Here is a 57671-nt window from a genome sequence, read left to right as displayed (position 1 = left end):
GGTGGGAGATCGGCCCCCACGACTCCAGCCGGACCCGGGCCAGGGCGGCGGCCTTGTCCTCGCTCGACTCCGCCGGGCGCAGCCGCTCCAGCGGGCTCAGCCTGGGGTAGACCCGTACCTGGGCGTCGGCGGCGAGGCCCGCCTTCTTCCGCGCCAGGGCCAGGGCGTCCTCCAGGCCGCCGAGCTCGTCGACGAGCCCGTGCGCGTGGGCGTCCGCGCCGGTCCAGACCCGGCCCCTGGCCAGCTCGTGGACGCGCTCGCGCGGCAGGTCCCTGCCGTCGGCGGCCTTGGCCACGAAGTCGTCGTAGACCCGGTCCAGCCAGGCGTTGATCCGTGCCCACTGCTCCTCGGAGAAGGCGTTCGTGGGTGAGAACATCCCGGCGTTGGCGCCCTCGCCGACCGTCTCGGAGGAGATCCCGATCTTCTCCAGCAGTCCGCCGATGACGGCCTTGCCGCCGAACACGCCGATGGAGCCGGTGAGCGTGCCCGGCTGGGCCACGATCGCGTCGGCGGCCATCGAGACCATGTAGCCGCCGGAGGCCGCGAGGTCGCCCATCGAGACCACGACCGGCTTGCCCGCCTCGCGGGTCAGCACCACCTCGCGCCAGATGGCGTCGGAGGCGACGTAGGAGCCGCCGGGGCTGTCCACCCGGAAGACGACGGCCTTGACGTGGTCGTCGTTGCGCGCCGCGCGCAGGGCGGCGCAGACGGTGTCGGAGCCCATGGCCCCGCCGCCGCCCAGCGGGCTGCGGCCGCTGCGGCCGAGCCGTACCGCGCCGTTGCCGTGGACCAGCGCGACGACGTCCTCGCCGGGGCGGGGCAGCTTCTTCGCGAGCGGGCCGCGGGCGTAGCGGGTGACGTAGAGGAGCTGGGAGTCCTCACCGGCGGCCTTCTTGACCTCGGCGTAGACCTCGTCGCGGTAGGCCATCCGGTCCACCAGGCCCGCCTCGACGGCCTCGGCGCCGATGAACGGGCCCCGGTCCACCAGCTCGCGGACCTTGGCGGGCTCGATCCCGCGGCCCTCGGCGACGCCCGCGACGACCTGCTCGGTGATCGACTCGGTGATCCGGCCCATCGACTCGCGGTGCGCCTCGGTCATGTGGTCCTGGGTGAAGGTGTTGGCCGCGGTCTTGTACTCGTGCCGCTGGCCGACCTGGTAGTCCACACCGAGCTTGCCGAGCGCGCCCTTCAGGAAGCGCTGCTCGATCGCGACGCCGGTGAGGCCCACGTCGCCCGACGGCTGCAGGTAGACCCGCTCGAAGGCGGTGGCCAGGTAGTAGGGGACGGTGCCCGCGCCGAACTCGCCGAACGTCTCGGCGAACGCGACCGTCAGCTTGCCCGCCTCGCGCAGCCGGGTCACGGCCTGGCGCAGCTCCTGCACCATCGCCAGTCCCAGCGGGCGGGTGCCGATCTTGACGACCAGGGCCCTGACCCGGGTGTCCGTCCGGGCGCGCTTGAGGCCGGACAGCACGTCGCTCAGCCGCGGTCTGCGCATGGACAGCACCGCGTTCAGCGGGTCGGCCGGGGGGCCGTCGAGCAGGCCCTCGGTGAGGTCGAGTTCCAGGACCAGCGGGGCGGTGCGCCGCTGCCGGAACCGGTCGACGGAATCGATGATCACCTTGGTCGCGTCCATGGCTAACACACTAGGCGACCAAAAAGCTACTTATGCGGTACGGCGGACATTCACCGCTTTTCGCAGCAGCGAGGTGGACGAGGCGAGCGAGGCGCCGGCCAGACGCCGCCTCTCCGCCGCGGCGATGACGCTCCCGACCGTGGCCTTCGCGCTCCCCGCCTTCGTGTTTCCCGCCCCCGCGCTCCCCGCCTTCTCCGCCGAGCCCGTACGGCCGGCCTTCGCGGTCAGCTCGGCCGCGCCGTGCGCCCAGTTCAGCCAGGCGGCCAGCAGTTCACCGTCGAGTGCGGCCCGCGCCGTGCGCTTCGCCGGGCGCAGCACCCGGTAGGCCGTGCCGAGTGTGGAGGCGCGGACGACCTCGGGGAAGACCGCGCTCGCCTTGGAGACGAGCCGCAGATAACAGCCGAGCGTCCCGTCGCTCAGCACACCCTTGCCCCGGGTCATCTCGACGGCCCACTGCGCCGCGGTCAGGCGTTCCGTCCCCCTGCCCCGGGTGCAGACGGCGGGCGCGGACGCCGGGGACCCCGGAGGCGGGACGGTGACGGGCGCGGCGGTGACCGTCACGGTGACCGTCACCGTCGGCAGCGGGACGGGCTCCGGCTCGGGCGGCGCCGGGGCGTCGTCCCGCGGGTCCGGGGCCGGGCCGGAGCTGGGGTCCGGGACGGGGGTGTCCTGATCACCCGGCACGGAGTCGTCACCCGGCTCCTGGGTGGCCGCCGGGCCGGGCGCCTGGCCGGTCAGCGCGCCGTACACGTCGAGACGCGGGGTGGTGACCCCGCCGTAGACGATCGGGCGGCCCGCCGCGGTCAGCCTGCCGACGAGCGCGTCGGGGGAGGCGTCGGCGGACTTCTGCGCCAGCGCGGCCAGCGCGCCCGTGACGTGCGGGGCCGCCATCGAGGTGCCGCTGTAGACGGCGGTGCCGCCGCCGGGCACCGCGGAGTCGATCTCCAGGCCCGGCGCGAAGAGGTCCAGCGTCGGGCCGTGGTTTGACCAGGAGGGGACCCGGTCGTCGTCGCCCACCGCGCCCACGGTCACCGCGCTGGAGACGCAGGCCGGTGCGCCGCCGCCCGCCACGCCCTCGTTCCCCGCGGCGGCGACGGTGACCACGCCCCGGGCGCGCAGCGCGTCGATCCGCTCCTTCAGCGGGCCGATCTCCGGCGCACCGTCGCAGGCCCCGTCGTAGAAACCGCCGCCGAGGCTGAGGTTCACCGCGACGAGGCCGGGCCGGGAGGTGTCCTTCAGTTTGATGAGGTGGTCGAGGGCGAGCAGGATCGTGGACTCGTAGGCGCCCACGCACGCGTTCTCGGTGACGCACTCCTCGACGCCGTCGAACCGGCTGAAGACCTGGACCGCCAGGATGTCGGCTCCCGGCGCGACCGCGTGCGCGATGCCCGCGACATGGGTGCCGTGGTCGCACAGGTTGACCGTGCCGCTCACGCACGCCGCCGTCCTCGCGTCGGCCGCACCCGGACCGGTCTGCGTGTTCTGCCCGCCGGGGCACAGGGACTTCGCGCCGTCGCCGGTCGCCGAGAAGCACGCCTCGTCCACGACCTTCCCGCCCAATGCGGGGTGGCCGGCGTCGATCCCGGTGTCCACCACCGCGATCGTACGGCCCTCGCCGGTCGCGCCCTCCGCGACGGCCCGGTCGGCCCCGATCAGCTTCAGCCCGGAGGACAGCGAGGCGGCGGAGTAGGCGCGGTCGCGCCGGACCGACACCACCCGGGGGTCGGCGGCCAGCTTCTCCAGGGCCTCGCCCGTGCCCTCGACGACCAGGAAGGAGGCGTCCGGCGGCTGCAGCACGACCTCGGCATCGGGCAGCGTCCGCGCCTCGCCCGCCACGGGCGCGGCCTCGGCGGGTGCGGCCACCTCGACGATGACCCGGCCGCCGCCGTCCTCGTCGCCGTCTTCGCCGCCCTCGGCGGCGAGTCCGGCCTCCAGCTTCGGCCGCTCCACCGGCGGCGTCGCCTGTACGGCGGGCGGGGGCGTGACGGGTAGGGAGTCGGCGGCGAGCGCGGGCGCGGCCGGGGTGATGGTGAGCATGATCGCCATGGCCACGAGAGCGCGAAGTCGCACACGTCCTCCGGGGGGGTGAAACGGGCGATTCGGAGTCTAGGCAGCGTTTCGCCTCCGGTGAATACCTTCGTGGCTGATTTCAGGATCTTCCTAGGCCGCGTCCAGGGGCAGGCGATCCTGGACGCGGGACCGTCGGCTGGTCATTTCTGGAAGTAGGTACTAATCTGCTTCATAACTATGAACGACGTACATAATTTTGAAGTCGATCCGGACGGTTTCCACTACGACCCCCGGGCCAGGGCCACGATGGCCCGGCTCACCGCCGACGGCGGCGACCCGCTCGCCTTCGAGGCGGCCTCGGCCGTCCGCACCGCCTACCGCGCCATCGAGCGCACGCGCACCCAGGGCTCCGAGGGCCGGGGGCTCAGTGCGGGTGCGCTCGACGTGCTGGTCCGCCTGGACGGCGAGGAGAGAAGGCTCAGCATCGGCGAGCTCGCCCGCGCCGCCGGGGTCAGCTCACGCAACGTCACCGGGCTGGTGGACACGCTGGAACGTGACGGCCTGGTCCGCCGGGTCCCCGACGAGACGGACCGGCGCTCGGTCCTCGCCGAGATCACACCCGCCGGGCGGGCCTGGCTGGACGCCTTCCGCAAGCCCGCGCAGGCGGCCATGCGGGCGATGTTCCGCGGGTTCACGCCCGAGGAACTGGTCGTCTTCCGTGACCTGTGCCTGCGGCTGGCCGACAACCAGATCCGCCTCTCCGCCCATCTCCGCCAGAACGGACAGCACGATGACCACTGACATCCCGGCCGGAACGGATGGCACCATGACCACCGACATCCCGGCTGGAAGAGACGGCGCGATGACCACCGACACGACCGGCCCCACCGGCGCCCCTGCCGCCCCGGGGCGGACCCGCCACGCCGTACGGGGCTACCACGAGGCACGCTTCCGTGGCGACGCGACCGGGGCGGCGGCGTACCTCGGCGAGCCGTTCCGCTTCCAGAGCCCGTTCATCACCTCCGACGACCGCACGGGGCACCTGGCCACGCTGCCAGGGTTCGTGTCGATCGTGACGGGGGTCGATCTGATCAGCGAGCTGTACGGCGAGGCGGAGGCGACGCTCGTCTACGACGTGCACACCGCGACGCCCGCCGGCACCCAGCGCACGGCCGAGCACTTCCGCCTCGACGACGGCGCGATCACCTCGATCACACTGATCTTCGACACCGCTCCCTGGCAGTCGATGAGGGAATGGATAGAGCCCTGACGGGCCGCCGGCGCGCTACGCGGCGGAGAGGAAACGGAAGGCACCCGGACGGAGCATGGGCGCGTCGGCGGGGTCACCGGGTGGGGAAGTCGAACTCTCCGGCCTTGACGCCACCGATGAAGGCGCCCCATTCGGCGCGGGTGTAGAGGATCACCTGGCCGTCGGGGTGGTGGCTGTGCCGTACGGCGATCCGGCCGCTGCCGTCGGCCAGGGGTCCGGCTTCCACGCAGCTTCCGCCGCCGTTCTCGCTCTTCGTGCTGATGCGCCAGGCGACGTCGGTCAGGTCCGTGGGGGTGGGCGCGCCATGCTTTTCCATCACGTTCACCGCATCTCTTCCGCCAGTGCTGAGATGAGCTCGGCCGAGTCCTCGGGCACGAGGGTGAGCTTTCGCAAATCATCGTACGTCAGCATGAAACGCTCTGTATCGGGTGATTCCACGTATACGGCGCCCTTCGGGGTCTCCACATAGGCGACCTCGGGATAAGGATCCTTCATCCGCAGTATGCGGAAAGCGCCCGTGGGGCTGGCATGTGCTCCGGCGCTGAACGGGAGTACCCGGATCTCGATGTTCGGCCGGGAGGTGTGCTCGATCAGATGGTGCAACTGGTTCACCATGCATTCGGGACCACCGACCTCGCGGCGCAGCACCGCCTCATCGATGATCACTGATAGCTGGGGCGGGTCCTCGCCCTTGAGGATCTCCTGCCGAGTCATTCGCAGCTCGACCCATCGCTCGATCTGGTGCTTTTCCGCACCGAGCTCCGCTGCCTCGATCACCGCTCGCGCATACTCCTCCGTCTGGAAGAGGCCAAGGAGCAGGACGTTGTCGAATGCGCGAATCTCGCGTGCCCGAGACTCCAACCACACGTAGTCGATGAGCGCACCGGCGACCTCGGTGGCATACCCGTCCCACCAGCCCTTCTGCCAGACCTCCTGGCTGAGCTTCATCAGGCTCTCGCGTCGTCCGCTGTCGGCGACGCCGTACAGATCGAGAAGCGCCAGTAGATCCGGACGTCGGATCGGATACTCCCCCGACTCGAAGCGGCTCGCGGTCGACGGATCGCGCTGAAGGTACTCGGCCACATCCTTGAGCAGCAGAGAGTTGGCCTCACGGAGTTCGCGGAGTTGCTGGCCGAGCCACTGCGCGCGGAGCGTCACCCACTTCGGAGCAGCCATGCCCCTCTCCTTCCAGGCTGTGTTCTACGGGTCACGACTTTGCCAGGTTGGCTTATACATCTTGTGAACTCTCGTGACTGCGTGTAACTATACCTGAAGCGACGAGGCGGTAGCAGAGAGTGAAAGTGGCACCGAGTCCCGCCACTGAACGATCGCTTGAACACCAAAGAAGAGAAAAGGGTCGGGGTGGGCTTCGCTTGGAGGCCACGCCCACCCCGGCCCGAGACGCCGGAAGGAAGCACCCGAGATGGAGCACTTCAACGGTTCCGACCACCCGCCTGTCTACCACGGCGCGTGCTCGCCGCGAGGTGAGATCGGAAGCAGTGGGGACGATTCGTCCTGGTAAATCGACCCGTCTCTCGCCAGGGAGGAGGTACGGACGCTGGCCGGCGGCCTGCCTCGCATGTTCGCGCTGGTCCAGGGGGTCGAGGAGGACGGCGAGGAGATCATCGCGAAGGTGGTGGCCTACGGGCTGGCCCTGCCGTGCGGCACGGCGGCGACCGTCGGCGTGGCCGACGGATTCGGCCGATGGAGGAGTACCCACAGCGCCGCGTCCCGTCTCCGCGCCGGTCTCGTCTGGCTCGGAGACGACAGGTGACTGCGCTCCACTGACAGAGCCGTCATCAAGCGGATCCACGGTGCCGGCCGATCGGCGGGCTCAGGGCTCCTAACGAAAGTGGTGGACTTGACCTGGTCAGCGGGCGGTGTCGCGCACGAGGCCGCTTGGTGGCGGGACGCGGTCAGCCGCGCAATCGCACGTGATAAACCCGGTGACGTCGGCGATCACCCCCGGGATACTGGTCGCCCATGGATGAGGTCGAAATGGTCGTGGCCCATTCCGAGCGCGCGACCCTGCGCGTCGGCGACGTGTTCCTGAAAGTGGATGCCGATCAGGCGCGCATCGAGGTCGAGGTCGAGGCGATGGCCCTGGCGCCGGTCCCGACCCCGAAGGTCCTGTGGCACAAGCCGCCGGTGCTCGCGATCGCCGCAGTCCCGGGGACGGCGCTCGGCCGCCTCGGCGAGCCGTCGACCGCGTCCCCGGCGGCGTGGGCCGCGGCGGGCGCCGCCATCCGAAGGTTGCACGACGCGCCGTTGCCGCCCAGGCCCGGCCAGGCCGGCCGGGACCTCGACGAGTTGGCGGCGGATCTCGATGGCGAGTGCGAATGGCTCGTGACGAACGGCGTCCTGCCCGCCGACCTGGTCACCCGCAACCGCCAGGTCGCCGAGGCCGCGCTCCGGCCGTGGACACCGGTCTTCACGCACGGCGACCTGCAGATCGACCACGTGTTCGTCGACGGCGACGGGATCACGGGCATCATCGACTGGTCCGAGGCGGGCCAAGGTGATGCCCTGTACGACCTCGCCACCTTGACGCTTGGACACGAGGAGCACCTCGGCGACGTCGTCGCCGGCTACGGCACCGACGTCGACCCCGACGTGATCCGCGCGTGGTGGTCGTTGCGAAGCCTGCTGAATGTTCGCTGGCTGATCGAGCACGGCTTCGACCCGTTCGCGCCGGGCTGTGAGATCGACGTGCTGAGATCCCGGCTGTGAGGCTGCGCGGGCCCGACCGCTATGAGAAGTCCTAACGAAACGATCAGTGGATGAGGCGTCGCCGGCAGATGATGGCGACGGCGAGGGCCATGAAGGCTTCGTGGAGGTCGTCGCGAATCTCCCAGCGGATGCGCAGGCGGCGGAACCAATGCAACAGGGCGATCGTCTGCTCGATCACCAGCGATGCCCACCCAGGCCGGAACCGTGCGGGGTGCCACGGCGGGCGATGACCGGTTTGACCCCTGCGGCCCCGACCATCCGGCGGTAACAGGTGTAGAGCACGAACAAGATGCCCGCCAGGACCTTCCGGTTGTCCAGGCGTTTGCGGCCCGGATGATCTGTGCGGTGTGGCAAGACCGGCAACAACGGTTCGATGATGAGCAGGGCTGCGACGCGGTTCACGCTATGAGCAGGCGGAGGCCGAGATCCGCCGCGTCGAGGTCGGCGAGGTCGCGGTTGCGTTCGGCCCACCGGCCGGAGTCGAGGTCGTCGCGGAGGCTTCGCACCGCCCGCCGTTCGGCCTCGGGCCCGACCTTCGTCCACACCGACATCGCACGGCGCACGTGATCCTCCAGGTACGCCGCCGGCCGGCGCCAGTACGCCTCGAACAGGCCGTCGGCGCAGTCCCACGGGACGGGCACCGGCTCGGCGCGGGCGCCGATCGCGCCGGCCATCCCGGCGAGCGAGGGAAACCCCGCGAGGACGGCGGCGAACTCGGGCAGGTGGTCGCGGGTGAGCCAGAACCTGTCCTGCCATCCGGGCTCGTCGGTGTCGAAGGTGAGGACCACCACCCGGCGGGCCACGCGCCGCATCTCGCGCAGCCCCGCCATCGGGTCTCCCCAGTGGTGAACGGTGGAGACGGCCATCGCGGCGTCGAAGGACCGATCCTCGAACGGCAGGCTCTCCGCGAAGGCGGCCACGCACGGCGCCGCGCCGGCGGGTCGCTGCCCCCGCATGACCGCCGACGGCTCCACCGCGGTCACATCACGGTCAACGGGCTCGTAGGAGCCGGTGCCGGCGCCGACGTTCAGCACCGTTCGCGCGTCCCCGAGCGCGTCCCAGATCCACGTGGCGATCCGCGGCTCGGTACGCCGTGTCACGGGGTAAGCGCCGCCGATCGCGTCGTACAGTCGCGCGCCGAGCATCTCCAGCTGCTCCTCCGGTGTCACCCTCAGTCCCTTCGCCCGCGCCTCAAGTTCCCTGTCGATGGCCGTCACCATGGCGTCAGCGCGATCACGCCGCTCCAGCAACAGGCCGCGCAGCCGGCGCAGGTGCGCGACCGCGTCGGTGGACGGGTCGCCGACCAGTTCGGCGACCTCCCGCAGCCCGAATCCCAGCCGCCGATAGGCCAGCACCTCCCGCAGCCGCTCCACGTCGTCCGCCGAATAGGCCCGGTACCCGGCCGCGGTCCGCGCCGACGGCCGGACGAGCCCGATCTCGTCATAGTGATGCAGCGTGCGGACGCTCACGCCGGCCAGCCCGGCCACGTGCCCCACCGTCCAGTGATCCTCCACGGCACCGACTATGCGGCCTGACGCCACGTGAGGGTCAAGCGCCTCACCGCGGCAACAGGAGCCGGACGCGAGGGGGATCAGACACGGGGCTCGACCCCCTGGGGCCTTGGGCGCATGGAGCGCCGAGCGAGCGAGACTTCACCGGAGCCGTTCGCCGTCGCGCTGACGAACTCACCGCTGGAAGACGCCGGGGCGTCCCACGGATGAACGTTTCACCCGCGGTGGGACGGTGAGGACGCGGCAGCAGGGAGGCGGGCGGCAGGGGTGGACGGAGGCTTGACGGCGCCTCGGGCGTCGTATTCGCTCGCCTTCGGTGCCGTCGCCTTCCCCTCCTCGCGGAGAGGGTGTCGGCGCGGCACATGTGTTAGCGCTAACACCAGCCAGAACGTCCCATTCCCGGGTTGCGGCCCGGCCGGTCGCCGGTGGAGTGAGGCGGTCACCTCGCCGCCGCGCGACCCCGGCATGAGCACCCCGGAGACGAGGAGGCACCATGCGACCACGTGGCCCTGTACGGCGACGCCCCGCCGGCGACGCCGGAGGTGATCACCGGGCTCCGGCGCGATCTCTCACGCGGCCCCTGCCTCGGCTGGTCGTCGCCATGCAGACGGTGGTCCTCGCCCTGGCGTCGGTGATGTGGGCCCTCCCGGACAGCGCCGCACGAGCGCTCGCCGTGCCAGCCATGCCCGCAGCGGCCGTCGCGGCGGTGGCCACGCCCCCCATGGGCTGGGCATCCTGGAACACCTTCGCCGCGCAGATCAACTACAACGTCATCAAAGCCCAGGCGGACGCGCTCGTGTCGTCGGGGATGAAGGACGCCGGCTACGAGTACGTCAACATCGACGAAGGCTGGTGGCAGGGAACACGGGACTCCTCGGGGAACATCACGGTCGACACGGCCGAATGGCCGGGCGGCATGAAGGCGATCGCCGACTACATCCACAGCAAGGGCCTCAAGGCGGGCATCTACACCGACGCCGGGCGCAACGGCTGCGGCTACTACTACCCGACCGGTCGCCCGGCCGCCCCCAACACCGGCAGCGAGGGCCACTACGACCAGGACTTCCTGCAGTTCTCCCGCTGGGGCTTCGACTTCGTCAAGGTCGACTGGTGCGGCGGCCAGGCCGAGGGGCTCGACGCCCGCACCGCCTACCAGTCGATCAGCGCCGCGATCGACCGCGCCACCGAGCAGACCGGCAGGCCGCTGGTGCTGTCGGTCTGCAACTGGGGCGCCCAGAACCCGTGGGACTGGGCACCGGCCATCTCCACCATGTGGCGCACCAGCGGGGACATCATCTACTGGGGCCAGAACGCCTCGATGGACCGGGTGCTGGCCAACTTCGACTCCGCCCAGCACCCGAACGCGCAGAGTCCGGGCCACTACAACGACCCCGACATGCTCGTCGTCGGCATGAACGGCTTCTCGGCCGCGCAGAACCGTACGCACATGGGGCTGTGGGCGATCTCCGGAGCTCCGCTGCTGGCCGGCAACAACCTCGCCACGATGAGCGCCGACACCAGGGCGATCCTCACCAACAGGGAGGTGCTGGCCGTCGACCAGGACCCCCTCGGACGGCAGGGCGTGAAGGTGGCCGAGGACCAGAGCGGCCGTCAGGTGTACAGCAAGGTGCTGTCGGGGAACGGCCGGCGCGCGGTGCTCCTGCTGAACCGCACCACGTCCGCCGCGTCCGTCACCGCCCGCTGGTCCGACCTCGGCCTGAGCGGGGCGGCCACCGTACGGAATCTGTGGACCGGCGCCGACGCGGGCACCTTCACCGGAAGCTACACGATTTCCGTGCCCGCCCGTGAGGCGGTTCTGATCACCGTCGCCGGGACCACCGCCTCGCCCACGGCCACCCCCACCGTTCCCGCGCCGGGCACGATCCGGGGTGTGGCCTCCGGCAGGTGCCTGGACGTCAACGGCGTCTCCCAGGCCAACGGCGCGCAGGTGCAGATCTGGGACTGCAACGGCCAGAGCAACCAGCAGTGGGCCGCGACCGGCTCCGGCGAGCTGCGCGTCTACGGGAACAAGTGCCTCGACGTCAACGGCGCGGGCACCGCGGACGGCACCGGCGTGATCATCTGGGACTGCAACGGCCAGAGCAACCAGAAGTGGCGCTTCAACTCCGACGGCACCATCACGGCCGTCGGCGCGAACAAGTGCCTGGACGTGTCGAACAACGGCACCGCCAACGGCACGAAGGCGCAGATCTGGTCGTGCAACGGCCAGAACAACCAGAAATGGACCCGCGCCTGACCGGCGCGACACGCTGACCCGCCTCCGCCGGGACGACCGCGTCCCGGCGGAGGCGAGGCCCACCTGTTCTCCCGGGCAGCCAGGCCGAGGCGATGATCGTTTCGGGAGGAGCCGGTGAGATGCCCGCCGGGGTCCCGGTGCCGAACACCGGAACAGGCGGCCGGGGTGATCCCGCCGGTCGGGCCGTGAGGCAGGTGCCGACATGGCTCGACCCCCCGCGGCCTTGGGCGCACGGAGGGCCGAGCGATCGAGACTTTACCGGAGGCCGTTCGCCATCGCGGTGACCAGCTCACCGTTGGTGGTGTCGCCGCTGGTCTCCCAGAAGAAGGCGCCGCCCAGACCCTGGTTCTTGGCGTAGCTCATCTTGCCGGCGATGGTGGTCGGAGTGTCGTAGCTCCACCACTGGCCGCTGCAGAAGCCGTAGGCGGTGCCGGCGACGGTGCCGGTGACCGGGCACTTGCTCTTGAGGACCTTGTAGTCCTCGATGCCCGCCTCGTAGGTGCCGGGGGCGGCCCCGGTGGCGGTGCCGCCGGGCGCGGCCTGGGTCACGCCGGTCCAGCCGCGGCCGTAGAAGCCGACGCCGAGGAGGAGCTTGGAGGCCGGGACGCCCTTGGCCTTCAGCTTCTGGATCGCGGCGTCGGAGTTGAAGCCCTCCTTGGGGATGCCGGTGTAGGAGGTGAGCGGCGAGTGCGGAGCCGTCGGGCCCTTCGCGTCCCAGGCACCGAAGTAGTCGTAGGTCATCGGCATGATCCAGTTGAGGTTCGACGCCGCGCCCGCGTAGTCGGCGACGTCGAGCTTGCCGCCGGAGGAGCCGTCGGCGGTGATCGCCGCGGTGACCAGCGCGCTGGAGCCGAACTTGGCCCGCACCGCGGAGACCACGTTCTTGAAGGCGTTCGGGCCGCTGGTGTCACAGGTCAGGCCACAGGCGTTGGGGTACTCCCAGTCGAGGTCGATGCCGTCGAAGACGTCGGCCCAGCGCGGGTCCTCCACCAGGTTGTAGCAGGACTCGGCGAACGCCGCCGGGTTGGCCGCCGCCTGGGTGAACCCGCCGGACCAGGTCCAGCCGCCGAACGACCAGATGACCTTCAGGTGCGGGTAGGCCTTCTTGAGCTTGCGGAGCTGGTTGAAGTTGCCGCGCAGCGGCTGGTCCCAGGTGTCGGCGACGCCGTCCACGCTCTGGTCGGCGGTGTACGCCTTGTCGTAGTCGGCGTAGGAGTCGCCGATCGTGCACCGGCCGCCCGTGGTGTTGCCGAACGCGTACAGGATGTGGGTCAGCTTCGCCGCGGTGCCGCTGGTGGCGATGTTCTTCACGTGGTAATTGCGGCCGTAGACGCCCCACTGGGTGAAGTAGCCGACGAGCTTCTTGCTCCCCGGGGTGCCGGGGTCGTCGGTCGGGGTGACCGTGGGGGTCGCGGTCGGGGTGGCGGTGGGGGTCGCCGTGGGCGTCGCGGTCGGGGTGACCGTCGGGGTCGCCGTGGGGGAGGGGTCCACGGGGCCGCCGCCGCAGGGGGCGCCGTTGAGCTTGCAGTTCAGCACGCCGGACAGCCCGCCCGGCGCGCCGTTGAAGCCGAAGCTCACCGAGGCGCCCGCGGCCAGGGCGCCGTTCCACGACTTGTTGACGAAGGTGTAGTGGCTGCCGCTCTTCGCCATGTCGGCGTCCCAGGCCGAGGAGATCGAGTTGGCGGCCGGCAGGTCGAACTCGACCTTCCAGCTGGTCAGGGGGCTCGTGCCCGCCTTGACGGTGACCTTGCCCTCGAAACCGGTGCCCCAGTCCGAGGCGGTCACGTAGGTGGCGGTGGCCGGGGTGGCGGCCGTCGCTGTGCCGATCCCAACGGGGACGAGCAGCGCGGCCGCGGCGATGAAGGAGCCGATGGTGAGTCTTCGCAAGGGTCGCTCCAGGTCAGAGAGTTCCTAGCCCCCGTACATATAGGAAAGTTTCCTATTGATTAACAGAGCGTAGGTTCCCGTTGCCCCGGGGTCAATGCCCTGTTCGCATCCTCGTGGCCGGGTGCGGCCTGCCGGGGACCGTCCGGAAACGCCGAACGGGCCGGCCACAACCTGTGTGACCGGCCCGTTCGCGCCACGGGGGCGGCGGCCGGGGCCGCCGGAGACGGTGAGAAGAGAGTCGGAAAAACTTACCGGCCGCTGTCGGGCCGGCTCGCGGTCTCCGGGACCGCCGGCCCCGCGGCCGCCTCCGGGGTCCCGGCCGGGGCTTCCATGATCACGCCCTCGCCGCCCCCGGTGACCGCGACGGTCTCCGGAACCGCCGGCTCCGCGGCGACCTCCGAAGCCGCCGGCTCCGCGACGGTCTCCGACGCCACCGATTCCGCGACGGTCTCCGACGCCGCGGGCTCCGCGTCCGGAGGCGGGACGTCGCCGATGGCGGTCTCCTCGGCCAGGACCTCCTCGGCCACCTCCTCCACCACGGCCGCCGCCGCGGTCAGCGCGGCCGCGGCCTCGCCGGCCGGATCCTCGACGCGTTCCCCGGCGTGCCGGAGCCAGACGGCGCCCAGCGGCGGGACGCGCAGCCGTGCCGAGTACGGCTGGCCGTGCCAGGACTCCTCGACCGCCTCCACCGTGCCGAAGTTCCCCACCCCGCTGCCGGCGTACTCGTAGGCGTCGGTGTTGAGCACCTCCTCCCACGCGCCTCCCCACGGCAGGCCGAGACGGTAGTCGTCGTGCGGCGCGCCGGAGAAGTTGACCACGCAGGCGACGGCCGAGCCGTCCGGCGCCAGGCGGAGGAACGACAGCGCGTTGCCCTGCGCGTCGTCGGCGTCGATCCAGCGGAAGCCGTCGGGGGAGACGTCCTGCGTCCACAGCGCCGGGGTCTCCCGGTAGACGCGGTTCAGGTCGCGCACCAGCCGCTGCACGCCCCGGTGCAGGTCGAAGTCGAGCATCCACCAGTCGAGCCCGCGCGTCTCCGACCACTCCGAGCCCTGGCCGAACTCCCCGCCCATGAACAGCAGCTGCTTGCCGGGGTGGGCCCACATGTAGGCGAACAGCGCGCGCAGGTTGGCGAACCGCTGCCACTCGTCGCCGGGCATCTTGCCGAGGAGCGACCCCTTGCCGTGGACCACCTCGTCGTGCGACAGCGGCAGCACGAAGTTCTCCGAGTAGGCGTACATCAGGGAGAACGTCATCTGGTGGTGGTGGTACTGCCGGAAGACCGGCTCGTGCGCGAGGTAGGCGAGGCTGTCGTGCATCCAGCCCATGTTCCACTTGAACCCGAACCCGAGGCCGCCCAGGTGCGCCGGCCGCGAGACGCCGGGCCAGGCCGTCGACTCCTCGGCGATGGTGACGATCCCCGGCTGGTCGCGGTAGACGACCGCGTTCATCTCCTTGAGGAACTCCACCGCGTCGAGGTTCTCCCGCCCGCCGTACTGGTTGGGCGTCCACTCGCCCTCGCGCCGCGAGTAGTCGAGGTAGAGCATGGAGGCGACCGCGTCCACCCGCAGCCCGTCGATGTGGAACTCGCGCAGCCAGTACAGCGCATTGGCGACCAGGAAGTTGCGCACCTCCCGGCGGCCGAAGTCGAAGACGTAGGTGCCCCAGTCGGGGTGCTCGCCCCTGTGCGGGTCGCCGTGCTCGTACAGCGGCGTCCCGTCGAACCGCGCCAGCGCCCACTCGTCCTTCGGGAAGTGCGCGGGCACCCAGTCGACCAGCACCCCGATGCCCGCCCGGTGCAGGCTGTCCACCAGGTGGCGGAACTCGTCGGGCGTGCCGAACCGGGAGGTCGGCGCGTAGTAGGACGTCACCTGGTAGCCCCACGAGCCGCCGAACGGGTGCTCGGCCACCGGCATGAGCTCCACGTGCGTGAACCCCATGTCCGACACGTAGTCGACCAGCTGGGTGGCCAGTTCGCGGTAGGACAGGCCCGGCCGCCACGACCCGAGGTGCACCTCGTAGACGCTCATCGGCTCCTTCACCGCGACGCGCCCGTCCCGGCGGCGCATCCACTCGGCGTCCTGCCACTCGTGGTACGAGGCGTCGACCACCGAGGCCGTCGCGGGCGGCACCTCGGTGCGCCGGGCCATCGGGTCGGCCTTGGCCCGCCAGACGCTGTCGGCGCCCAGGACGGAGAACTTGTACCGCTCGCCCTCACCCAGGCCGGGGACGAACAGCTCCCACACCCCTGAGGAGCCCAGCGACCGCATCGGGTGGCCCGAGCCGTCCCAGTGGTTGAAGTCGCCGATCACCCGGACGCCCCGCGCGTTCGGCGCCCACACGGCGAAGGCCACGCCGTCGGTGTCCTCGTGCCGCATGATCCGGGCGCCGAGCACCTCCCACAGCCGTTCGTGACGCCCCTCGCCGATCAGGTGCAGGTCCACCTCGCCCAGCGTGGGCCAGTGCCGGTAGGGATCGGTCATCTCGTACGGCTCGGCCCCGGCGTAGGAGACCCGGAACCGGTAGTCGGGGACCTTGTCCAGCCCGGGGAGCGTCACCTCGAAGACCCCGTACGCCACGTGCTCCATGTCGTGGACCTGGTCGTCCAGTACGAGCTGGACCTTCTGCGCCAGGGGACGCAGCGCCCGGACCGTCACGCCTTTCGGCCCGGGATGCGCCCCGAGGATCGAGTGCGGGTCGTGGTGTGCCCCTCCCGCCAGGCGGTTCAGGTCCAGGTGCGCGTTCATGGATCACTCCCGTAGCTCGGTGTCCCCTACCCTGCCCTCCCCGGGCACCTCAACCCATGCCCTTGTCCGCTATCACCATGCGTGTCGGATAAACGTGGGAGACGCAGGCGGGGAAGTCCGTTCGTCCGTTGCCGGCTGCCCACTGCCTGGTCGTAGCGTCCCACCCGGCGGACGCCGCCCGCAAAACCCGCCGCGCCCTTCACGACGTCCACCGCGTACTTCCCGGTCTCCGCCGCGCACTTCGCCGGGTCCGCCGTACGGCGGGCGCCGCCACCGGGGTACGGCCGGCGTCCTCAGGAGGTACGGCCGGCACCCCTCAGGCGGGCTCGGCGCAGTCTCCGGCCGCGGTCTCGATCCGGGCCGTCACCTGGGTCGACAGTCGTTCGAGCGCGGTGACCTGCTCGGGGGTGAGCCCCTCGAAGAACAGGCTCCGGACCGCCTCGACGTGCCCGGGGGCCGCGGTGGTGATGGCCTCGCGGCCGGCGTCGGTGAGCACGACGAACGCCCCCCGGCCGTCCTCGGGGCACTCCTCGCGGCCGATCAGGCCGCGGCGCTGCATCCGGGTCAGGTGGTGCGACAGGCGGCTCTGCTCCCACTGCAGCTCGCGCTGGAGCTCGAAGGGCCGCAGCCGTCCGTCCGGGGTGTCGGTGAGCTCGACGAGCACGCCGTAGTCGGCCAGGGAGAGGCCGGAGTCGGCCTGCAACTGCCGGTTGAGCAGGGCCGTCAGCTGCCCGTGCATCCGGATGTACGCCCGCCAGGCGCGCTGCTCGTCCTCGCGGAGCCATTGAGGGCTGTCCATGCGTCCCACCCTACCCAAGTGGATGACATGTCATCAGGATTGCGGAATGAATGATGTGTCATGTACGTTGTGGGCGTGTGAATGACACGTCATCCAACCGGATGGCGGATCCAGAAGGAGACAGAGCCATGACCGTCACCACCACCGACTTCGCCAAGCTCACCGGCACCTACACCATCGACCCGGCCCACAGCCGCATCGGGTTCGTCGCCCGGCACGCGATGGTGACGAAGGTCCGCGGCGCGTTCAACGAGTTCGACGGCACCGCCGTGATCAACGGCGAGGACCCGTCCGCCTCGTCCGCCAGGGTCGTCATCAAGGCCGCCAGCATCGACACCCGCAACGCCCAGCGCGACGAGCACTTGCGGAGCAACGACTTCCTGGCCATGGAGGAGTACCCGGAGATCACCTTCGTCTCCACCGCCGTCCGCCAGACCGGCGAGACCGAGTTCGACCTGACCGGCGACCTCACCATCAAGGGCCTCACCAACCAGGTGACGATCCCCTTCACCTACGAGGGCACGGCGGCCGACCCGTTCGGCAACCTGCGCGTCGGCTTCGAGGGCTCGGTGACGATCAACCGCAAGGACTACGGCGTCACCTGGAACGCCGCCCTGGAGACCGGCGGCGTGCTGGTCGGCGACAAGATCGTCCTGGAGTTCGAGATCTCCGCCATCAAGAACGCCTGACACCCCGGCCTCCGGCGCCCTGGAGAACCCTCCGCCGCTCGCCGCGCCCCGGCAGGCCGTCCAGGGCCGACGCGCCGGAGAACCGCACGGCGCCCGCCCCATCTCGCCGAGTCTCCCGAGATCAGCAGCACAATCCGTCCCGGAAAGGGGAAACCATGACCATCACCCCGCCCACCCCGGCCGTGGACATCCGCCGCGCCGACGAGCGGTTCGCCACCAAGATCAGCTGGCTGGACTCCAAGCACTCGTTCTCCTTCGGCGGGCACTACGACGAGGCCAACACCCACCACGGGGTGCTGCTGGTCAACAACGACGACGTCGTGCACCCGGGCACCGGGTTCGACACCCATCCGCACCGTGACATGGAGATCGTCACCTGGGTGCTGCGCGGCTCCCTCGTCCACCAGGACTCCGAGGGCCACAACGGCGTCATCTATCCGGGGCTGGCCCAGCGGATGAGCGCGGGCACCGGCATCCTGCACTCGGAGAAGAACGACTCCTGGCGGCTCTCCGGCGACGTCCACGACGAGCCGGTGCACTTCGTGCAGATGTGGGTGGTGCCCGACGAGCCCGGCATCGCCCCCGGCTACGAGCAGCTGGAGATCGAGGGCGAACTGCTGGCCGGCGGCCTGGTCCCGGTCGCCTCGGGCATGCCCCAGCACGAAGGGGCCACGGCCATCCGTATCAAGAACCGCTATGCCGCCCTGCACGCCGCCCGCCTGGAGCCCGGCCGGAGCGTCGAACTCCCCGAGGCGCCGTTCCTGCACCTGTTCGTGCCCAGAGGAACGGTCACCCTCGAAGGCGCCGGAGCCCTCGGCCAGGGCGACGCCGTCCGCTTCACCGCGACCGGCGGGCAGCGGGTCACGGCCGTGGAGCCCGCGGAGATCCTGGTGTGGGAGATGCACGCGGCCCTCGCCGCCTGAGCCGCCGGGTGCCCTGAGCCACCGGGCGCCTGAGCCGCCCGAACGACCGGACCCGGGACCGCCGTCCCGGGTCGGCCGGTCCCGGATCGCGACGCGCCGGACGGAGCGGGATGATGAGTGAACACCGAGCAGGGGAGCCGTGAACGCCGTGAACATGGAGCAGACAGAACCGCGGGTCGCCGACAACCCGGAGGCCGGCCGCTTCGAGGTCGTCGTGGACGGGGAGGTCGCCGGGTTCGCCGAGTACCGGCGGGCCGGGGACAGGCGGTCCTTCACCCACACGGAGGTGGACCCGCGCTTCGAGGGACGCGGCCTCGGCTCGGTCCTGGTGCGCGGAGCCCTCGACGCCACCCGCGCCGCCGGGCTGTCGGTGCTGCCGTTCTGCCCGTTCGTCCGCCGCTACATCGAGCGCCACCCGGACTACCTGGACCTCGTGCCCTCAGACCAGCGGGCCCGCTTCGGCCTCCCCGCCGATGAGCCGGACCGGCCGGCCGCGCCGTAGGGTTCGCCCGTGACCTCCCCTCGGTGCCGAACGGAGAACCTCGCGTCGATGCGCGGGGTTCCGGCCCGGCGCCCGACCCCACAGCCGGAAGGACCGAACCCGAGATGAGCGATCCCGGTCGAGACGCGGACCAGGCGGTGTACGGCTGCGCGGTCGCCGAGGTGCCCGAGCCGGAGAGCGTCCTCCTTCCCGGGCATGACGTGCCGCTGGGCCGCTACACCACGGTGCGGCGGCTGCTGCCGCAGCGTCCGCGCCGCATGGTCGGAGCCTGGTGCTTCGTCGACCACTTCGGTCCGGACGACGTCGCGGGCCGGCCCGGCATGCAGATCGCCCCGCACCCGCACACCGGCCTGCAGACCGTCACCTGGCTGGTCGAGGGCGAGATCATGCACCGCGACAGCCTCGGCAGCGCCCAGCCGATCACGCCGGGACAGCTCAACCTGATGACGGCGGGCCACGGCATCGCCCACTCCGAACAGTCGCCCCCCGACCATCCGCCGGTCATGCACGGGCTCCAGCTGTGGATCGCGCTGCCCGAGGACGCCCGCCACGGCGAGGCCCGCTTCGAGCACCACCCTGCCCTGCCGACGCTGCGCGACGGGGACGCGACCGTCACCGTCGTGGCGGGCGAGCTGGGCGGCGTACGGTCGCCCGCGCTGGTGCACACCCCGCTGGTCGGCGCGGAGGTGCTGCTGCCCGCCGGCGGACGGTGCCGGATCCCGCTGGACCCGGCGTTCGAGAACGCCGTCCTGGTCATGTCCGGCGCCGCGACCGTCACCGGCACGGCCCCGGAACCCCGCGCGTCCTCGCAACCCGGCACGGCCCCGGAACTCCGCGGCTCTCTGGAACCCCGCGTGTCCTCGGAACCCGGCACGGTCCCGGAACCCCCTGTATCTGCGGAACCCGGAACGGCCCTCGCGCCCGGTTCGCTGCTGTATCTCGGGCGGGGACGCTCCGAGATCTCCGTCGAGGCCGCCGGGGAGACCAGGCTGTTCCTGATCGGCGGCGAGCCGTTCGAGGAACCGCTGGTGATGTGGTGGAACTTCGTGGGACGCACCCACGAGGAGATCCTCCGGGCCCGCGACGAGTGGATGCGGGGCGACCGCCGATTCGGCACGGTGGACGGTTGTGACGACGATCCGCTCCCGGCGCCGGTGATGCCCACCGTCCGCCTCAAGGCCCGAGACCGCCACGGCCGTACCCTCGGCTGACGCGCCGGGCGGTTCGCGTCGTCCTCGCCGCACCGCCGGTTGGTGCGCCGGAGCGATTCACGTCGTCTCGGCGGCACCCTCGGCCGACGTGCCGGAGCGGCTCCCGCCGTCCCGGCCGCGCTCTCGGCCGACGTGCCGGGGCGGTTCGCGTCGTCTCGGCGGGAACCGCCCGGTTCGGGGAAGCGGTGCTCAGTAGGGGTTCTTGGCCGTCACGTCGCGGGGTGTGATGCGGAAGCCCTGCCAGTGGGTCGGCATGGTGTCGCCGTCCTCGTCGCGGGCGACGTGGTGGTAGTCGACGTTGACCCAGACCACCGGGTCGGTGATCCGCTCCCCGTTGACGTAGCGGTCCACGGACGTGGCGCAGCCGGGTGAGGGGTTGGTGGTCGCCAGCCGTTCGCAGGCGCGGTACTGGGTGACGTAGAGGTCGGCCTGGGTGAACTTCTCGTTCGCCGGACCGCGGTACTGGGAGCTCTCGGTGTTGTTGATCTCCCAGGAGACGGGGTGCCCGTCGGCGTTGCGGACCTGGGGATCGACCACCCGCCACCAGCGCATCGGGCTGTTGACGGCCTTGCCCTCCCGGGTGAACGCGGTGTGGGAGATCTTCCGCTTGGCCGTGCCGGACCCGGAGAAGTCGTACTGCTCGACGACGTCGTCCTGCCTGCCCTGGATGTCGAAGTCGAGGCGCCAGAAGATGTTGTGGCTGTGGCTCTCCTCGAACGTCGCGCGGCCCACCCCGATGGGCCAGCCGTGCTCGGGGGTGGTGGTGAACCCCGACAGCGCGCCGGTCGCGCCCACCCGGGGGGTGATCGCGCCGTCGTCGGAGAAGCCCCACTCGACGAGGTAGGTGTACCAGCCGACCTGGAAGGCGGAGAACACCACCAGCTCGCGCCCCTGGGCCGTCCTGGCCGGCTCCCCGTCGCCGCCCTTGAGGTAGGCGTGGCCGCGAGGCCGGGTCGTCACGCAGACGAACTGCCCGCGCCGCTCGCCGCCGGGGCAGTCGGCGGCCTGGAGCGGGACGGCGGTGGCGCCGAGGGCGCCGATGTCGTGGTAGCGCGGGGTGCCGCTGTCGTAGGGCACGTGGATCTGGGCCAGCGCGGCGGTGCGCAGCACGCTGACCTGCCGGCCGCCCCTGGGCGTGTAGACGACCTTGTTCAGCGTCAGCCCCTCGACGTTGCGCATCTCCCAGCACATCTGCCAGCGCGCGCCGTTCGGCAGGGCCTGGTCGATCCGGTACGGCGTGCCGCACTGCGCGGCCGGAGCCTGCGCGGCGGCCGGTGTCCGGGTGACCGCCGCCTGCGCGCCGGTCCGCCCGCCGGTGACGGGAAGCAGCGCGAGGGGGAGGAGCAGTGCCCCGAGCACGCCGGACCGGAACGCCCGCCGGGACGAGGCCCCAGGCTTCCGCCGGAGCGGTGACCGGATCGCCGCGCGGGTGAGGAGCCCGGACGCCGCGCGGGTGAGGAGCCCGGACGCCCCGCGGGTGAGGAGCCCGGACGCCCCGCGGGTGAGGGGCCGGGGCGCCGGGAGGGTGAGGAGACGGGGGAGGGCCGGGGGGAGGGGCACGGTCACCATTCCAGGGTGTGGATCTTCTTGGCGGACAGGTCGACGACGATCCGGCTGGTGTCCAGCCAGGTGCCGTCGGGAAGCCGGACGAACAGCCGTACGCACCGGTGCGTGTCGCACTGCGCGGCCCCGCCGGCCTCCTCCTGCGCCGGGGTGAAGATCAGCCCCCGCACGCCCAGGTCGGACGGCGACCGCAGCTCACGGCCACCCGCCTGGGCGAAGGACCGCCGTACGACGGGGCCGTACCGGGGGTCGGCCAGCAGCAGCCCGACGGCCCGTGACTCCTCGACCTTGGAGGGAGGCGGCTGCACACCCTGCTTCACCGTCTCCTCCACGACCTTCCGCAGGCCGATGTCCACCTTCCGCACGATGAGCCGGTCGGACCCGTAGTCGTACAGGTAGGCGTCGGCCTGGCGTCGCTCCTCGGCGTCCTTGTCGTCGTCGCGTTCGACGTAGAGCAGATCGACCCGGCCGGCGGCCATGTGGGCCCGCGAGCCGGCCGAGGCCACCGCGCTCGCCAGCGCGACCTCCTGACCGGTCAGCGGGTCTCCGGGGGCGGGCGTCCGCACCGCCGTCCGCGCGGCCTGCGACCCCTGCTCGCCGGGCAGGAACAGCACCGCCGCCACCGCGGCGGACACCAGCCCCGCGGCGGCGACCGCCACGGTGGTCCGTCGTCGTCCCATGAGCGCCTTCTTTACGGATTGTTGACCTGTAACTGCGAAGGGTAATCGATGTGACGCCTCCGGTCGGGCCGGACGGCGCATTGTCCTGTTGATCGGTATTGCTGGTTTTGTGCGTTCAGCGGCCGCTGCCGGACGGTCTCTCTCGCATGGTCCGCCGCTTCCCGCCGGGCGACCATGACCGGACGCGTTACCTCCCGTATCCCGCCCCGCGGGTTCCGGGAGCCGAGCCCCGGGAGTCAAGCCCCGGGAGCCGAGCCCCGGGAGCCGAGCCCCGGGAGCCGAGCCCCGGGAGCCGAGCCCCGGGAGTCAAGCCCCGGGAGCCGAGAGCCGCACCCCGGGAGCCGGGCCGTACGGCGGATAACCGGTTGGCCGCGGGTCGCGGCCGGTGAATACTGCCCGGATGTTCTCCGACGCAGACGCCGCCGCGCTGTACGACCTGACGAATCCCTGGGACGCCGCCAAGTACCCTTCCGACGCCTTCTACGACGACCTCGTGATGGCGGCCGACGCCGTGCTCGACGTCGGCTGCGGCACCGGTTCGATGCTGCGCCACGCCCGCGAGAGCGGGCACTCCGGACGGCTCGCCGGGATCGACCCGGACCGCGCCGCGCTGGAGCGGGCCCGGCGGCGGACCGACGTCGAGTGGCACGAGGGCACCGCCGCCGACATCTCCTGGGACCGGGAGTTCGACCTGGCGACGATGACGAGCAACGCGTTCCAGTGCCTCGTGGACGACGACGAACTGCGCGCGTCGCTGACCGCGATCCGTACGGCGCTGCGCGACGGCGGCCGGTTCGCGTTCGAGACGCGTCACCCGCAGGCGCGGGCCTGGGAGGACTGGAACCCCGGCAATCCCGCCGACGTCGTGGACGCCTCGGGTCGGGCCCTGCGCGTGTGGCACGAGGTCGAGTCGGTGGCCGGCGACGTCGTGACGTTCACCGAGACGACCGCCGAGCCGGACGGCGCCGTCCTGCGCGTCGACCGGACGAGCCTGCGCTTCCTGGACGTGCCGACTCTGAACGTCTTCCTGGCCGAGGCGGGTCTCGCCGTGGAGGAGCAGTACGGCGACTGGTTCCGCGGCCCCGTCGCCGGCGACAGCCGCGTGATCGTCACCATCGCCCGCCGGACCTGAACCGGGCGACCCGGGCGACCCGGGCGGCAGGACCATCTCATGCCGTACTGGGATCGCCGTGTCTTCCGCGTCTCACAATTTTGTAGGGGTACAGTTCTATAAACTGAACCCCTACAAAATGGCGGGTGGAGATGGACAGACCGGTGGAGATGTTCGACCGGGTGCACGAATGGGCGGCGCTGACACGGTTCATCGCCGACCCGCAGCCCGGCGCCACCCTCGGAGTCGTCTCCGGGCGCCGCCGCCAGGGCAAGACCTTCCTGCTCGACGCGGCGTGCCGGGCCGCCGGAGGGTTCTACTTCGGGGCGACGGAGGCCACGGACGCCGAGTCGCTGCGACGGATCGGTGCCGCGCTGACCGAGCATGTACGGCCGGCGAGTCCGTTCCACTTCGCGAACTGGGGTGAGGCGATCGACGTCCTGCTCGATCTGGGCCGGGAGCGGCCCACCCCCGTGGTGATCGACGAGTTCCCCTACCTCGCCCGCGCCAATCCGGAACTACCCTCCCTGATCCAGGAGGCGTTCCGGCCGCTACGCGAGCAGCGCACCGCCTCGCGCACACGCCTGCTGCTGTGCGGGTCCGCGCTGTCCTTCATGGGCAGGCTGCTGTCCGGCAACGCCCCGCTGCGCGGCCGGGCGGGTCTGGAACTGGTCGTGCGCACCCTCGACCACCGGCTCGCCGCCGAGTTCTGGGGCATCTCGGATCCGCTCCTGGCCCTGAAGGTCAACGCGGTGGTGGGCGGCACCCCCGCCTACCGGCGCGAGTTCGCCCGCGGCGACTCCCCGAGAGGTCCTGAGGACTTCGACGCCTGGGTGGTGCGGACGGTCCTGAATCCGGAGACGCCATTGTTCCGCGAGGCCCGTTACCTGCTGGCAGAGGAGCCCGACCTGCGGGACACCGCCCTGTACCTGTCGGTTCTCGCCGCGGTGGCGGACGGCAACACCACCCGGGGAGGGATGGCGGGATATCTGGAGCGCAAGGCGGTCGACATCGCCCACCCCATCAACGTCCTGGAGGACGCCGGTCTGCTGCGCCGGGAGGCGGACGTCTTCCGGGAGAACCGATCCACCTACCGCATCGCGGAGCCGCTGATCGCCTTCCACCACGCGATCATGCGCCCGGTCTGGGACCAGCTCGAACGCCCTGGATCGGCGGAGCGGGTCTGGCAGGCCAGCCGTCGGCGTTTCGCCAGTAACGTCCTCGGGCCGCACTTCGAGCAGATCTGCCGGGAATGGGCGCTGCACCACGCCGATCCCGATCTGTTCGGCGGCCTGCCCGCCCGTGTCGGCCAGGGGGTCGTCCACGATCCCCGATCCCGTACCGGTCACGAGATCGACGTCGCGGTCGTCGGCATCGCGGACGGGCGAAAGGCCCCGTTGCTGGCCATCGGCGAGGCCAAGCTGAACGACACGATGGGCATGGGACACATCGACCGGCTCCGGCGCATCCGTTCTCTCGTCGCCGAATCCGGCCGCTACGACACCGCCGGCACCCGCCTGATCTGCTTCAGTGGCGCGGGCTTCAACGATGGGCTGCACGAGGTGGCCCGGGAGGCGGACGACGTCGTCCTGGTCGATCTGGCGCGGATCTACGGACATGAGGCGTGACGAGGTTTCGACGGGATGTCACGTGACGGAAAGGTTAAACCTGCCGTGACCGTATTGTGATCTTTGATTGGGAAGATCAAGCGCCGGTTTCGCCGGACGACGGTAGTTGACAATAGGAAAGGGCGCTTTCGATGAAGGCCACTTCGAGGGGACGGCGACTCGCCGTGACGGCCGCCGCGCTGACGGCCCCGGTTCTCGCCATCGGACTCGGAGGCGTCGCGAACGCCCAGGCCGTCCCAGCCCCCACCGCCTCCGCCGCTGTTTCCACCGTCGCCACCGTCTCCGGTGCCGCCACCGCCTCCACCGCCTCCGGCGCGGCCGACGCGCTCAAGCGCCAGCTCGCCGGCAGCCGCGGCGTGGAGTTCGCCGAGACCCTCACCGACACGGTCGTCTCCGGGTCGGACCGCGGCCGCAGGACCGTCTCGCGGACCGAGGGCGTCGCCCGGTTCGGCGGCGGGCGGATCGTCGCCACCGACTCGACGGACGGCACCACGCGGTGGATCTCCTTCGCCGACCGCGCCTACGGCACCGGGGCGCTCTTCCCGACCCTGCCCGCGGGCAAGGAGTGGGTCGTCTCCGCGGACGCGGCCCGCCCCAGGCTCGCGTCCGGCAGCCTGGCGCTCGACGACCCGGCCGTGGTCAGGGCCCTGCTCGCCACCGCCGTGTCCAAGCACTCCGGCGGGACTTACGACGGCGTCCGCACCACCCTCTACCAGGGGAAGATCACCTTCGCCGGGCTGCGCAAGGCACTCCCCGGCCTGCGCCTCGCCTCCGGCGCGCCCCTCGACGCCGCCCGTCTGAAGGCCAAGCTCTCGTGGCGGGTCTGGCTCGGGCAGGACCACCTCGTGCGCCGCGCGTGGAGCTCGTGGACCGAGCCGCGCCGCAAGGGCGTCACCGGCGACGTCGTCCACGTCAGCGACGCCCGCCTGACCGACTGGGGCACCCAGACCCCCATCGTCTCCCCTCCGGAGGAGAAGGTCACGACACCCGGCGACGTCGCGTTCAACTACACCGTCAACGGCTCCACCGGCGACTGAGCCCTTTCAGTCCGTTGACGCCCGGATGAGGGCGTCAGGGCCTACGCTGTCGATCACGGGCCCCACGCGGTTCTTGAGGTTCCTCCTGGACTTCGGACGACCGGGTGGCGGCCGTTCGCGTGCGGTTCGGCCGGGAGGACCCCGGGGCATCGCGAGGTTCCGGGAGGTCCGGCCCTCGGTGAACCCGCGCGCCGCCCCCGACACCGCGTACGAGAGCGTTCCGATGGCCCGATACCGAATCCTCGTCGTCGACGACGACCCGGCGATCCTGCGTTCCCTCCGGCGTGGCCTGACCCTGGAGGGCTTCGACGTGGAGACCGCGGACTCGGGGGAACGGGCACTGGAGCTCGCCCGCGACGCCGCGCCGGACGCGGTCGTCCTCGACGTGTCGATGCCCGGCCTGTCGGGCATCGAGGTGTGCGCCCGCCTGCGGACCCGGGACTGGCAGACACCGGTGCTGATGCTGTCGGCCATGGACGAGGTGACCGACCGGGTCGCCGGGCTGGCGGCCGGAGCAGACGACTACGTCGTCAAGCCGTTCGAGCTGGAGGAGCTGGTGCTGCGGCTGCGCGCCCTGCTGCGCCGGGCCGGTCGCCTCCCCGGTACGGCGGTCCGGGTGGGCCCGCTGACCGTCGATCCGCAGGCCCGCCGGGTCACCGTGAACGGCCGCGAGGTCGGGCTGACCAGACGCGAGTTCGACCTGCTGGAGGTGCTGGCGCTCAACGCCGGCATCGTGCTGTCCCGGCCGGTGCTGCTGGAGCGGGTCTGGGGATACGAGTTCGAGGTGACCGGCAACGCCGTGGACACCTTCGTCGGATACCTGCGGCGCAAACTGGAGGCCGGGGGCGAGCCGCGCATGGTGCACACGGTGCGCGGCGTCGGCTTCGTACTGCGCGACCCGTCCCCGTGAGTCCCGTGTCGCGCGGAACGCGATGAGGTCCCGTGTCGCGCGGAACGCCATGAGGTCCCGCGCCGCGCGGAACGTGGTGGGATTCCGCGCCGTACGGCTCGCCTCCACGGGGTGTCGTGCAGCACGATCCGTCCCGTGAGATTCCCTGCCGTACGACCCGTCCCCAAGAAGCTGTCCACGCGGTTCGCCCTCCTCTTCGCCGTCCTGGTGCCGCTCCTGGTGCTGCTGGCCGGGGTGCTCGTGCTGAACCTGGTCTCCGGTGACCTGCGCGCCGAGCGGGACAGACAGCTCACGGCCCGGCTGCGGGCGCTGGAGCCGACGGCCTCCGCGTACTCGTGGCGGGCCCGGGTCCTGCCCGAGCTTCCCCCCGACTTCCTCAGGCAGCGGCTCGCCGCCGCCGCGGCCGGAGCCGAGGGCGTGGGCGGTATCCGCCTCGACGTCGCCGGCGCCGAGCCGCTCGTCATCGGGGACGCGCCGACCGCGCCGCCGGGCACCGGTACCGGTACGGCCGCGCCGCCGGGCACGGGCACGGGTACGGCCGGCCCGGCCGACCTCGTCGCCGACGGGCGGCGATGGCGGTTCGTGACCGCCGCCCTGGGGGTGGAGGGCCGCAGCGCCCGGCTGTCGGTCTTCGAGCCGGACGAGCGCCTCGCCGGACAGCTCGCGCTGCTCCGACGGCGGCTGGCGGTCACCACGCTGCTCGCGGCGGCGGCGGGCGCCGTCGCGGGGTTCGGCCTCGGCAGGTTCGCGGTGCGGCCGCTGGCGGCGCTGCACCGGCAGGCCCGGACGATCGACCTGCCGCCGCGGGCGGGGACCCGGCTGGCGACCACCTCCGGGGTCGCCGAGATCGACGAGCTGGCCCAGGTGCTCAACCGGCTGCTGGACCGGCGTGACGCGGCGGTCGCGCGTACCGGTGAGGCGCTGGAGGCCGCCCGCGCCTTCGCGGCCACCGCGGCGCACGAGCTGCGCACCCCGCTGACCAGCATGGGCACCAATCTCTCCCTCCTCGGACACCCCGGACTCGACCCGCGGGAGCGGTCCGAGATCGTCGCGGACCTGGCCGCGGAGCACGGCCGGACGCACCGGCTGATCACGATGCTGCGGCGGCTGGCGCAGGGGGAACTGCTGGATCCCGCGACCTTCACCGACGTGGAGCTGACCGAGGTCGTGACGGCCGCGACCGAGGACGCCCGGCGGCGGCACCCCCATGCCGTGATCACCGTCTCGACGGCGGACGACGTGCCCGTGCGGGGATGGGCGGAGGGGCTCCGGGTGATCGCCGACAACCTGCTCGACAACGCCGCGGTCCACGGCGCCGACGGCCACGGCCGCGCCGAGGTCACGGTCACCCTGTCCGCCGACGGCGGTACCGCCGTGCTCTCCGTCCGGGACGGCGGGCCCGGGATCGCCCCGGCCGACCGGGAGCGGGTCTTCACCCGCTTCCACCGCCGCGCGGGCAGTCCCGGCTCCGGGCTCGGCCTCACCCTGGTCCGCCAGCAGGCGGCGCTGCACGGCGGCACCGCCGCCGTGGCCGAACCGGGTTCCACCTCCGGGACCCGGATCGAGGTACGGCTTCCGATGAGCCACGGCGGTCCGGCGGAGACGGCGAGGACGGTGAAGACGACAGGGACGACGGGGACGACGGGGACGGCCGGAACCCGGTCCTGGCTGGAGTGACGGCCGGCCGGTGGAGACGCCCGGACCCGGATGGGACCTCGCGTGCACGGCTCGCCGTACCGGGGGTACGCGCCGCCGATGACGAGGCGGGACCGCGCGTGCGCGGCTCGTCGGAAGGCTTGCCAGAGAACTGCCATGAAACCCCGCCATCATGTCCGGCCGGGAGCCGGGCATTCCGAGTCCGCTCCCTCTGTGTCTCCGTATCCTGATCCGACCATTCCCCTGGAGCGCTGGAATGCCCAAGAGACTCCTCGCCGTCTGCGCGGCCGCGGCCGCCCTGGCGTTCGCCGTCCCGGCGGCCCCCGCGCTGGCGGCGCCGGTTCCTCCGTCGTCCGTACGGCAGGCGCCCGCGGTGCCGGTTCCGTCATCCGTACGGCAGGCCCCCGCCGAGCCGCCGGCCGCGTCCGACCTCGTGTGGCCGTCGGGGAAACCGGTCACGCTGCGCAGCGCGCCCCGGAAGCTCTCCGTCAGCTACACCTTCGACGGGAGGACGTACACCCTCGACGACTTCCTCACCCGCTCGAAGGCCGACGGATTCGTCGTGCTCGACAACCAGAAGATCGTGTACGAGCGGTACAGGGACGCCGGCCGCGACACGCGCTTCCAGTCATGGTCGGTCGGGAAGTCCTTCACCTCGGCCGCGGTCGGCATCGCCCTGCGGGAGAGGCGCATCCGCTCGATCGACGACCCGGTGACCAGGTATCTTCCCGAGCTGAAGGGCTCGGGCTACGACGGCGTGTCCATCCGCGACCTCCTGCGGATGTCGTCGGGGATCGAGTGGGACGAGAAGACCGACGTGCCGAAGGTGCATCTGGCGGCCCTGCGTGGCCGGTCGGTCAAGGATCTGGCGGCGCGGCGGGTGAACGGCTGGAAGCCCGGCACCAGGTTCGAGTACACCAGCATGAACTCCTTCGTGCTCGCCAGGCTGGTGAGCCGGGCGACGGGCGTGCCGTACCACGACTACGTCGAGAAGAAGATCTGGAAGCCCGCCGGCATGGAGTCCACCGCCCGCCTCACCCATGACGGCGACGGCGACAGCCTCGGCTACTGCTGCTACTACGCGACCGACCGCGACTTCGCCCGGTTCGGCCTGCTCTACATGAACGGCGGCAAGGCGCACGGCCGCCAGGTGGTGCCGGCCTCCTGGGTCAGGGAGTCGACCAGGCCCTCCGCCTCCTTCAACCCCGGCTACGGCCTGCACTGGTGGCTCGGAGATGGCGGCGAGGGCGACTTCATGGCCGCGGGCTTCGGCGGGCAGTACATCTACGTCTCGCCCGGGAAGCGGGTCGTCATCGTCAAGTCGTCCGCCTCCGGCTCCCCGGGCGAGGGGGACGGCGGACTGTCCCAGCCGGCGGACCAGGGCGAGACCCTGACGGCGTTCCGCGCGATCGCCGCCGAGGTGGCGAGGACCCGCTGACGACGCGACGGCGACCCGCCCCGAGCGGTCGTACCGGCCCGATCGCGGCCGGTCCGACCGCGACGGCGCCGGTCGTGGGGCCGGGCGGAGCGGGAAGCCCCCGGCGGGCCGACTCAGCGGGCCGGGCAGGGCGGGCCGGGCAGGGAGGGAAGCCCCCTCCCGGCGGGCCGGCTCAGCCGCCGAACGCCGGATAGCCCGGCAGCGGGGTCACCTTCCACGAGCCGGCCACCTCGCGCAGCAGCAGGCGCATCGTCTCGGCGAACGCCGGGAACTCCGTCAGCGCGCTCGCCGTCTCCCAGCGGTGCCGGATCACCTGCCGCATCGTCGCCACCGGCCGCCGGGTCCGGTGCATGAGCCGGTCCTCCTCCGTCACCCGGGGCAGCAGGAACGTCGTCGTGTGCGCCGTCCAGACGGCGACGGCCCGGCGGACCCCGGCGTTCCACACCGCGTCGTCGGCCAGCGCCGGGTAGATCGTGACGACCTCCGCCCGGTACGTCTCCTCGATCTTCTCGGCCATGCCGTCCGGCAGGGTGAAGACGCACCAGCAGGAGGAGAAGGGCATCCGGCAGTACGCGGCGGTCAGGAAGACCGACTCGTAGGCCGCCGACTCGAAGTCGATCAGCCGGAGACCGTCGTCGGTGAGCAGGTTGTTGTCGGGGCAGGTGTCACCCGGGGTGAAGGCCGGGTACTCGTCGTGCTCCACCGTCCCGGCCAGCGCCAGGTCCTCGGCCAGCCCGGGCGGAGCGGCGAGGCCGAGCTCGTCGAGCAGCTCGGACAGCCGGGGGGCGAGCGCCGGAATCCACGGCTCGTCCTCCACCGGGGGCGCGCCGTGCCGGGCCCGGTCCGCCATGAGCCCGCCGTACCGGGCCCGCAGCTCCGTGAAGTCGGCCCGACGGGGCACCGACGCGGCGGCGAGCCGGCCGAGCCCGCCCGACCAGGCCAGCAGCCCGTCGGCGGCGTCCTCGGGGTCGTCTCCGAGGAGCACGTCGGCGAGGGTCGGCGCGGTCCCAAGGTCGGACATCACCACGAGCGGGACGGCGGGGTCCACGCCCAGCAGTTCGGGACCGGCCAGGCCCAGCGAGAGCCCGGCGGCCTCCGCGGTGAAGCCGTACAGCGCGTCGGGTTCGGCGGCGTACGCCTTGACGACCACGCTCCCCCCGCCGGCCGTACGGCAGCGCAGCACTGTGCTGCGGGGGTTGCCGCCCAGATCGACCGGATCGGACAGCTCGACGCCCGCCGCCTCGCTCGCCGCGCGCAGGATCGCTTCCATGGGGGATCTCCTCGGGGCCCCGGGCGAGGTTCCGCCGTCCTCGCCGGGGTCGTGCAGTGCGGCGGCCGGAGGGCCGTCCCCCGAGGGTCGTTCCCGGGGGCAGGAAGGATCCTGCCGCGCCGACGCCGGGATATCCACCGATATATCCCCGGCCGACCATGGCTTCCTCAGAAGCTAGGCGACGGTGTACTCGGTGTCGTCGAAGTCCGCGACCACACGGAGCCGTCCACCGAGGGCCTCGACATAGGACCGCAGAGTCGCCACCTCGACGCGGTCGACTTCACCGTGCTCGATGGCCGAGACCCGTGGACCGGAGACCCCCATGGTGTCAGCGACGTCGCGTTGCGTCAGATCCTGCTCGCGCCGTATCTCCGCGAGCCTGTACGCCCTGACCTCCGCGGTGAGACGTTCCATCGCGGCCGACTTCTCGGCCTCCGACTGCACGGGCAGCCCCGCGGCCTGGCGCCGCTCCCGTGCCCGTCGCTTCACCTCGTCCCAGTCGACCGTGCTCATTCGTACTCCCTGGTCGCTAACTCTGCTACATGCTCGGCGTACCGTTTCTCCGCCAGCGGCACATTTACGTAATACCAATGATCCCAATTACCGGCCTTGTCGCCTGCCGCAAGTAGCGCCGCTCGGCGTGTCGGATCAAAGGCGAACAGGATGCGGATCTCACTTCTCCGCGATGAACCGGGCCGCAGCTCCTTGAGGTGGTGGTTGTCGGCCCCCTTGACGCGATCGGCCAGTGGCCGGCCGAGTGTCGGCCCGACCTGCGCCAGCATGTCCACGGCGTTCTCCACCTGCTCGGCACTCTCCCAGTCGTCCTGGCACAACCGGTCGTACCATTCGGCGACCTCGGCAACCAGTACGATCTGCCATCCAGCCCCCATCCATAGCTTAACCCTGGCATTAAGTCAGCAGCAAGGAGGTGGTTTTCTGCCTTTGCCTCCGACGCGATGGAGGCGACGAACCGGCGCAAGGCGATCGAGAGCGGATCCGATCAGGGGAACCGGCTGGAGGCGGCTCCGTGGACGGCCTACACGGAAAGGGCCGCCCACCGGGCATCGCATGGATGCCCGGTGGGCGGCGCGCGTGGGATCGGCGGGGTGGACGGGTCAGCCGTCGTAGCGGTCCTCGAAGGCGGTGAAGGCGCCCTCCTGCCGCCACTCGGCCGCCGCCTTGGGGCTCTTCTTCAGTACGGCCAGGCATGACGGAGCCGGCTCCCCGCCGAGCGGGGAGCCCGCGCACTCCGGCACCGGGGTGTGGTCGTCCGGAGCCCGCCAGAGGCTCGCGCCCTGGAGGAAGCTGTGGTCGAGGGCGGTGCGGGCCAGGGTCTTCAGGTCGGCGTAGCGCAGGCCGTACTGGGTGATCGCCCGGAGGTACTCGCCGTTCAGGTCGGTGTGCTCGATGCCCGCGTCGTCGGTGACGAGGGCGACGGGCACGCCCGCCCTGCGGTACTCCGCGAACGGGTGCGCGTCATCGCAGACCTTGAGGATCTGGCAGTTGCTGGTGAGGGCGATCTCGACGAGGACGTGCCCGCGGGCCATGTCGGCCATGAGCCCGGCCGGGTCGTCCTCGCCGCCGATGCCGGCGCCGTGCCCGATGCGCTCGGCGTGGCCGGTCTTCACGGCCTCGCGGATGTGGAACCTCAGGTCCGCGTCCGGAGCCAGGCCGGGGGTCAGCTCACCGGCGTGCAGGCTGATGTGCGCCTCCGGGTAGAGGCCGCGCAGGTAGTCGAGCATGCGCATGTGCAGCCGGTAGTCGCGCAGCGCGACCGGGTCGTCCTCGGGGGCGACGAGGTTGACGCCGACGTAGCGCTCGTCGGCCTTGGCCAGTTCGAAGCCCAGCAGCATCTGGGCGAAGACCACCTCGGGCGGGGCGGTGCGGGTGACCTGGAGGAGGAAACGCAGAGGCAGCGCGCAGCCGGGATCGGCGTCCCCGTCGTCGCAGCGCAGGTCCTTGCGCATCCGGGCGATGTCGGTGTCGGCGTCGGCGCGGGCCGCCTTGACGATGCCCGCCATCGCGCCGTCGGCGAGCAGCCGGTCGCGCAGGCCGGCCAGGTCGGAGGCGCTGCCGCCGGCCTTCTTGACGAGGTCCTGGACGGCCCCCGACTGGCGGGACAGCATGACCTCCAGCGTGAACTCCTGCTGGGCGGCGGCCCGCGCGGCGAGCAGCGCGAGCATCTCCCCCTTGTCGGAGGTCGCGGCCCCGAACCTGCCGAACGCCGAGAAGAAGTGGTCGTGGCCCGACTCCTTGCCGGGGGTGAAGCCGCGCATGGACCAGGCGCGCACGATGTCGTCGGCGAAACGCGGGTCGGTGACCGCGTCGCGCGCCGGCCGCTGCCCGTCGCGGCACGGCGGCGCCGACGCGGTGAGGGACGCGGTGTCGACGCACAGGTCGCCCCGCACGGCGGAGTTGAGCAGATATCCGGTGGGCACGGCGCCCGACAGGTGCGTGTGCAGGTCGGCGCCCTTGGGCAGGTCGGCGACGAACTCCCCGAGCCTGCCGGGCTCGTGGCGGACGCTGTCGAGGTAGGCCTCGACCCGCGCGATCGTGTCGGGTGCGTCGCCCGCGGCCTGCGCGTCCGTCCACGTCGGCGCGCTCGTCCACGTCGGCGCGCTCGTCAACGCCTGCGCGCCCGGCTGCGCCGCCGCGTTCGCCGACGCGTTCTCCAGCGCCTGCGCGTCCGTCCGCTCCGGCGCGCTCGTCGACGCCCGGACGTCCGTCCACGCCTGCTCGCCTGTCCGTGCCTGCGTACCCGTCCACGCCGGTGCCCCGGCGACCGCGACCGCCACTCCGATCGCGGCAAGACCCTTGGTCAACATCATGGCGGCCAGCCAACCACGATCTTCACGGACGGTTGCGTAATGTGACGACCATGTTTCCGCATGTGACCGGGGGGTGGACGCGGCGTGCCCGCCGTACGGGGCGGGCACGCCGCAGGAGCGGGCGGGGTCAGCAGCGGACGAGGAGACCGGTGAGGGCGGTGCAGGTGGCCGACGCCGTGTCGTCGGACGGCTGGGGGTCGGCGGGTGCGCTGTCGAGGCGGGAGGCGGTCACGGTGAGGCGGCCGCTGATGACGAGGAGCCGGGTGTAGAGGCCCATGGACCTGGTCACCGAGCCGCCCGCGGGGATGGCGCCGAGGTCACAGGTGACGGTGCGCGCCGCGGTGTCCACGGCGCAGCCCTGGGCGCTCGGCCCGGTGAACGCGGAGGGGTAGGTGAAGCGCAGCCGCGCCGCGGTCGTGGCGGCGGGACCCCGGTTCGTGACGGTCGCGGTGAAGGTGGCGTGGGAGACGCCCAGCCCCTTGGGAGAGGCGTCCAGCGAGACGGAGAGGTTCGCGGAGGAGACGGCGGCGATCGTCAGGCCGCCGAGGTCGGTGGTGGCGGGCACTTCCGGAGTGGTCTCCACGAGGGTGGCGCTCAGGGGCGCCTGGCCGGCCGCGGTGCTCTTGAACGGGACGTAGACCACGGTGCGGTTCGCGGCGCCGGGCGCGAGGTCGCGCAGGGTGACGGTGATCGTGCGGTTCGCGGCGTTCCCGACGACCGTGTCGGTGTGGTGCTCGGGGTCGGGCGACCACCAGGAGAAGCTGCCCGCGCTGAGGCTGCCGTCGGCCTCGGGGGCGAAGGTGACGGTCACCGTGGCCGAGTCGACCGGGAGACCGGAGACGTTGGTGTAGTTGAGATCCAGCAGGGCCTCGCCGCCGGCGTCGACCGTCGTCGGGGCGGTGAGCGTGATGTGCCCCGGCTGCCCGATGGTGGTCGTGGCGGCGGCCGCGGCCCGCGGGCCGGTCAGGACGGTGGCGGCCAGCAGCGCCAGCAGGACGCCTGCCAACAGGGGTGTCCGGCGGGTACGGCCCGGCGCGACGCCTGTCTGGGGGGACATGTCTCCTCCTTCGTGCCGCCTGCGCGGCGGAGAACGGCTCGGTGGCCACCACGCGGGACGGTCGACCAGGCCCCTGTACGGCGGAGACCGGGGTGGGGGGAGGAAGCGTTCCGTGCGCGATGACAACCAGAGTGTGACGAATGCTCGTCAAAGAGGAGACTGTTTTCAGATATCAGTCGATATTGCGGTGATTTTTCGCTTATGTGCTTTCCCGGTCCTCGGGCGGAGCCAGACGGGCCGCCACCCGGTGCAGTGCCGCCAGCTCACCGGGGGAGAGCTCCGACAGGACGGCGGGCGGCCGGTAGAAGCGGCGGAGGATCCGGTCGCGCAGTTCCTCGCCCGCGTCGCTCAGCGCCACGACCTTGACGCGCCGGTCGGTCGGGTGGGGGCGGCGCTCGACGTAGCCCTGTTTCTGCAGCCGGTCGACGATCCAGGTCACGGTCGAGGCGTCGCACCGCCACATGTCGGCGAGCGCGCGCATCGGCTCTCCGGGGCCCGGGGCCAGCCGGATGAGGGCCTTGAGGTCTCCCGGGCTGACGCCCAGCCCGGCGACGGCCTCCAGGGTGCGCTCGTGCTCAGCCATGAAGAAGTCGTACAGGGCTTCCCAGATCTCCGACCTGAGCTGTTCGTCCTGCTCAGGGTCCCGTCGTTCCATGGCGACCATGGTACGTCCATGGCATGCATCCAAATGTTGGATGCATGACAATGTTGGATGTATCAAACTATCTGTTATCGTTCGGGACGGCGGAGCTTCGAGCGGTGCCTCCGGCGCTCCCCGAGCGCCGGCGAGAACGCCCCGGCACGTCGGGACGCCCGCCGCGTCGCCGGACGTTCGGGTGCGTCGGGACGCCCGGCGACGCGGCGGAACACCCGCGGAGCGACCACCCACACCCACAGCGACACCCACAGCGAGACTCACAGCGAGGAGCCCCCCATGACCGTTCTCGTCACCGGAGCGACCGGCCGGGTCGGCAGCAGGTTCGTCCCCCGGCTGCTCCAGCGGACCCGAGCCGTCCGCGTGCTGGTCCGCGACGCCGTACGGGCCGAGCCGCTCGCCCGGCTCGGCGCCGAGGTGGCCGTCGGCGACCTGCGGGACACCGGCGACCTGACCGCCGCGCTCAAGGGCGCCGAGGCGGTCGTCCACCTGGGCGCGGCCTTCCGGGGCGTCCCCGACGAGGAGGCCGTCGCGGTCAACCACGCCGCCACGGTCGAACTGGCCGCCGCCGCGCTCCGGGCCGGCGTCGGCCGGTTCGTCCACGCCAGCACCAACCTCGTCTACGGCTCGGACTCCATCCACGGCGCGGGTCCCGACAGGGCCGCGGGCCGGGGCCGGCCCGCCGCCGAGACCGACGAGATCTCCGGCCCCGCCGGGGCCTACCCCCGCAGCAAGGCCGAGGCCGAGAGGGTGCTCGGCGAGATGCACCGGGCCGAGGGGCTGCCGCTGCGCGTCCTCCGCCTGTCCTTCGTCTACGGCGACGGCGACCCGCATCTCGCCGAGTCGCTCCACTGGGCGCGCGGCTGGGCCGCGCACAAGCGCCTGCACATGGTCCACCACGCCGACGTCGCCCAGGCGCTGATCCTGGCGCTTTCGGCGCGCGGTGTGGACGGCGAGACGTTCAACGTGGCCGACGACGCGCCCGTCACCGCGCTGGAGCTGCTCCGGCTCAACGGCGAGCCGATCCCGGAGGGGATGGCGGACCGGGCGCTGGACGACCCGTGGGAGGGAATCGTCGACACCGCGAAGATCCGGCGCGAGCTGGGCTTCCGCCCGATCCACCCGACCGTCCACACCGCCCGGGACGCCGGGGCGCTCTGAGCGGTGGAGAATCGGCTTGAGTCTCCAGTCACTGGAAGGTCCAGGCTGATCCTGTGAACGACCACGAGGAGCTGTTCACCATCGGACAGCTCGCCCGCCGTACCGGCCTGCCGGTGCGCACCATCCGCTTCTGGTCCGACATCGACGTCGTGCCGCCGACCGGCCGCTCGACCGGCGGGTACCGGCTCTACGACGCCGAGGCGGTGGCCCGGCTGGACCTGGTGCGGACGCTCCGCGAGCTGGGGCTGGACCTGGAGACGGTCCGGTCGGTGCTGGCCCGGCAGGGCGGCGTCGCCGACGTCGCCAGGGCCCACGCCGAGGCGCTGGACGCGGAGATCCGCATCCTGCGCCTGCGGCGCGCGGTGCTGCGGTCGGTCGCGCGCAGAGGAAGCACGATCGAGGAGATGAGGCTCATGAACGACATGGCACGGCTGTCGGCGGGGGAACGGCAGCGGATCATCGACGAGTTCGTCGACGGCGCCTTCGCCGGCGTCCCCGCCGACGCGCCGGGGGCGGGCATCGCGGGGGCGATGCGGCAGCTGCCGGCGGAGCTGCCGGACGACCCGACCGACGAGCAGGTGGACGCCTGGGTCGAACTCGCCACGCTCGCCGGGGACGAGGACTTCCGGCGTCGCGTCCGGGAGATGGCCACGGCGGGCGCGGCGGCGGAGCAGTCCCCGTCCTACGACGCCGCGTCGGTGGCGGAGCACGCCGGGGCCGCCGCCGAGGCGGGGATCGATCCCGCCTCGGCCGGGGGCCGGGCCGTGCTGGAGCGGATCGCCGGCGTGGACGTGCCCGCGGCGGAGTGGATCCGGCTGGCCGAGCAGGTGGAGCTGTTCACCGACCGGCGGGTGGAGCGGTACTGGGAGCTGATGGGCGTCCTCCACGGCCGCCCGCCGTTTCCGTCCCAGGTCGCGGCATTCGAGTGGTTCGCCGCGGCGCTGCGCGCCCACGCCTGACCACCGGTGAGCCCGGTGCCCGTGGCGCCGCGCCCGCGCCTGACCACCGGTGAGCCCGGTGCCCGTGATGCCGCGAGCGCGGCGCCACGGGCACCGGAGAAGGCGGTCAGATCCAGCGGAAGGACTGGTTCCACTCGGAGCTGCAGCTCCACATCTGGATGGGCGTGCCCAGGCGGTGCCCCTTGCCCTTGGCGTCGAGGCAGAAGCCGTTCAGGCTGCTGCGGATGGTCTGGTAGCCGCCCCTGCCGTACTTCGAGCCGCCCGAGTACCAGCGCTGGTTCGAGGCGGCGCTGCAGCTCCACATCTGCACCACCGCGCCCACCCTGGGGTTGAAGTCCTTGACGTCGAGGCACTTGCCGTTGAGCGCGCTGCGGATCGTGCCGTCGCCGTACCTGGTCCAGAGCTGGTTGGCGTTGCTGTTGCAGCTCCACAGCTGGACCCTCGCGCCGTTGCCCGTGTTGAAGTCCTTGACGTCGAGGCACAGGTTGAACTCGACCATCTGGATCCGCTTGGCGCCCGCCAGTCGCGCGGCCGTCGCGTTCGCGCCCGCCGCCTGCGTGATCGACGCGTTCGCGGCCGACCCCCGTACGGCCGACGCGTCCGCGGGCGCGGACATGAGCGCGAGTCCCGACGCGATGACCGCCGAGGCCGCGACGACGCCGAGTAAGCGGTTCTTTCCCATTCCTGCCACCCCGTTCTCGCCTGAGCGATTCTCATCCGCGACGTGAGCCGGGAGGTCCGGCTCACGTCGTCACCCACTGGTGAGACGACCGCCCGGGGCGGTGAGTTCGGGATGATTTCCGAGGTGTTCGAGGGATTCCTGGAAGGGATTTCCGGAGAGGCCCGGTGGTCAGCGCCCGGTCTGGAAGGCGGCCATCGGGATGGGCAGCCAGGCGGGGCGGTTGCGCGCCTCGTAGCCGACCTCGTAGACCGCCTTCATCATCTCCAGGGCCCGCAGCAGGACCGCGTCCTGGGCCTGGAGACGCCCGCCGCCCGCGGAGTATCCGGCGAGGAAGGACGAGCGGTTCAGCTCGGCCCACTCCACGGCCCGGGGGTAGAGCTCCTCGGCCCGCGGCCGGCCGGCCAGCAGGTGGCGGGCGGCGTAGTCGAACGAGCGCAGCATGCCCGCCACGTCCCGCAGCGGCGAGGACAGGGCCCGGCGCTCCTCCAGGGGCTGGCCGGGCTCGCCCTCGAAGTCGAGGACGATCCAGTCGGTCGGGGTGCGCATGACCTGGCCCAGGTGGTAGTCGCCGTGGACCCGCTGGACCGGGATCTCGCGGGCGGTGTCGGCGACCCGCTGGTAGGCCTCCTGGACCACGTGGGCGTGGCGGCCCAGCTCGGGCACCTCCTCGACCATCTGGGCCAGGCGGCGGCGCTGGTCCTCGATGAGCTGCTTGACCTCGTGGGCCTCCATCACCGAGGTCGGGAAGGTCTCGGCCAGCTCCCGGTGGACCTCGGCGGTGGCCACGCCGAGACGGTAGGACTCGGCGCTGAAGTCGCCGCCCGCCTCCGAGGCCGAGGAGGTGAGGCCGGCGTAGAGGTCGCGGACGCTGGCCAGCGCCAGGGCCCAGCCGTCGTTGGCGGTCGCCAGGAACTCCTGCGTGATCGCAAGCGTGGTCGGCTCGCCGTCCAGGTCGGCCTCGATCCAGCCGTACGGCCGCGCGATGTGCCGGGCGTCGCGGGCGGCCAGGGCGCGGACGATCTCCAGCTCGGGGTTGACGCCGGGGATCAGCCGGCGGAACAGCTTGCAGATGTAGGTCTCGCCGTACACCAGGGAGGTGTTGGACTGTTCGGCGCCCAGCACCAGGCTGCGCAGCGAGGTGTCGATGTCGGTGCCCGGCAGGTGCCGCATGCGCAGCGGGCCGGTGTCGCGGTCCTCGGCCATCCCGTCCAGCAGGACGCAGGTGAGGTCGGCGTCGTGGGCCGCGTCGTAGTAGCCCTCGCCGATCCGGACGTGGCCGAACCGGCCGGAGGTGTCGCCGTCGGTGCCGAGCAGGAGCTGGTAGCGGTCGACGTCGTCGCCCTGGCGGACGCGGAGGATGAGGTGACGGAGGCGGGGGGCGAGCTCGACGTCGGACTCGACGTCGAGCTCGTCTATCGGCCGCCCCTTACCGGCGAACCATCGCTGATGCGCTATCCATCCGGCAAGGAGCTCCGTCAACACGGCCTTACGCCTCCTGGGGTACGGGCGGCAGGGTGAACCAGTAGAACCCATGCCCAGGAAGCGTCAAAAGATACGGAAGTTCGCCGATCGGGGGGAAAGGAACTCCGCCCATCGTCTCCACGGGCACCGAGCCCTCGAACCGGCGCAGGTCGAGCTCCACCGGCTGCGGGAACCGCGAGAGGTTGTTGACGCACAGCATCCGGTCGTCGCCCAGTTCCCGCACGTAGGCGAGGACGCTGGGGTTGGAGGAGTTCAGCTCGGTGAAGTCGCCGAGGCCGAACACCGGGTGCCGCTTGCGGATGTCGATCATGCGCTTGGTCCAGTGCAGCAGTGAACCGGAGTTCTTCTGCTGGGCCTCGACGTTGATCGCCTGGAAGCCGTAGATCGGGTCCATGATGAGCGGGAGGTACAGCCGGCCCGGGTCGCAGTTGGAGAACCCGGCGTTGCGGTCGGGGCTCCACTGCATCGGGGTGCGGACGCCGTCGCGGTCGCCGAGCCAGATGTTGTCGCCCATGCCGATCTCGTCGCCGTAGTAGAGCACGGGGGAGCCGGGCAGCGACAGCAGCAGCGCGGTGAACAGCTCGATCTGGTTGCGGTCGTTCTCCAGCAGCGGCGCCAGGCGCCGCCGGATGCCGACGTTGGCCCGCATCCGGGGGTCCTTGGCGTACTCGGAGTACATGTAGTCGCGCTCGTCGTCGGTGACCATCTCCAGCGTCAGCTCGTCGTGGTTGCGCAGGAAGATGCCCCACTGGCAGTGCTCGGGGATCTTCGGCGTCTGGGCCAGGATCTCCGAGATGGGGTAGCGCGACTCCCGACGCACGGCCATGAAGATGCGCGGCATCAGCGGGAAGTGGAACGCCATATGGCACTCGTCGCCGCCGGTGGCCGGGTCGCCGAAGTACTCCACCACGTCGGCCGGCCACTGGTTGGCCTCGGCCAGCAGCACCCGGTCGGGGTAGAGGCGGTCCACCTCGGCCCGGACCCGCTTGAGGTAGGCGTGCGTCCTGGGCAGGTTCTCGCAGTTGGTGCCGTCCTGCTCGAACAGGTAGGGGATGGCGTCCATCCGGAACCCGTCGATGCCGAGGTCCAGCCAGAACCGCAGCACCTCCAGCATGGCCTCCTGGACGTCGGGGTTCTCGTAGTTGAGGTCCGGCTGGTGGGAGAAGAAACGGTGCCAGTAGTACTGGCCGCGCACCGGGTCGTAGGTCCAGTTGGACGCCTCGGTGTCGATGAAGATGATCCGGGCGTCCTGGTAGCGCTCGTCGGTGTCGTTCCAGACGTAGAAGTCGCCGAACGGGCCCTCGGGGTCGTGGCGGGACGCCTGGAACCACGGGTGCTGGTCGCTGGTGTGGTTCATCACCAGGTCGGCGATGACCCGCATGCCGCGCTTGTGGGCCTCGTCCACCAGCTTCACGAAGTCGCCGAGGTCGCCGAACTCCGGCAGGATCTTCATGAAGTCCGCGATGTCGTAGCCGCCGTCGCGCAGCGGCGACTCGTACAGCGGCAGCAGCCACAGGCAGTCGACGCCGAGCCACTGGAGGTAGTCCAGTTTCTCGATCAGGCCGCGGATGTCTCCGGTGCCGTCGCCGTTGGAGTCGGCGAAGCCCCGGATCAGCACCTCGTAGAAGACCGCGCGCTTGAACCAGTACGGGTCCCGAGGCTTCTCCTCGTCGAAGGTGTTCGGGATCGGCTCGGTTGGCTGACTCACCAGTGGACTCCCCGCTTCTTCAACCGGTACCGCGTGTTCCGGCCCGCTCACCGCTGGTTCGCCGGGGCACGCAGAGTGAAGATGTGTGCTGGTCGGACATGAGGATCGAGGCGCACGTAGTTGTCCTGCCGCCAGTGGTACGACTCGCCCGACAGTTCGTCGTCGACGACGAACTCGTCGTTCCAGCCGAGACCGAGGGCGGGCATGTCGAGCGACACCGTGGCCTCATGGGTGTGGTATGGGTCGAGATTCACAACCGTCAGCACCACGTCGCCCAGGCCGTGCCGTCGTGTGGCCGTGTCGTAGGCACCGGGCAGCCGCTTGGAGAAGCAGACCAGGTCCGGATGGTCGACGCTGTGGAACCGTAGGTTACGCAGTTCCTGGAGCGCCGGGTGAGCTCTTCGCAACAAATTGAGTTGCGTGATGAGCGGGGCCAGGCTACGGCCCTCGCGCTCGGCCTCGGCCCAGTCGCGAGGTCTGTACTGATATTTCTCGCTATCGAGGTATTCCTCACTGCCTGGACGAACCGGGACGTTCTCCGCGAGCTCATAGCCGGCGTAGACGCCCCAGGTCGGCATCGCCATCGCCGCGAGGATCGCTCTGATGCGGAATGCCGGGACTCCCCCGTGCTGGAGGTACTCGTGAAGGATGTCCGGAGTGTTGACGAAGATGTTGGGCCGCATGTAGTGCGACGTCTCGTGGGACAGCTCGGTGAAGTAGCTCTCCACCTCCTCCCGCGTATTGCGCCACGTGAAGTAGGTGTAGGACTGCTGGAAGCCGACCTTGCCCAGGGTGCGCATCATCGCCGGCCGGGTGAACGCCTCGGCCAGGAACAGCACGTCCGGATCGGTCGAGTTGACGTCGGCGATCAGCCGCTCCCAGAACGCCACCGGCTTGGTGTGCGGGTTGTCCACCCGGAAGATCCGCACCCCGTGGTCCATCCACAGCCGCACCACCCGCTTCACCTCGGCGTAGATCCCCTCGGGGTCCTTGTCGAAGTTCAGCGGGTAGATGTCCTGGTACTTCTTCGGCGGGTTCTCGGCGTAGGCGATGGAGCCGTCGGCGCGGACGTTGAACCACTCAGGGTGCTCCCTGACCCACGGGTGGTCCGGCGAGCACTGCAGCGCCAGGTCGAGCGCGACCTCCATGCCCAGCTCGCGGGTCTTGGCCACGAACTCGTCGAAGTCCTCGAAGGTGCCGAGGTCGGGGTGGATCGCGTCGTGGCCGCCCTCCTCCGAGCCGATCGCCCACGGCGAGCCCGGGTCGTACGGCTCGGGCGTCAGCGTGTTGTTGCGGCCCTTGCGGAAGCTGTGCCCGATCGGGTGGACCGGCGGCAGGTAGACGACGTCGAAGCCCATCTTGGCGACGGCCGGCAGCCGCAGGGCCGCGGTCTTGAACGTCCCGGACTTGGGCGCGACGCCCTCCTGGACGATCGCGCCCTCCGACCGCGGGAAGAACTCGTACCACGACCCGAACAGCGCCCGGCGCCGCTCGACCCTGACCACCCGCTTGCCGGTACGGGTCACCAGGTCGCGCAGCGGGTGCGCGCGCAGCAGCGCGGCCGTCTCCGCCGACTGGGCCGCCGCGAACCGGGCGCGCGGGTCCACCGCCTGGTCGCGCAGCCGGGAGGCGACCTCCAGCAGCGCGGCGCGGTGCCCGCAGGCCGCCGCCGCGCCCGAGGAGGCCCGCCCCGCCGTACGGCCGGCCGTCTTCGCGTTCCGGGCGCCCTTCGCGCCCTTGGACGCCACGGGGGCGGAGGGGCAGTCGGCGGGCCGTACGGCACGGGCGGCCCGCTCGAAGAGCCGGGCGCCCTCCTCGCACATCAGCTCGGCGTCCATGTCCCGCGGGATCTTGATGCCCGCGTCGTGCAGCCAGGTCGCGATCGGGTCGCTCCACGCCTCGACGCGGAAGTGCCACGCGCCCTCGTCGGGCAGGGCCACCTCCACCCCCCACCGGTCGGTGCCCGGGGCCAGCTCGGCCATGGGCAGCAACCGGCCGCGGGTGCCGTCGGGGTCGGTGAGCACCACGCCGGCCGCCACCGCGTCGTGTCCCTCCCGGAACACGGTGGCGGAGATCTCGAAGGTCTCGCCCGCGGCGGCCTTGGCGGGGTAACGCCCGCACTCGACCGTCGGGTGCACGTCAAGGATGGGAATTCGTCCGATCATCGCATCTCACGGTAGCGACGGCACACCGGTGCCGCCGGAGAAGTCGGCCAGAAAAGATCTTCGTTTTATCAAACAACCCCGTGACCGGCCTCCGGGGGCGTGACCACGCTCGACCACAACTCGCGCGGGAGACCGGTTCCCGAGGGGATGGAGCGGTCGGCCCCTAGATGCCTGCCCCAATAGTCCATCTTCATACCTGTGAGGGAAAGACCGGGGAACCCCCGCTTTCCCGGGCGAGTTGGGGCGGTGAACGACCGCCCCGTGATCGACCCTTCTTTGATGTGGTTTGGGGGCGATTGATAGCGGTGAGGGGGAGACGCGTGAGTGTCGAGGTCGCCACCAGTGGCGCTGAGTAATTAGGGTCTGGCAGCGTGAGAGCAATCCGCAGGTTCACCGTCCGCACCGTTCTTCCTCCGGAGCTGGCCTCGCTTGGCGAGCTTGTGCGCAATCTGCGCTGGTCATGGCATCCCGAGACGCTCGACCTCTTCGCCGAGGTCGATCCGGAGGTGTGGGAGAGGGTCGGCCACGACCCCGTCGCACTGCTCGGAGCCGTCGATCCGGCGCGGCTGCGCGAGCTCGCCGCCGACCGCCGCTTCCTGCGGCGGGTCGCCGACGCCGCGGACGACCTCCATGAGTACACGACCGCGCCCGGCTGGTACCAGACGGTCCCCGACGCGCCCCGGGCCATCGCCTATTTCTCCCCCGAGTACGGCATCGCCGCCGCCCTGCCGCAGTACTCCGGCGGCCTGGGCATCCTGGCGGGCGACCACCTCAAGGCCGCCAGCGACCTGGGCGTGCCGATCCTGGCGGTCGGCCTGCTGTACCGGCACGGCTACTTCACCCAGTCGCTGTCGCCCGAGGGCTGGCAGCTGGAGCACTACCCCTCCCTCGACCCGGGCGGCCTGCCGCTGACCCTGCTGCGGGAGGAGGACGGCGCGCCGGTGCGGATCGCGATCGGCCTGCCCGAGGGCCGCACCCTGCACGCCCAGATCTGGATCGCCCAGGTGGGCCGGGTCCCGCTGCTGCTGCTCGACTCCGACGTGGCCGAGAACGACACCGCCGCCCGCGACGTCACCGACCGCCTCTACGGCGGCGGCGGCGACCACCGCCTGATGCAGGAGCTGCTGCTCGGCATCGGCGGCGTCCGCGCCATCCGCGCCTACTGCCGGGTCACCGGCCACCCCGAGCCGGAGGTGTTCCACACCAACGAGGGCCACGCGGGCTTCCTCGGCCTGGAGCGCATCCGCGAGCTGACCGAGAGCAGGCTCTCCTTCGACGAGGCGCTGGAGGCGGTCCGCGCCGGCACGGTCTTCACCACCCACACGCCCGTCCCCGCCGGCATCGACCGCTTCCCGGCGGAGATGATCGCCCGCCAGTTCGGCGAGGGCAACGCCTGGCCCACCGTCCCGGTGGAGCGCATCCTCGCGCTCGGCGCGGAGAAGGAGCCCGGCAGGTTCAACATGGCCGCGATGGGCATGCGGCTGGCCCAGCGGGTCAACGGCGTCTCCGAGCTGCACGGCGAGGTGAGCCGGGAGATGTTCCAGGACCTGTGGCCGGGCTTCGACGCGGCCGACGTCCCGATCGGGTCGATCACCAACGGCGTGCACGCGCCCACCTGGGTCGGCCGGGAGATCATGGAGCTGGCCGGGCGGGAGCTGCCCTCGCTCGTCGAGCGGGCCCAGGGCTGGGAGGGCGTCAACAAGATCTCCGACGCCGACGTCTGGGCCATCCGCGGCCGGCTGCGCGCCCGGCTGGTCGAGGGGGCGCGCGAGCGGCTGCGCCGCTCCTGGCTCGCCCGGGGCGCCTCCCGCGCCGAACTGGGCTGGATCGACGACGCCCTCGACCCCGACGTGCTGACCATCGGCTTCGCCCGCCGGGTCCCCTCCTACAAGCGGCTCACGCTGATGCTGAAGGACCCCGACCGGCTCCGCCGGCTCCTCCTCGACCCCGACAAGCCGGTCCAGATCGTGATCGCCGGCAAGGCGCACCCGGCCGACGAGGGCGGTAAGAAGCTCATCCAGCAGATCGTGAAGTTCGCCGACGCCGAGGACGTGCGGCACCGCATCGTCTTCCTGCCCGACTACGACATGGCCCTCGGCCAGCTCATGGTCCAGGGCGCCGACGTGTGGATGAACAACCCGCTGCGCCCGCTGGAGGCGTGCGGCACCTCCGGGATGAAGGCCGCCCTGAACGGCGGGCTCAACCTGTCCATCCGGGACGGCTGGTGGGACGAGTGGTACGACGGCACCAACGGCTGGGCCGTCCCCACCGCCGACGGCGTCAGTGACCCCGACCGCCGCGACGAGCTGGAGGCCGGGGCGCTGTACGACCTGGTCGAGCACGAGGTGGCCGACCGCTTCTACGACCGGGCGGCCGACGGCCTGCCGATGCGCTGGCTGGAGATGGTCCGCCACACCCTGACCTCCCTCGGTCCCAAGGTCCTGGCCGGGCGGATGCTCCGCGACTACGTCGTCGACCTCTACACCCCGGCCGCGAAGTCGGGCCGCGAGCTGCTCAAGGACGGCTACGAGCCGGCCAGGGGCTTCGCCGCCTGGAAGCTGCGCCTCGCCCAGGCGTGGCCCGGGGTGCGGGTAGAGCACGTGGAGACCTCCAACCTCGGCGACACCCCCGAGGTGGGCGCGGCGCTGGAGGTGCGGGCCACCATCGCCCTGGGCGAGCTGCACCCCGAGGACGTCCGCGTCCAGGCCGCCTACGGCCCGGTCGGGCTCCACGACGAGCTGGTACGGCCCGCCTACACGACCCTGACCCTGGAGTCCGACGGCGACGACGGCAGGGCCGTCTTCGCCGGGACCGTCCCGCTGGACCGCACCGGCGCGTTCGGCTACAGCGTCCGGGTCGTCCCCGACCACCCGCTCATGGACACGCCCGCCGAGCTGGGCCTGGTCACCGTGCCGGAGGAGCCGGCGGGGATGACCAACGGCACCCTGCGCTGATCCCGCCGCCCGCCTCCCGCCCGCCCTGACCGGCCGGCGGGAGGAGCGGAGAGGAACGGGGGAGGGGGCCGGGGCCGCGCGCCCCGGCCCCCTCCTTCTCACGTCCTTCTCTCATGTCCGCGCCGTGTCCTCCGGCGTGCCGGGACCAGGCGTCCTCCGGCACACCGGCGGTCAGGCGTCCTCCGGCGCCGCGGGGATCAGGTGGCGGACACCACCACGTCCTCGGCCTTGACGAACATCACGCGGTGGCCGAACTGGATCTGGTAGTACTTCTGCTTCCCGCGGATCACCTGGTGGTTCGACGTGTCGAAGGTCACCGCCCGGTAGTACTCGCCGACCGCGGCCAGGCCGACGGTGTAGCGCTGGCCCACGGCGAAGGTGTACTGCAGCGGGCTGATCGTCTGGTACGGCACGCCCTCCGGGTACGCCGCCTCCTCCGGGTACGCCCTGCCGTACACCGGCACGCTCGCCAGGCCCGGCTTGGGCGTCACCACCAGGCCCTTGGACGGCACCGCGGTGGGCTGGGACGCGGGGTTGTGGAACCACGCCTTCTGACCGAGGTACCAGATCGCGGTCCAGTCGCCCTGGCGGTCGGCGACGGCGTAGCGCTGGCCGGTGACGGCGCGGGCGCTGTGGTCGTAGACGCTGTAGAGCGAGTCACCGGTCGGGTGCTTGCCGACGTCCTTGACCAGCGGGGCGTCCTCACGCGGCTCGGTGCGCAGCCAGACCGACGCCGAGCCGTGCGGGGCGCAGCCGGCGTCGGGGTTCTTGCGGTCGCAGCCGTAGTAGTACGGCTGGTTCCTCTCGTAGTCGGGCAGGATCATCACCGACTCGGTCCGCGGGCCGCCGGTGCCGTGCAGCGGGTGGCCGAGGAGCTGGAAGTAGTGCGCCCAGTCCCAGAAGGGGCCCGGGTCCTCGTGCATGCCCCGCACCGTGGAGGCGATCGTCCCGGGCACGTTGTCGTGGCCGAGGATGTGCGCCCGGTCGAGCGGGACGCCGTGGCGCAGGGCCAGGTAGCGCACCAGGCGGGCCGAGCTGCGGTACATCGCCTCGGTGTACCAGAAGGCGCCCTCGGCGAGGAACCCCTCGTGCTCGATGCCGATCGACTTGGCGTTGACGTACCAGTTGCCCGCCTGCCAGGCGACGTCCTTGGTCTTCACGTGCTGGGCGATGTGCCCGTCCACGGAACGCACCGAGTAGTGCCAGCTCGCCGGGCGCGCGGGGTCCTGCACCAGCCGCACGGAGGGATCGAAGTAGCCCTCCATGTCGTGGATGACGATGTAGTCGACCTTCTGGTTGACCGGCCGGTTCGATTTGTCGTGGTTGCCGTAGTCGTCGCCGGGCAGTTCCTGGTAGGGCGCGGGGATCCACTCGCACGAGACGGTGGGCGGGCATTCGGCCTCGCCGCGCTGGGGCCGGCGCAGCCCCAGCTTCTCCAGCCAGCGGTCCATCTTCCGCAGGCCGGGCCTGGCGCGCAGCTCGACCTTCTGCCCGTCGTCGGTGACGCGCTGGGCGCCGGACTCGATCGTGGCGTAGACCTCGTCGGCGAAGAACTTCGCCGCCTCGGCCTCCTCGGCGCCGGAGTAGCGGGCCACCGCGCCGTACCACTCGCCCGGGTCGTCGCTGAGCGGCGCGCCGAGCGTCTTCTGGTAGTCGGCGAGCAGGGCGGCGCCGCCGCGGATGTTGGCGGCCGGGTCGCCGCGCAGCTCCTCGCGGCTCGCGCCGGTGAGATCGGCCGCCTTCTCCAGGGTCCTGAGCGAGGCGGGGATCTCGGCGGGCGCCGGCGCGGCCTGGGGGGCCGGCAGCGGGCGGCCGTCGTCGCCCCGGGCGTCCTCGGTGCCCTCGGCGTGGTGGTTCCCGCCGGTGAACCCGGCCGCGTCGGTGAGGTGCATCGGGCCGTACCCGGCGGAGTTGCTCGGCTTGCCCGCGTTGGCGTCCCAGCGTGACTCCAGGTAGGAGACGCCGAGCAGGACGCTCTCGGGCACGCCGTACGCCTTGGCGGCCTCGGTGAAGGCCGCCTGCCGGTCGTCGGGAGCGGCCGTCCGCGTGGCGGAGGCCGGTTGCGCAAGGGAGAGGCTGCCTGCGGCCACGATGGCCGCGGCCGCCAGGCGGAGGGGGGACGATCGTCGCACGAACGCTCCTCGGCTGGGGGAATCCGATGCGAGAAAGCCTGCGAAGCCGAGCCCACGATGTCAATAACATTCTTCATTTTGCCGACACCTAGCGAAGAATTTCTTCACCCTGTCAGCGCGGTGGCCTCCCGCCTCGACCGCTTCCGTGGCTAATGACGGTCGCGGGCACGTCCCCGGTCCCGCAGCGCGGAGCGGATGCCTCGGACGAGCAATCCGCTCGCAAGGCGGCCGTTACGCAGAACGGACAGAGATGAAGGCGCTGAGCAGGTAAAACCTGCGCATGGGGGTTCGATTTGCGGTTCTTCTCCCGGGTGGGGCGGAAAGGGAACGGGTTGGAGGCGAAGGCCGGCGAGCCGTACGCACTGGAGAGAAGAAGTGAACGGGTGGACTTTCGAGGGCCAGCCCGGCGCACTGGGCGACAGCGCGGTGACCCTGGTGGAGAGCGGTTCCTTCTGCGTGTCCGGGCGCGGCGGGGACATCGTGCCGGGCGGGGCGCAGGGGATCTACACCGCCGACACCCGGCTGCTGTCGCGCTGGGAGCTGCGGATCGACGACGCCGGGGTGGAGCCGCTCAACGTGTTCGTCGCCGAGCCGTACCACGCGACGTTCGTCGGCCGGGCGGCGCCGCGGCCGGGGCGGGCGGAGAGCACCCTGCTGGTGGTCAGGGACCGCTACATCAGCGGCGGCCTGCGCGAGGACCTGACGCTGCGCAACCTGTCCGACGAGCCGGCCGGATGCCTGGTCGACATCCATCTGGCCGGTGATCTGGCCGACCTGTTCGAGGTCAAGGCGGGGCGGGTCCGGCACGTGCCCGACGTGGAGACGACGCCCGACCGGACGGGCATGATGATCTTCTCTGCCATCCGCTGCCGGGGGACCCGGGTGGTGGCCGATCCGCAGCCGATCTCCATGCCCGGCATCCTCGCCTTCCGGATCGTCGTGCCCGCCCGGGGGGAGTGGACCGCCACCGTCCAGGTCAACCCGATCCTGGACGGCGAGGAGCTGCCCACCCGGTTCTCCACCCGTCACCCGCTGGAGCACGCCGAGCCCGTCCTGCGCCGGGCCGACTGGGGCCGGCTCAGCCCGACCGTCATCACCGCCGACCGCACCCTGACCCGCGTCCTGCGCCATTCCCTGGAGGACCTCGGGGCACTGCGGCTGTTCGACCCCGACCGGCCGGAGGAGCCGCCGACGGTCGCCGCGGGCGCGCCGTGGTTCATGACGCTGTTCGGCCGCGACTCGCTGCTGACCTCCTGGATGGCCCTGCCGATGGACCAGTCGCTGGCGCTCGGCACACTGCGCCGCCTGGCCAGGCTGCAGGGCAAGGTCGATGATCCCCTCACCGAGGAGGAGCCGGGCAAGATCCTGCACGAGCTGCGCTTCGGCGCCCAGGCCGGTGGCCTCGCCTACTACGGCTCGGTGGACTCCACCCCGCTGTTCGTGATGCTGCTGGGCGAGCTGCGCCGGTGGGGCCTGCTGTGCGCGGAGGTCGAGGAACTCCTGCCGTACGCCGACGAGGCGCTCGGCTGGATCACCAGGTCCGCGGACCCGTTCCTGTCCTACCGCCGCAGGACCGACCACGGCCTGGTCAACCAGGGATGGAAGGACTCCTTCGACGGCGTCGCCTTCGCCGACGGCACCCTGGCCCGGCCGCCCATCGCGCTGGCCGAGGTGCAGGGCTACGTCTACGCCGCCTACAAGGCGCGCGCCCACTTCGCCCACGAGGCCGGCGACACCACCGTGGAGGAGGAGTGGAAGAGGCGGGCGGCGCGGCTGCGGGAGGCGTTCAACGACCGGTTCTGGATGCCGGAACGCGGCTACTACGCCATCGGCCTCGACGGCGAGGGGCGCCGCATCGACTCCGTCGCCTCCAACCCCGGCCACTGCCTGTGGACCGGCATCGTCGACGAGGACCGCGCCGCGTCCGTCGCCGAGCACCTGCTCTCGCCGAGCATGTTCACCGGGTACGGCGTGCGCACCCTGGCCTCCGACATGGACGCCTACAACCCGATGAGCTACCACAACGGCTCGGTCTGGCCGCACGACAACTCCCTCATCGTGGCCGGGCTGATCCGGTACGGCTTCGTGGACGAGGGGCGGCGGATCGCCTCCGGCCTGATGGACGCGGCGGAGGCGTTCGGCTGGCGGCTGCCCGAGCTGTTCTGCGGCTTCGCCCGGGGCGACTTCTCCCCACCGGTGCCCTACCCCACCTCCTGCACCCCGCAGGCGTGGGCCGCCGCGTCGCCGATCCACCTGCTGCGCAACCTGCTCCGCTTCGCCCCCTGGGTGCCCTACGGGCAGGTGTGGCTGGACCCCGTGCCGATGGAGGACATCCGGGTCGAGGGGATGCCGCTGGCCGGATCCCGGATCACGATCGAGGTCAGCGGCGGGAAGCTCTCCGTGACCGGGCTGCCCGAGGGGATCATCCTGCACGACGAGCCGCGCCCACCGGTGCCGGACCCGGGAGAGGGCTTCACCGCCGGGGCCTCGGGGCGGACGCGATGACGGCGGGGGTCCAGAGCGGTCCGGGACGGTCTGGAGCGGTCTGGGGCGGCTCGGGGCGGGAGGACCGGACCCGGGGAAGGACGTCGACAGGCCGCGAGGCCGTGAGCGGGGGCGGGGATGATCACTGAAGAGGAGCCGGCCGGGTGGCCCGGCGGGGGGCTGCGCGTCGCGATGATCGCTCCCCCCTGGTACGACGTGCCTCCCGCGGCGTACGGCGGCATCGAGTCGATGGTGGCCGACCTCGTCGCGGGGCTGTCACGGCGCGGGCACGAGGTCACCCTGATCGGCGCGGGCAAGCCCGGCACGTCGGCCCGGTTCCTGGCGACCTACGCCGTGCCGCCGTCGGAGCGGATCGGCGAGGCGATGCCGGAGGTGCTGCACGCGGCCAGGGCACACGGCATGCTCTCCGGCCTGGAGACGGACATCGTCCACGACCACTCGCTGGCCGGGCCGCTGCACGCCGGATGCCGGGCCGTCCCGACGGTGATCACCTGCCACCTCACGATGGACGGCGAGTTCGGCGACTACTACCGCTCGCTCGGCACGGGCGTGGCGATGGTCGGCATCTCCCGGGCGCAGCGGCGCAGCGCCCCCGGGCTGCCCTGGGCCGGGGTCGTCCACAACGCCGTGGACATCGCCTCCTTCCCCTTCCGAGAGGACAAGGAGGACTGGGTGCTGTGGCTCGGCCGGTTCAACGAGGACAAGGGCGCGCACCTGGCCGTCGACGCCGCCCGCGCGGCCGGCCGGCGGATCCTGCTGGCCGGCAAGCTCACCGAGCCGGTGGAGCGCGCCTACTTCGCCGAGCACGTCGCGCCCAGGCTCGGCGCCGACGCCGAGTACGTCGGCGAGGCCGACGCCGTCGGCAAGCGCGAGCTGCTCGCGGCGGCCCGCTGCCTGCTCTTCCCCGTCCTGTGGGAGGAGCCGTTCGGCATGGTGATGATCGAGGCGATGGCCTGCGGCACGCCCGTGGTGGCGTTCGGCAGGGGAGCGGTGCCCGAGGTCGTCGCCGACGGGGTGACCGGGTTCGTCCTGGACCGGCCCGAGGAGCTGCCGGAGGCGATCGAGGCGGCCGGGAAGATCGACCCGAACGCCTGCCGGTCCCACGTGGCGGACCACTTCGGGGTCGAGGCGATGGCCGAGGGCTACGAGCGCGTCTACCGCAGGGTGCTCGCCGGGGCCGCCGGCCGGTCCGAGCCCGCCGGCGGGACCCGGGGCCTGATGCCGCTGAACTGATCCCGCGTCCACGCCGCCGGGTCATCGTGTGCCGGGAGACCGGGGGCCAGGTGTCACCTGCGGCTTTCCGCACGACACCCGGCCCGCCGGGGCCCGGTCAGCCGTGGGAGTCGGCCGGGGAGCCGGTGAAGGTGGTGAGGCAGGACGGGCCGTTGGCGCCGTCGAAGCGGACCGAGTGGAAGAAGTCGCGGAACGGGGTGTAGAAGTTGCCCTTGCCCCAGGGGGAGGTCACGGCGGAGCAGCCGCCGTAGCCGGCCGCGGAGTACAGGTGGATGTAGGAGGCCGTACGGTTCCAGTCGGACTTGGCGCGGCCCGCCATGCCGAGCGCGGCGAGGTCCGGCGTGTCGTTCTTGATCTCGACCATGTCGCCGGTGCCGTCGAGGCCGGAGAACATGCAGTAGTACCCGTCGTGGCAGCGGTCGTAGCCGGTGGCGGCCTGGGCGGGGGCGCCCGTCAGCGCGGTCAGCGCGACGGCCGCTACGGGGATCGCCAGCATCTGAAGCTTCTTGCCCAATGTTCCTCCATTGGTGAAACTTTCCTTCGATGACCGGCTCGACCATACCTGTTGAGATCTTGCAGAGGAAGAGGTCAATTTCCGGCCTCCCGAAACCCGGCCGCCTGTGATCCGGCCGCCGCTTCCGGGCGTACGGCGAGCGGGCTACTGGGGCGGCGAGGCGCTCCTCTAGGGTGCGGGGGACGGGATGCTCGGAAGGAAGGACGGCCATGGGTGAGTTCGTGCGGGTGGAGACGGCCGACGGGATCGCGACGATCCGGCTCGACCGGCCGAAGATGAACGCGCTCAACCGGCAGGTCCAGGAGGAGATCCGCGACTGCGCCCGCCAGGTGGACGCCGACCCCGGGGTGTACGCGGTGGTGCTCTACGGCGGCGAGAAGGTCTTCGCGGCGGGCGCCGACGTCAAGGAGATGGCCGGCATGTCCTACGCCGACATGGCCGTCCACTCGGCGACGCTGCAGGCGTGCTTCACCGCGGTCGCCGAGATCGGCAAGCCGGTCATCGCGGCGGTGACCGGCTACGCCCTGGGCGGCGGGTGCGAGCTGGCGCTGTGCGCGGACATCCGGATCGCGGGCGAGTCGGCCAAGCTGGGCCAGCCGGAGATCCTGCTCGGCATCATCCCCGGCGCCGGGGGCACCCAGCGCCTGCCGCGGCTGGTCGGCCCGTCGCGGGCCAAGGACCTCATCTTCACCGGCCGCCACGTCTCCGCCGCCGAGGCCCTGCAGATCGGTCTGGTCGACCGGGTCGTCCCGGACGCCGACGTCCACACCGAGGCACTGGCCTACGCCGCGCGGTTCCAGGGCGGCCCCGCGCTGGCCGTGCGGGCGGCCAAGCAGGCCGTGGACCGCGGTCTGGAGGCCGACCTGGCCACCGGTCTGGAGATCGAGCGCCTCCAGTTCTCCGGCCTGTTCGCCACCGAGGACGCCCGCAACGGCATGCGGGCCTTCGCCGAGAAGACCAAGGCCGCCTTCACCGGCCGCTGACCGGCCGCGCCGGACCGTCAGGCGGCGGCCGGGGCCGGGGTCCCGGCCGGGGCGGCGGTGCGCGGCACGGCCTGGACCAACGCCGCGACGGCCAGGGTGACCACGATCAGGTAGACCAGCCCGTGCCGGAACGCCCCCGCGACCCCGGCCGACAGATCGCCGTAGAACACGATGCCGACGACGCCGACGCCGATGGCCGAGCCGACCTGCTGGGTCGTGGTGAGGATCCCGGCGGCGGCGCCGGCGTGCCGCGGGGCGACCCTGGCCAGGACGGTGCCCATGATGGGGGCGAGCGCCAGACCCATGCCGACCCCGTCGGCGACCAGCATCGGCACCAGCCAGCCGATCGGCGCGTCCCAGGCGACGGCGACGAGCAGGGCGGTCAGTCCTGCGGCCCTGGTCAGCCCGCCCAGGGCGATCGTCTGGCGGCCGAGGCGGGCGGCCAGCCGGGGTGCGAGCAGCGAGGCCGCGAGGTAGCCCGCGCCGATCGGGGCGAAGATCAGTCCGGCCTGGAGCGCGTCCAGGCCCCGGCCCTCCTGGACGTACAGGGCGAAGACCAGGAAGTAGGCGGCCATGCCCATGGTGAAGGCGAGCTGGGTGAGCAGCCCCGCGGTGAAGGCCCGCTCGCGGAACAGGGCGAGGTCGATCAGCGGCGACTCGTGCCGCCGCCTGCCGTACGCGGTGAAGAGGGCGGCGGCGGCGGCGAAGGACAGCCAGGTCCACAGCGGCCAGCTCTGCTCGCGACCCTCGATCAGCGGCAGCAGCGTGGCGGCCAGGCCGAGCGTGATGAGCACGGCCCCGCCGGCGTCGAGCCGTACGGCGTCGGCGGACCGGCTCTCGGGCACCACGCGGCCGGTCATCACCAGGGCGGCGACGCCGATCGGCACGTTGATCAGGAAGCAGGTGCGCCAGCCGAGCCCGAACAGGTCGGCCTGGATGAGCACGCCCCCGATGAGCTGGCCGAACACCGCCGCCATGCCCATGGTCAACGCGTAGGCGCCGAGCGCCCTGGCCTGGGCCGCCCCGTGGTAGGCGGTGCGCAGGATCGCCAGGACCTGCGGGGAGAGCAGTGCGGCCGCCGCGCCCTGCGCGACGCGGGCGGCGATCAGCGTGCCGGCGTCGGGGGCCAGGCCGCAGACGACCGAGGCCAGCGTGAAGAGGACCAGCCCGAGGGCGAACATGCGGCGGCGGCCGAAGAGGTCGCCGAGCCGGCCGCCGAGGACCAGTCCGGAGCCGTAGGCGAGGCCGTACCCGGCGACCACCCATTCGACGGCCGTGGCTCCGGCGTGCAGGTCGCGCTGGGTGGTGGGGATGGCCACGTTGACGATGAAGAAGTCGAGGATCGTGATGAAGACACCGGTCAGGACGGTGGGCAGCGTGCCCCGGCGTGGCATGAGGGCTCCGAGGGATAGATAGAACGGTCGGTATACAGCGCCTCATTAGATAGAATGGTTGGTCTACTGTCAACCGCGTGCGAGGATCGAAGCCGTGACCACGACCACGAGACCCGGACCGCGCGAGCGGCTGATCGAAGCCGCCCGCGAGCTCACCTACACCCATGGCGTCCACGTCGGCGTGGACGCCATCCTCGGCCGGGCCGACGTCGCCCGCCGCTCGCTCTACCAGCACTTCGGCGGCAAGGACGGGCTCATCGCCGAGATGCTGCGCACCCACGCCACCACCGACCGCTACCGGGAGACCATGGACGCGGCCGGCGACGACCCCCGCGAGCGCGTCCTGGCCGTCTTCGACGAGCTGGAGCGGGTCACCACGCGGCCCGGGTTCCGCGGCTGCCGCTACACCGCCGCCGAGCTCGCCCTCGCCGACCCGGACCACCCGGCCCACGCGGAGGTCCGCGCCCACAAGGAGGAGCTGCACCGGATCTTCACCGCCGAGCTGACCCGCCACGGCCACCCGGACCCGGAGTTCGGCGCCGACCAGATCCTGGTGCTCGTCGACGGGGTGCTCGCCCACGCCGTCACCCGCCCCGGCGCGCATCCGGCGCTGGCGGCATGGGCGATGGCCGAGACGATCCTCGGGCCGGGCGGAACGGCGGAGCGGGGCTGACCGGGCACCGGGACGGCCGGCCGGGCACCGGGACCCGAGGCCGGGAGGGGCCCGGAAGGGCCGGGCCACAGACGAGCCGGGCCGGGGACCGGCCGCGCTGGAATGTGAGGGCCGCACCGAGCTGCGCCGATTCCTGGGACCGTCCGGATATCACGGTATTTGCCGGTATCGTGCCGGGCTATGGCGCGATTGGCGAAGCGGGCTCTGGTGCCCGCCCGGCTGCGGAGTGCGGTGCGCGGCTGGTTCGACTCCCGGTACATCTCCCTGGCCGAGCACCGCCAGGACATCAAGGACGCGCTGTGGGAGGTCCAGGTGCTGCGCCGGGAGGTCACCACGCTGCGCGCCGAGGTCGAGAGGCTCCAGGCCCGCACCGCCAAGGCCCCCGCCGGTCCGGCCGCTCCCGCCGGCCGGACCGTGGACGAGGCTCGGGCGCGGCGCTGGGACGACGCCCACCGGCTGGCCACGGAGACGGCCGCCGCGATGGAGCGGGTGCTGCAGAACGAGGTGCTGCTCTGGCAGGCCGTGGACCGCGCCACCGGCCGTGCCCCCGGGGCCCCGGAGACCCCTGAGAGCCGTTCCGCCGGTTCCGGACGCGCCACCGGGAACGCCGGCCGTACGCCCGGGAGCGCCGGGACCGGCCGCGCCGCCGGGGCGGCCCTGGACCGCGCCGCCGGGAGCGCCGGGTGAGGGTCTCCTGGACCTCCGAGCGGACCCCCGAGCGGACCCCCGAGCGGTCCTCCGACCGGTTCTCCGGCGGGGCCGTCCGGCACCTGACCTTCCGGCTCGACCCCGAGGACGGCATCACCGGGCACTGCGCCGACGGCCAGCCCCTGAAGATGGCCACCAACTCCTGCCGGGTCGAGCTGCCCCGTGAGCCCCTCGAGGTCCACCCCGACCTCGAGGCACTGGCGGCCTGGACCGTCGTCGCCCCCTGGACCCGGCGCGCGGTCGTCTTCGACCGGCCGATCTCCGCGGAGCTGGCCGGGGCGATCCACGACGGCTGGGGGATCGAGGCGGGCCCGGTGGGCGCGCCGCCGCGGTCCGGTCGCCGGCTGGCGATCTCCTACAGCGGCGGCGCCGACTCGGTGGCCGCGGCGGCCATGCTGCCCGACGCGCCGTTCGTCCAC

General features: G+C 71.9%; 49 protein-coding genes (2 of these 49 running past the window's edge). 24 read left to right on the top strand and 25 right to left on the bottom strand.

Features of this window, described 5'->3' with window-relative positions:
- A protein-coding gene (gene sppA, locus ACZ6W9_RS29355) for a signal peptide peptidase SppA (protein ID WP_389959534.1) crosses the window boundary here: on the bottom strand, positions 1-1633 show its 5' portion. It extends 68 nt beyond the left edge of the window; 1633 of the gene's 1701 nt are visible here — the first part of the coding sequence; it begins with the start codon at positions 1631-1633; its stop codon lies off the left edge, out of view.
- A gap of 30 nt (positions 1634-1663) precedes the next feature.
- Positions 1664-3703, bottom strand: a complete 2040-nt coding sequence (locus tag ACZ6W9_RS29350; protein ID WP_470120634.1) for a S8 family peptidase — start codon at positions 3701-3703, stop codon at positions 1664-1666.
- A 177-nt stretch (positions 3704-3880) separates the two neighbouring features.
- On the opposite strand from ACZ6W9_RS29350, the gene ACZ6W9_RS29345 reads away from it, so the two are divergent.
- Positions 3881-4444 carry a MarR family winged helix-turn-helix transcriptional regulator gene (locus ACZ6W9_RS29345; RefSeq protein ID WP_470120632.1) on the top strand — a complete coding sequence of 188 codons (564 nt, stop codon included), beginning with the start codon at positions 3881-3883 and terminating at the stop codon, positions 4442-4444.
- A gap of 25 nt (positions 4445-4469) precedes the next feature.
- On the top strand, positions 4470-4913 hold the full coding sequence (locus ACZ6W9_RS29340) for a hypothetical protein (RefSeq protein WP_389959541.1): 444 nt from the start codon (positions 4470-4472) through the stop codon (positions 4911-4913).
- Between the two features lie 73 nt (positions 4914-4986).
- Here the strand turns inward: ACZ6W9_RS29340 and ACZ6W9_RS29335 are convergent, their stop codons facing one another.
- Positions 4987-5229, bottom strand: coding sequence for a DUF397 domain-containing protein (locus tag ACZ6W9_RS29335; RefSeq protein ID WP_470120713.1), 243 nt, complete (start codon positions 5227-5229; stop codon positions 4987-4989).
- A 5-nt stretch (positions 5230-5234) separates the two neighbouring features.
- Positions 5235-6089: a helix-turn-helix domain-containing protein gene (locus ACZ6W9_RS29330; RefSeq protein ID WP_389959544.1), complete on the bottom strand. Its 855-nt coding sequence runs from the start codon at positions 6087-6089 to the stop codon at positions 5235-5237.
- 403 nt (positions 6090-6492) lie between these two features.
- Here ACZ6W9_RS29330 and ACZ6W9_RS29325 point away from each other — a divergent pair, with 403 nt between their 5' ends.
- Both ACZ6W9_RS29325 and ACZ6W9_RS29320 read left to right on the top strand, forming a co-directional pair.
- A complete protein-coding gene (locus ACZ6W9_RS29325; protein ID WP_470120630.1) occupies positions 6493-6687 on the top strand; it encodes a hypothetical protein in 195 nt (64 codons plus the stop codon).
- A gap of 209 nt (positions 6688-6896) precedes the next feature.
- Positions 6897-7643 (top strand): phosphotransferase family protein, encoded by a 747-nt coding sequence (locus tag ACZ6W9_RS29320; RefSeq protein ID WP_389959548.1) that lies wholly within the window; start codon positions 6897-6899, stop codon positions 7641-7643.
- A 43-nt stretch (positions 7644-7686) separates the two neighbouring features.
- Here ACZ6W9_RS29320 and ACZ6W9_RS29315 read toward each other — a convergent pair whose 3' ends face one another.
- Genes ACZ6W9_RS29315 through ACZ6W9_RS29305 form a run of 3 tightly spaced genes read right to left on the bottom strand, consistent with a single transcriptional unit; the run spans position 7687 to position 9157 of the window.
- Complete coding sequence (locus ACZ6W9_RS29315; RefSeq protein WP_389959550.1) at positions 7687-7821, bottom strand: hypothetical protein; 135 nt, start codon at positions 7819-7821, stop codon at positions 7687-7689.
- Complete coding sequence (locus ACZ6W9_RS29310) at positions 7818-8045, bottom strand: hypothetical protein (protein ID WP_389959553.1); 228 nt, start codon at positions 8043-8045, stop codon at positions 7818-7820. The genes ACZ6W9_RS29315 and ACZ6W9_RS29310 overlap by 4 nt, the downstream gene beginning before the upstream one ends.
- Positions 8042-9157, bottom strand: coding sequence for a MerR family transcriptional regulator (locus ACZ6W9_RS29305; RefSeq protein ID WP_470120627.1), 1116 nt, complete (start codon positions 9155-9157; stop codon positions 8042-8044). Before ACZ6W9_RS29305 ends, ACZ6W9_RS29310 begins: the two co-directional genes overlap by 4 nt.
- 598 nt (positions 9158-9755) lie before the next feature.
- Between ACZ6W9_RS29305 and ACZ6W9_RS29300 the strand changes: the two genes are divergently transcribed.
- A complete protein-coding gene (locus ACZ6W9_RS29300; protein WP_470120625.1) occupies positions 9756-11411 on the top strand; it encodes a glycoside hydrolase family 27 protein in 1656 nt (551 codons plus the stop codon).
- 255 nt (positions 11412-11666) lie between these two features.
- Here the strand turns inward: ACZ6W9_RS29300 and ACZ6W9_RS29295 are convergent, their stop codons facing one another.
- From ACZ6W9_RS29295 to ACZ6W9_RS29285, 3 genes are all read right to left on the bottom strand, one after another.
- Complete coding sequence (locus ACZ6W9_RS29295; RefSeq protein WP_389959560.1) at positions 11667-13298, bottom strand: glycosyl hydrolase family 18 protein; 1632 nt, start codon at positions 13296-13298, stop codon at positions 11667-11669.
- A gap of 248 nt (positions 13299-13546) precedes the next feature.
- Positions 13547-16042 carry a 1,4-alpha-glucan branching protein GlgB gene (gene glgB, locus ACZ6W9_RS29290; protein ID WP_389959563.1) on the bottom strand — a complete coding sequence of 832 codons (2496 nt, stop codon included), beginning with the start codon at positions 16040-16042 and terminating at the stop codon, positions 13547-13549.
- A gap of 316 nt (positions 16043-16358) precedes the next feature.
- Positions 16359-16841, bottom strand: coding sequence for a MarR family winged helix-turn-helix transcriptional regulator (locus ACZ6W9_RS29285; protein ID WP_470120623.1), 483 nt, complete (start codon positions 16839-16841; stop codon positions 16359-16361).
- Positions 16842-16969: 128 nt separating this feature from the next.
- On the opposite strand from ACZ6W9_RS29285, the gene ACZ6W9_RS29280 reads away from it, so the two are divergent.
- The 4 genes from ACZ6W9_RS29280 (at position 16970) to ACZ6W9_RS29265 (ending at position 20166) form a co-directional block, all read left to right on the top strand.
- On the top strand, positions 16970-17530 hold the full coding sequence (locus tag ACZ6W9_RS29280) for a YceI family protein (protein WP_470120621.1): 561 nt from the start codon (positions 16970-16972) through the stop codon (positions 17528-17530).
- 155 nt (positions 17531-17685) lie between these two features.
- Positions 17686-18453 (top strand): pirin family protein, encoded by a 768-nt coding sequence (locus ACZ6W9_RS29275; RefSeq protein WP_389959571.1) that lies wholly within the window; start codon positions 17686-17688, stop codon positions 18451-18453.
- Positions 18454-18607: 154 nt separating this feature from the next.
- Positions 18608-18955 (top strand): GNAT family N-acetyltransferase, encoded by a 348-nt coding sequence (locus ACZ6W9_RS29270; protein WP_470120711.1) that lies wholly within the window; start codon positions 18608-18610, stop codon positions 18953-18955.
- Positions 18956-19059: 104 nt separating this feature from the next.
- Positions 19060-20166 (top strand): pirin family protein, encoded by a 1107-nt coding sequence (locus tag ACZ6W9_RS29265; RefSeq protein ID WP_389959577.1) that lies wholly within the window; start codon positions 19060-19062, stop codon positions 20164-20166.
- Positions 20167-20355: 189 nt separating this feature from the next.
- Here the strand turns inward: ACZ6W9_RS29265 and ACZ6W9_RS29260 are convergent, their stop codons facing one another.
- Positions 20356-21525 carry a copper amine oxidase gene (locus tag ACZ6W9_RS29260; RefSeq protein WP_470120618.1) on the bottom strand — a complete coding sequence of 390 codons (1170 nt, stop codon included), beginning with the start codon at positions 21523-21525 and terminating at the stop codon, positions 20356-20358.
- A gap of 203 nt (positions 21526-21728) precedes the next feature.
- A complete protein-coding gene (locus tag ACZ6W9_RS29255; RefSeq protein WP_389959582.1) occupies positions 21729-22409 on the bottom strand; it encodes a hypothetical protein in 681 nt (226 codons plus the stop codon).
- 400 nt (positions 22410-22809) lie between these two features.
- Between ACZ6W9_RS29255 and ACZ6W9_RS29250 the strand changes: the two genes are divergently transcribed.
- The 6 genes from ACZ6W9_RS29250 to ACZ6W9_RS29225 all read left to right on the top strand — a co-directional run bounded on the left by ACZ6W9_RS29250 (position 22810) and on the right by ACZ6W9_RS29225 (position 30189).
- Entirely contained in the window at positions 22810-23541 is a 732-nt protein-coding gene (locus ACZ6W9_RS29250) for a class I SAM-dependent methyltransferase (protein ID WP_470120616.1), read from the top strand.
- A gap of 131 nt (positions 23542-23672) precedes the next feature.
- A complete protein-coding gene (locus ACZ6W9_RS29245; RefSeq protein ID WP_389960309.1) occupies positions 23673-25148 on the top strand; it encodes an AAA family ATPase in 1476 nt (491 codons plus the stop codon).
- A 131-nt stretch (positions 25149-25279) separates the two neighbouring features.
- Entirely contained in the window at positions 25280-26185 is a 906-nt protein-coding gene (locus tag ACZ6W9_RS29240) for a hypothetical protein (RefSeq protein WP_389959585.1), read from the top strand.
- Positions 26186-26408: 223 nt separating this feature from the next.
- Complete coding sequence (locus ACZ6W9_RS29235; RefSeq protein WP_470120614.1) at positions 26409-27095, top strand: response regulator transcription factor; 687 nt, start codon at positions 26409-26411, stop codon at positions 27093-27095.
- A gap of 135 nt (positions 27096-27230) precedes the next feature.
- Positions 27231-28772, top strand: a complete 1542-nt coding sequence (locus ACZ6W9_RS29230; RefSeq protein ID WP_470120612.1) for a sensor histidine kinase — start codon at positions 27231-27233, stop codon at positions 28770-28772.
- A 235-nt stretch (positions 28773-29007) separates the two neighbouring features.
- Positions 29008-30189, top strand: a complete 1182-nt coding sequence (locus ACZ6W9_RS29225) for a serine hydrolase domain-containing protein (RefSeq protein WP_389959594.1) — start codon at positions 29008-29010, stop codon at positions 30187-30189.
- A 172-nt stretch (positions 30190-30361) separates the two neighbouring features.
- On the opposite strand, the gene ACZ6W9_RS29220 is transcribed toward ACZ6W9_RS29225, so the two are convergent.
- The 6 genes from ACZ6W9_RS29220 to ACZ6W9_RS29195 all read right to left on the bottom strand — a co-directional run bounded on the left by ACZ6W9_RS29220 (position 30362) and on the right by ACZ6W9_RS29195 (position 35999).
- Complete coding sequence (locus tag ACZ6W9_RS29220; RefSeq protein WP_389959597.1) at positions 30362-31459, bottom strand: hypothetical protein; 1098 nt, start codon at positions 31457-31459, stop codon at positions 30362-30364.
- A gap of 174 nt (positions 31460-31633) precedes the next feature.
- A complete protein-coding gene (locus ACZ6W9_RS29215) occupies positions 31634-31972 on the bottom strand; it encodes an XRE family transcriptional regulator (RefSeq protein ID WP_389959600.1) in 339 nt (112 codons plus the stop codon).
- Positions 31969-32349 carry a type II toxin-antitoxin system RelE/ParE family toxin gene (locus ACZ6W9_RS29210; RefSeq protein ID WP_389959603.1) on the bottom strand — a complete coding sequence of 127 codons (381 nt, stop codon included), beginning with the start codon at positions 32347-32349 and terminating at the stop codon, positions 31969-31971. Before ACZ6W9_RS29210 ends, ACZ6W9_RS29215 begins: the two co-directional genes overlap by 4 nt.
- 225 nt (positions 32350-32574) lie before the next feature.
- Positions 32575-34287, bottom strand: a complete 1713-nt coding sequence (locus ACZ6W9_RS29205; RefSeq protein WP_470120608.1) for a hypothetical protein — start codon at positions 34285-34287, stop codon at positions 32575-32577.
- 127 nt (positions 34288-34414) lie between these two features.
- A complete protein-coding gene (locus ACZ6W9_RS29200; RefSeq protein ID WP_470120606.1) occupies positions 34415-35344 on the bottom strand; it encodes a hypothetical protein in 930 nt (309 codons plus the stop codon).
- Between the two features lie 199 nt (positions 35345-35543).
- On the bottom strand, positions 35544-35999 hold the full coding sequence (locus ACZ6W9_RS29195; protein WP_389959612.1) for a MarR family winged helix-turn-helix transcriptional regulator: 456 nt from the start codon (positions 35997-35999) through the stop codon (positions 35544-35546).
- A gap of 279 nt (positions 36000-36278) precedes the next feature.
- On the opposite strand from ACZ6W9_RS29195, the gene ACZ6W9_RS29190 reads away from it, so the two are divergent.
- Positions 36279-37160 carry an NAD-dependent epimerase/dehydratase family protein gene (locus ACZ6W9_RS29190; RefSeq protein WP_470120604.1) on the top strand — a complete coding sequence of 294 codons (882 nt, stop codon included), beginning with the start codon at positions 36279-36281 and terminating at the stop codon, positions 37158-37160.
- A gap of 53 nt (positions 37161-37213) precedes the next feature.
- Positions 37214-38119: a helix-turn-helix domain-containing protein gene (locus tag ACZ6W9_RS29185; protein WP_470120602.1), complete on the top strand. Its 906-nt coding sequence runs from the start codon at positions 37214-37216 to the stop codon at positions 38117-38119.
- A gap of 106 nt (positions 38120-38225) precedes the next feature.
- Here ACZ6W9_RS29185 and ACZ6W9_RS29180 read toward each other — a convergent pair whose 3' ends face one another.
- The 4 genes from ACZ6W9_RS29180 to ACZ6W9_RS29165 all read right to left on the bottom strand — a co-directional run bounded on the left by ACZ6W9_RS29180 (position 38226) and on the right by ACZ6W9_RS29165 (position 44156).
- Entirely contained in the window at positions 38226-38801 is a 576-nt protein-coding gene (locus tag ACZ6W9_RS29180; protein WP_389959618.1) for an RICIN domain-containing protein, read from the bottom strand.
- 168 nt (positions 38802-38969) lie between these two features.
- Positions 38970-40283 carry a maltokinase N-terminal cap-like domain-containing protein gene (locus ACZ6W9_RS29175; protein ID WP_389959620.1) on the bottom strand — a complete coding sequence of 438 codons (1314 nt, stop codon included), beginning with the start codon at positions 40281-40283 and terminating at the stop codon, positions 38970-38972.
- A 4-nt stretch (positions 40284-40287) separates the two neighbouring features.
- The gene (gene treS / locus ACZ6W9_RS29170; RefSeq protein WP_389959623.1) at positions 40288-41991 is read right to left on the bottom strand and encodes a maltose alpha-D-glucosyltransferase; all 1704 of its coding nucleotides are present in this window, start codon (positions 41989-41991) and stop codon (positions 40288-40290) included.
- A 47-nt stretch (positions 41992-42038) separates the two neighbouring features.
- Positions 42039-44156 (bottom strand): alpha-1,4-glucan--maltose-1-phosphate maltosyltransferase, encoded by a 2118-nt coding sequence (locus ACZ6W9_RS29165; RefSeq protein ID WP_389959626.1) that lies wholly within the window; start codon positions 44154-44156, stop codon positions 42039-42041.
- Between the two features lie 371 nt (positions 44157-44527).
- Between ACZ6W9_RS29165 and glgP the strand changes: the two genes are divergently transcribed.
- A complete protein-coding gene (glgP, locus tag ACZ6W9_RS29160) occupies positions 44528-47110 on the top strand; it encodes an alpha-glucan family phosphorylase (protein WP_389959628.1) in 2583 nt (860 codons plus the stop codon).
- A gap of 197 nt (positions 47111-47307) precedes the next feature.
- Here glgP and ACZ6W9_RS29155 read toward each other — a convergent pair whose 3' ends face one another.
- Positions 47308-49242 (bottom strand): N-acetylmuramoyl-L-alanine amidase, encoded by a 1935-nt coding sequence (locus ACZ6W9_RS29155; protein WP_470120599.1) that lies wholly within the window; start codon positions 49240-49242, stop codon positions 47308-47310.
- 375 nt (positions 49243-49617) lie between these two features.
- Between ACZ6W9_RS29155 and ACZ6W9_RS29150 the strand changes: the two genes are divergently transcribed.
- Together ACZ6W9_RS29150 and ACZ6W9_RS29145 are read left to right on the top strand one after the other, a co-directional pair.
- Positions 49618-51747, top strand: coding sequence for an amylo-alpha-1,6-glucosidase (locus tag ACZ6W9_RS29150; RefSeq protein ID WP_389959633.1), 2130 nt, complete (start codon positions 49618-49620; stop codon positions 51745-51747).
- 117 nt (positions 51748-51864) lie between these two features.
- A complete protein-coding gene (locus ACZ6W9_RS29145) occupies positions 51865-52980 on the top strand; it encodes a glycosyltransferase family 4 protein (protein ID WP_389959636.1) in 1116 nt (371 codons plus the stop codon).
- Positions 52981-53077: 97 nt separating this feature from the next.
- Here the strand turns inward: ACZ6W9_RS29145 and ACZ6W9_RS29140 are convergent, their stop codons facing one another.
- Positions 53078-53494 (bottom strand): peptidase inhibitor family I36 protein, encoded by a 417-nt coding sequence (locus ACZ6W9_RS29140; protein WP_389959639.1) that lies wholly within the window; start codon positions 53492-53494, stop codon positions 53078-53080.
- Between the two features lie 209 nt (positions 53495-53703).
- On the opposite strand from ACZ6W9_RS29140, the gene ACZ6W9_RS29135 reads away from it, so the two are divergent.
- Positions 53704-54477, top strand: coding sequence for an enoyl-CoA hydratase/isomerase family protein (locus ACZ6W9_RS29135; RefSeq protein WP_389959642.1), 774 nt, complete (start codon positions 53704-53706; stop codon positions 54475-54477).
- 17 nt (positions 54478-54494) lie between these two features.
- On the opposite strand, the gene ACZ6W9_RS29130 is transcribed toward ACZ6W9_RS29135, so the two are convergent.
- A complete protein-coding gene (locus ACZ6W9_RS29130; RefSeq protein WP_389959644.1) occupies positions 54495-55871 on the bottom strand; it encodes an MFS transporter in 1377 nt (458 codons plus the stop codon).
- A 94-nt stretch (positions 55872-55965) separates the two neighbouring features.
- Here ACZ6W9_RS29130 and ACZ6W9_RS29125 point away from each other — a divergent pair, with 94 nt between their 5' ends.
- From ACZ6W9_RS29125 to ACZ6W9_RS29115, 3 genes are all read left to right on the top strand, one after another.
- Positions 55966-56544, top strand: coding sequence for a TetR/AcrR family transcriptional regulator (locus tag ACZ6W9_RS29125; protein ID WP_470120596.1), 579 nt, complete (start codon positions 55966-55968; stop codon positions 56542-56544).
- Between the two features lie 180 nt (positions 56545-56724).
- Positions 56725-57231: a hypothetical protein gene (locus ACZ6W9_RS29120; RefSeq protein WP_470120594.1), complete on the top strand. Its 507-nt coding sequence runs from the start codon at positions 56725-56727 to the stop codon at positions 57229-57231.
- On the top strand, positions 57228-57671 hold the beginning of the coding sequence (locus tag ACZ6W9_RS29115; protein ID WP_470120592.1) for a DUF6395 domain-containing protein. It continues 828 nt past the right edge of the window; only the first 444 of its 1272 coding nucleotides appear in the window; it begins with the start codon at positions 57228-57230; the stop codon falls past the right edge of the window. The genes ACZ6W9_RS29120 and ACZ6W9_RS29115 overlap by 4 nt, the downstream gene beginning before the upstream one ends.

The organism is Streptosporangium sp. NPDC053982 (assembly GCF_055585205.1).
This window is presented reverse-complemented; position numbering and strand designations above follow the sequence as displayed.

Coding starts and splice junctions, on each gene's coding strand:
- ACZ6W9_RS29345 (WP_470120632.1), top strand. CDS start 3,881: ATGAACGACGTACATAATTTTGAAGTCGATCCGGACGGTTTCCACTAC.
- ACZ6W9_RS29340 (WP_389959541.1), top strand. CDS start 4,470: ATGACCACCGACATCCCGGCTGGAAGAGACGGCGCGATGACCACCGAC.
- ACZ6W9_RS29335 (WP_470120713.1), bottom strand. CDS start 5,229: ATGGAAAAGCATGGCGCGCCCACCCCCACGGACCTGACCGACGTCGCC.
- ACZ6W9_RS29330 (WP_389959544.1), bottom strand. CDS start 6,089: ATGGCTGCTCCGAAGTGGGTGACGCTCCGCGCGCAGTGGCTCGGCCAG.
- ACZ6W9_RS29325 (WP_470120630.1), top strand. CDS start 6,493: ATGTTCGCGCTGGTCCAGGGGGTCGAGGAGGACGGCGAGGAGATCATC.
- ACZ6W9_RS29320 (WP_389959548.1), top strand. CDS start 6,897: ATGGATGAGGTCGAAATGGTCGTGGCCCATTCCGAGCGCGCGACCCTG.
- ACZ6W9_RS29300 (WP_470120625.1), top strand. CDS start 9,756: ATGCAGACGGTGGTCCTCGCCCTGGCGTCGGTGATGTGGGCCCTCCCG.
- glgB (WP_389959563.1), bottom strand. CDS start 16,042: ATGAACGCGCACCTGGACCTGAACCGCCTGGCGGGAGGGGCACACCAC.
- ACZ6W9_RS29285 (WP_470120623.1), bottom strand. CDS start 16,841: ATGGACAGCCCTCAATGGCTCCGCGAGGACGAGCAGCGCGCCTGGCGG.
- ACZ6W9_RS29280 (WP_470120621.1), top strand. CDS start 16,970: ATGACCGTCACCACCACCGACTTCGCCAAGCTCACCGGCACCTACACC.
- ACZ6W9_RS29275 (WP_389959571.1), top strand. CDS start 17,686: ATGACCATCACCCCGCCCACCCCGGCCGTGGACATCCGCCGCGCCGAC.
- ACZ6W9_RS29270 (WP_470120711.1), top strand. CDS start 18,608: ATGGAGCAGACAGAACCGCGGGTCGCCGACAACCCGGAGGCCGGCCGC.
- ACZ6W9_RS29265 (WP_389959577.1), top strand. CDS start 19,060: ATGAGCGATCCCGGTCGAGACGCGGACCAGGCGGTGTACGGCTGCGCG.
- ACZ6W9_RS29255 (WP_389959582.1), bottom strand. CDS start 22,409: ATGGGACGACGACGGACCACCGTGGCGGTCGCCGCCGCGGGGCTGGTG.
- ACZ6W9_RS29250 (WP_470120616.1), top strand. CDS start 22,810: ATGTTCTCCGACGCAGACGCCGCCGCGCTGTACGACCTGACGAATCCC.
- ACZ6W9_RS29245 (WP_389960309.1), top strand. CDS start 23,673: ATGGACAGACCGGTGGAGATGTTCGACCGGGTGCACGAATGGGCGGCG.
- ACZ6W9_RS29240 (WP_389959585.1), top strand. CDS start 25,280: ATGAAGGCCACTTCGAGGGGACGGCGACTCGCCGTGACGGCCGCCGCG.
- ACZ6W9_RS29235 (WP_470120614.1), top strand. CDS start 26,409: ATGGCCCGATACCGAATCCTCGTCGTCGACGACGACCCGGCGATCCTG.
- ACZ6W9_RS29225 (WP_389959594.1), top strand. CDS start 29,008: ATGCCCAAGAGACTCCTCGCCGTCTGCGCGGCCGCGGCCGCCCTGGCG.
- ACZ6W9_RS29220 (WP_389959597.1), bottom strand. CDS start 31,459: ATGGAAGCGATCCTGCGCGCGGCGAGCGAGGCGGCGGGCGTCGAGCTG.
- ACZ6W9_RS29215 (WP_389959600.1), bottom strand. CDS start 31,972: ATGAGCACGGTCGACTGGGACGAGGTGAAGCGACGGGCACGGGAGCGG.
- ACZ6W9_RS29210 (WP_389959603.1), bottom strand. CDS start 32,349: ATGGGGGCTGGATGGCAGATCGTACTGGTTGCCGAGGTCGCCGAATGG.
- ACZ6W9_RS29205 (WP_470120608.1), bottom strand. CDS start 34,287: ATGATGTTGACCAAGGGTCTTGCCGCGATCGGAGTGGCGGTCGCGGTC.
- ACZ6W9_RS29200 (WP_470120606.1), bottom strand. CDS start 35,344: ATGTCCCCCCAGACAGGCGTCGCGCCGGGCCGTACCCGCCGGACACCC.
- ACZ6W9_RS29195 (WP_389959612.1), bottom strand. CDS start 35,999: ATGGAACGACGGGACCCTGAGCAGGACGAACAGCTCAGGTCGGAGATC.
- ACZ6W9_RS29190 (WP_470120604.1), top strand. CDS start 36,279: ATGACCGTTCTCGTCACCGGAGCGACCGGCCGGGTCGGCAGCAGGTTC.
- ACZ6W9_RS29180 (WP_389959618.1), bottom strand. CDS start 38,801: ATGGGAAAGAACCGCTTACTCGGCGTCGTCGCGGCCTCGGCGGTCATC.
- ACZ6W9_RS29165 (WP_389959626.1), bottom strand. CDS start 44,156: ATGATCGGACGAATTCCCATCCTTGACGTGCACCCGACGGTCGAGTGC.
- ACZ6W9_RS29145 (WP_389959636.1), top strand. CDS start 51,865: ATGATCACTGAAGAGGAGCCGGCCGGGTGGCCCGGCGGGGGGCTGCGC.
- ACZ6W9_RS29135 (WP_389959642.1), top strand. CDS start 53,704: ATGGGTGAGTTCGTGCGGGTGGAGACGGCCGACGGGATCGCGACGATC.
- ACZ6W9_RS29130 (WP_389959644.1), bottom strand. CDS start 55,871: ATGCCACGCCGGGGCACGCTGCCCACCGTCCTGACCGGTGTCTTCATC.
- ACZ6W9_RS29120 (WP_470120594.1), top strand. CDS start 56,725: ATGGCGCGATTGGCGAAGCGGGCTCTGGTGCCCGCCCGGCTGCGGAGT.